This is a genomic window from Bradyrhizobium sp. C-145, from assembly GCF_023375135.1.
GTDB lineage: Bacteria > Pseudomonadota > Alphaproteobacteria > Rhizobiales > Xanthobacteraceae > Bradyrhizobium > Bradyrhizobium zhanjiangense.
In genome coordinates this window covers 5,527,991-5,583,358 of sequence record NZ_CP088150.1, presented here as the reverse complement: position 1 = coordinate 5,583,358, position 55,368 = coordinate 5,527,991, and the positions used below count along the sequence as shown (strand labels likewise).

The following is a 55,368-nucleotide window of genomic DNA, read 5'->3' as shown; positions in this document are numbered from 1 at the left end:
GACTTTTCGTAGCGACCAAACGCGACAGAAAGTGCTGCGCCATCAACGCACTGCACGACGATCCGACGATGGCATGCTCCTTGCGTAATCCCTTCTGCAATGACGCGCAGGAGGTCCGATGTCCACATTCGACAATCCGTTTGATCCCGATCGAAACCTTCGAGCCGGTTGTGTCTGTGGCCAGCACCGATCGGCGGCGGAGCACGAGCAGGCCAGCGCAGCCCTGCGCTGCGACCCGACGGACAGCGAGGAGACGCGTTACGCGGGCGTTGTCGCCTCCGCTGTGATGCGCGCGATGTTTCCGCAAGATATGGCACGGCGCGCGTTTCTGAAATCGGTTGGGGCCTCGACGGCGCTGGCGGCGCTATCGCAGTTCTTCCCGCTTCAGACCGCAACCGAGGTGTTTGCCGAGACTGGCGCGCCCGAGAAGAAGGACCTCAAGGTCGGCTTCATCCCGATCACCTGCGCGACGCCGATCATCATGGCGGCCCCGCTCGGTTTCTATGCCAAGCACGGCCTCAACGTCGAAGTGGTCAAGACCGCCGGCTGGGCCGTGATCCGCGACAAGACCATCAACAAGGAATACGACGCGGCGCACATGCTGGCGCCGATGCCGATCGCGATCTCGCTGGGGCTCGGTGCGAACGCCATTCCCTTTGCCGTGCCGGCGATCGAGAACATCAACGGGCAGGGCATCGTGCTGGCGGCCAAGCACAAGGACAAGCGCGATCCCAAGGACTGGAAGGGGCTGAAGTTCGCCATCCCCTTCGATTACTCCATGCACAACTATTTGCTGCGATATTATCTCGCGGAAGCCGGTCTCGACCCCGATACCGACGTGCAGCTGCGCTCGGTACCGCCGCCAGAGATGGTCGCGAATTTGCGCGCCGACAACATCGACGGCTTCCTCGCGCCCGACAACATCTGCCAGCGCGCGATCTATGACGGCGTCGGTTTCATGCATCTCTTGTCCAAGGAGATCTGGGACGGCCATCCCTGCTGCAGCTTTGCTGCGAGTCGAGAGTTCATCACGACGGCGCCGAACAGCTTTGCGGCACTGACGCGGGCCATCGTTGATGCGACGGCCTATGCGTCGAAGACGGAGAACCGCAAGCAGATCGCGGAGGCGATCGCGCCGGCGAACTACATCAACGCACCGGTCACGGTGCTGGAGCAGGTTTTGACCGGCACCTACGCCGACGGCCTCGGTGGCGTGAAGACCGACGCCAAGCGGGTCGATTTCGATCCGTTCCCCTGGCAGTCCTTTGCGGTGTGGATGCTGACGCAGATGAAGCGCTGGGGCCAGATCAAGGGCGACGTCGACTACAAGACGGTCGCCGAGCAGGTGTACCTGGCGACCGATACGAAGAAGCTGATGACCGAGATGGGGCTGTCGCCGCCCGTGAGCAGCTACAAGTCGTTCGCGGTGATGGGCAAGACATTCGATCCGACCAAGCCGGAGGACTATTTGGCCAGCTTCAAAATCAGGAAGGCGTCGTGAGTAAACTTCTCTCGCTACCGTCGTCCCGGCGAAGGCCGGGACTCATAACCCCAGGGAGATGTTTGGCGAAGACTCGTCGTTCGGTACTGCTGCCGATGGCGATCGATAGATTCCGCGGTATGGGTCCCGGCCTTCGTCGGGACGACATGTGGAGAGGTCTTGCGCAATGAACTCCTCCCTCCGCCTCCGCGCCGGCCTCGTCTCTATCGCGCTTCTCGCCGCATTCCTCGGCATCTGGCATCTCGCCACGCGCTCGACCGGCACAACGACAGCGATGAGCCCGGAATACGCCAAGCTGATGGGGCTGACCGCGACGCAAGGCAAATCCGCGATGCCCGGGCCGCTCGATGTCGGCGCAAAGCTCTGGGAGCACCTGAGGCGGCCGTTCTATGATAACGGGCCGAACGACAAGGGGCTCGGCATCCAGCTTGCCTATTCGATCGCGCGCGTCGGCACCGGCTATCTGCTGGCGGTGATGGTCGCCATCCCGCTCGGCTTCCTCATCGGCATGTCGCCGCTGCTCAGCAAGGCGCTCGATCCCTTCATCCAGGTGCTCAAGCCGATCTCACCGCTGGCCTGGATGCCGCTCGCGCTCTACACCATCAAGGATTCCTCGGTCTCGGCGATCTTCGTCATCTTCATCTGCTCGATCTGGCCGATGCTGCTCAATACCGTCTTCGGCGTTGCCGGCGTGCGCAAGGAGTGGATCAACGTCGCGGGCACGCTTGAGGTCGGCACCGTCAGGCGCGCCTTCACCGTGATCCTGCCGGCGGCGGCGCCGACGATCTTGACCGGGATGCGCATCTCGATCGGCATTGCCTGGCTCGTGATCGTCGCCGCCGAAATGCTCGTCGGCGGCACCGGCATCGGCTATTTCGTCTGGAACGAGTGGAACAACCTGTCGATCACCAATGTCATCATCGCGATCCTTCTGATCGGGATCGTCGGCATGCTGCTCGACCAGATCCTGGCGCGCTTCACGCGCATGGTCACGTTTCCGGAGTAGGGCAGTGATCGATAAATTCATCTCCATCGAAGGCATCGCGAAGCGCTATCCGGGCGCGGGCGGCGCCACCACGAGCGTGTTCGAGAATCTCTGGCTGTCGATGGCCCGCGGCGAGTTCTGTTGCGTGATCGGCCATTCCGGCTGCGGCAAGACCACAGTACTCAACATCCTTGCCGGCCTCGATGCGCCGAGCGAAGGCGCCGTCATCGTCGACGGGCAGGCGATTTCCGGCACCAGTCTCGACCGCGCCGTGATCTTCCAGAGCCACGCGCTTTTGCCCTGGCGCACCGTGCTCGCCAACGTCGCCTATGCCGTCAGCTCGAAATGGCGGAGCTGGGATCGCGCGAAGGTCAGGGCGCACGCGCAGAGTTTCATCGATCTTGTCGGCCTCACCGGCTCCGAGCACAAGCGTCCCTCCGAGCTGTCGGGCGGCATGAAGCAGCGCGTCGGCATCGCCCGCGCGCTCTCGATCACGCCGAAGATGATGCTGATGGACGAGCCGTTCTCCGCGCTCGACGCGCTGACACGCGGCACGCTCCAGGACGAGGTGCGGCGCATTTGCCTCGAGACCGGGCAGACCGCGTTCATGATCACCCATGACGTGGACGAGGCGATCTACCTCGCCGACAAGATCTTTCTGATGACCAACGGTCCGGGCGCGGTGCTCGCCGAAGTCGTCGAGAACCCGCTGCCGAGGGATCGCGGCCGCACCGATCTGCACCGCCATCCGCTGTACTACGCCTTGCGCAACCACATCATCGATTTCCTGGTGACGCGCAGCAAGACCTTTGCCGCCGAAACACCCGGTCACGATCCGCGCAACGTGCCGGTGGTTCAGATCGGCAAGCCCGGACTAACGATCGCGTCGAATGGCGAAGAGCAACGACAGCCATGGATATCCGGGCCCAGCCCCGGACTCACTGCGTGATTTTATAGACGCACGATCTACGGAAAACCGCTTCACACTTTTCCGGATCATGCTTTTGAAGAGGAGACCCTGACATGAAACGCGAAGACCTCACCGAGAAGCTGCTCGACATCAAGCGCGAGAAGGGCTGGAGCTGGAAGCACATCTGCGACAAGATCGGCGGCTATTCCGAGGTGCTGATCGTTGGCGCGATCCTCGGTCAGATGAAATTGACCAAGCCGCAGGCCGCGAATGCCGGCGAGCTGTTCGGCCTGTCGAAGGCGGAAGTTGCCATGCTGAATGAGGTGCCGATGCGCGGCACCGGCACGCCAATGCCGCCGACCGATCCGCTGATCTACCGCTTCTACGAGATGGTGATGGTGAACGGCCCGGCCTGGAAGGCGCTGATCGAGGAAGAGTTCGGCGACGGCATCATGTCGGCGATCGACTTCGACATGGGCATCGAGCGCGTCGCCAATCCGAAGGGCGACCGCGTCAAGATCACCATGAGCGGCAAGTTCCTGCCGTACAAATATTACGGCGCCAGCGGCAACGTGCCGGAGTACGGCTTTAGGGAGGAGTGACCGCGGCGAAGGCGGCGCGCAGCTCGCCGACCGCCGCCATGTCGCGAACATAGGTGAAGGATCCCTGATCCTTCATCTCACGTGCACAGTTCAGGAACGCGGCGAGCGCGTAGCGCGACATGGCCCCGCCGACGCTGATGCGCTTGACGCCGGCGGCGGACAATTGCCCGATTGTCAGCGTCGGGTCGGCAAAGCCCATCACGTGGTTGAACGGCTTGCTGAGCGAGGCGACGACGGTCCGGATCGTGGCGAGATCGTAGAGGCCCGGCGCATACAGGACATCGGCGCCCGCGGCCTCGAAGGCCTGCAGGCGGCGAATTGTGTCGTCGATGTCCTTGCGGCCGTGCAGGAAGTTCTCGGCCCGCGCGGTTAGCGTGAACGGAATCGGCAGCGCGCGCGCCACTTCGACCGCGGCCTGGACGCGCTCGACGGCGTGGGAAAAGTCGTAGATGGGGCGATCGCGGTCGCCGCTGAAATCCTCGATCGAACCTCCGACCGCGCCAGCCTCAGCGGCGCGCTGAATCGCTTGGGCGGCACGCTTCGGCTCATCTGCGCCGCAATTCTCGAGGTCGACGCTGACCGGCAAGTCGGTGGCTTCGACGATCGCGCGCGCGTTGGCGAGGATGACGTCGAGACTGACGCCGCCGCTGCCGAGCATGTTGGCCACCCCGAGGCTCGTGGTCGCCAGGGCCTCGAAGCCCATCGCCGCGAGCAGCTTGGCCGTCCCGGCGTCCCACGGATTGGGAACGATGAAGGCTTCGGGCCGCTCGTGCAGCGCGCGAAACGCCGTCGCCTTGTCCAGCTGGCTCGTCATGGCTCGTCTCCGTGTTGTTCGTGCACGCAGCCTTAGGAGCATTTCCGTCATCCGCCAAATTTGTTATTCCTTCGGATATCATCAGTTTTTTGCATGAGCTCGCGATGGACAGTGACGCCCTCAACACCTTCCTGGCGGTTCATCGCCGGGGTGGGATCTCGAACGCCGCGAAATTCCTGCACCGTTCGCAGCCGGCGATTTCGCGCCGTATCGCCCTCTTGGAGCAGGAGCTCGGCGTGCCCCTGTTCGAGCGGGTGGCAGGCCGCACCCGGCTCAGCGATGCCGGGCGCGTGCTGATCCCCTATGCCGAGCGCGCCGTTGCCGCGGCGCAGGACGCCGAACAGGCGATACGCGCGTTGACCAAGCAGAATTCGGGGCCGGTTTCGCTGGCCGTCACCGGCACGCTGGCCGACGGCCGCCTCTCGACCATCATGAAGCGGTTTGCGAAGGAAAATCCCGCCGTCACGCTGGCGCTGCAGACAGCGACCAGCGCGGAGGTCAGCGATCTCATCCGGCGCGGCGAGGCCACGATCGGCCTGCGCTACAACACCGACCGCTCCGGCGATCTCGCCTGCGAGCAGGTGCTGAGTGAGGCGTTGCAGGTCGTCTGTGCGCCCGACCATCCTCTGGCCGGAAAGCGCGTGAAGCGCCTCGCCGAGCTGCGCGGCGAGCGCTGGATCGCATTCCCGGAGACTCGCGGGCGTCGCGAGATCGCCGCCGCTCACGTGTTCGCGTTGTTTCTGACGCAAGGGCTTGGCGAAATCGAGTGGACGGCCGTGGACAGCCTCACCGCTCAGAAGCGGCTCGTGGAATCGGGCTTTGGCCTTGCACTCCTGGCGAGAAGCCACGTGGCGGAGGAGCTGCGTGCGGCCTCGATCGCGACGATCGCCGTGGGCGATCTTGCCGCGAACCAGGACATCGTCCTTGTCACGCGTCGTGGCGGCTTTCTGAGCGCGGCCGCCGAGCGCCTGCTCGAGACCATCCGCCGCCACTATGCCGGGCTGGATGTCTCGACCACGCGGGACGCCAGAAAGCGGTCGCCGGCGCGCAAGGGAATTGCGCGCCGGCGACTCGCCTGAACCAGTTACTTCCCGGCCTTCACCTCGGCGGCCGCCACCGCGATCAGCTCGCTCATCTTGGCGCGAATCGCCTGCTCGGTGACGGCGACCTTCTTGGCGGCGAAATCGGCCATGACCTTGCGCAGGACGTCGCCATCGCCGGCCTCCTCGAAATCGGCCGCGACCACCTCCTTGGCATAGGCGGTGGCGGCGTCACCGGTGATGCCGAGCTGTTCGGCCGCCCACAGGCCGAGCAGCCGGTTGCGGCGGGCCTCCGCCTTGAATTTCTGCTCCTCGTCGAGGGCGAACTTCTTCTCGAAACCTTCCTCGCGCTTGTCGAACTCGCTCATGCTTTGTTCCAAATCCCTCTGAATGGAGTGGGAGCCTTCCGTTGCGGCGACCCGGCTGCATGCCTACATAGAGAGCAGAAATAGGCAAAACAACGGGCCGTTAAGCCGCAGGCAAGACGGTATAAGTTGGTGCCGGACGGCCGGATCGATTGTGCTTGGACAGCCAATCGGATAGGTTGCCTAAGGCTTGGTTCCCGTTCTGTTTCCAAAGATTCGAGACGGGTTCCCAGCCGTTCACGGCAGCTCCGCTGTGGGTCCTAATCCTAGTCAACCGGAGCACACCAAATTCATGGATTTCAACAAAACACGGTACATCCCAATGAGCCGTCGGCGTCGCATTTATGAAGGCAAGGCAAAGGTTCTCTATGAAGGCCCGGAGCCCGGTACCCTGATCCAGCACTTCAAGGACGACGCCACCGCATTCAATGCGAAAAAGCATCAGGTGATCGAGGGCAAGGGCGTCCTCAACAACCGGATCTCGGAGTACCTGTTTCAGCACCTCAACGACATCGGGGTGCCGACCCATTTCATCCGCCGCCTCAACATGCGCGAGCAGTTGATTCGCGAGGTCGAGATCGTGCCGCTGGAGGTGGTGGTGCGGAACGTTGCCGCCGGCTCGCTGTCGCAGCGCCTCGGCATCGAGGAGGGCACCCAGCTGCCCCGTTCGATCATCGAATTCTACTACAAGAACGACCAGCTCAACGACCCCATGGTGTCGGAAGAGCACATCACTGCCTTCGGCTGGGCGACGCCGCAGGAGATCGATGACATCATGGCGCTCGCCATCCGCGTCAACGACTTCCTCACCGGCCTCTTCCTCGGCATCGGCATCCGTCTCGTCGACTTCAAGATGGAGTGCGGCCGCCTGTTCGAGAACGAGATGATGCGGATCATCGTCGCCGACGAGATCTCGCCGGACTCCTGCCGTCTGTGGGACATCAAGTCGAACGAGAAGCTGGACAAGGACCGCTTCCGCAGGGATCTCGGTGGCCTGCTCGAGGCCTATACCGAAGTCGCAAAGCGCCTCGGCATCCTCATGGAGAACGAGCGTCCGCAGGGCTCCGGCCCGGTGCTGGTGAAGAGCTGAGAGAGGATCTTTGACGTGAAGGCACGTGTCACAGTTACCCTGAAGACGGGCATCCTCGATCCGCAAGGCAAGGCAATCGAAGGCGCGCTGAAGTCGCTCGGCGTCGACGGCGTCGCCAGCGTCCGCCAGGGCAAGGTGTTCGACATCGAGCTCGCCGGCGCCGACAAGACCAAGGCGGAAGCCGTGCTGAAGGAAGCCGCCGACAAGCTGCTGGCGAACACTGTGATCGAGAATTATCGGGTCGAGATCGTCTAACGCGCGGGCGGCTTACAGCCATCCGGCACGACGGAATCGCCAGTACAGCGCGCCGCATGCCGTCAGCATCACGCCGAGCAGCATGTAATAGCCGTACTCCCATTCCAGCTCCGGCATGTGCTTGAAGTTCATGCCGTAGATGCCGGCGAGTGCGGTCGGGATCGCGATGATCGCGAGCCAGGAAGCGAGCTTCTTGGACACCGCCGTCTCCTGAGCCTGGCCGACCAGTAGGCTCGCCTCGAAGGCAAAGGCCAGCACCTCGCGCATGGAATCGATCCGCTCCTGGATGTTGCGGACGTGGTCGGTGACGTCGCGGAACAGTGGCTGCATGGCCTGCCGCACCATCGACAGCTCGTCATGCTCCAGCCGGCGGCAGACCTCCACCAGCGGTCCGATTGCGTTGCGGAGCCGCAGGAGGTCGCGGCGCAGCATATAGAGCCGCTCGATCTGCGCCTTGGTGATCGCGTGCGCGAGCACGTAGTCCTCGATCTCCTCGATCTCCTCGTGAATGCTCTCCAGCACGGGCGAGTAATTGTCGACGATGAAATCGAGAATGGCGTACAGGATGTAGTCCTCGCCGCGGGCGAGCGCCCGCGGGCAGCTTTCGCAGCGTTCGCGCACCGGTGTGTAGGAGGTCGAGGCGCCGTGGCGCACCGAGACCAGATAGCCATCGCCAACGAAAATGTGCGTCTCGCCGAAGGCGATCCGGCCTTCGACCAGTTGCGCGGTGCGCGCAACGATGAACAGAGCCTCGCCGTACTGCTCGATCTTGGGCCGCTGATGGGCGTGGTTGGCGTCCTCGATCGCGAGATCATGCAAATCGAACTGCTTCTGCACCGCGCCGAGCAGCGCCATGTCCGGCTCGTGCAGGCCGATCCAGACCACATGGCCGGGCTTGGCCCGCCAGCTCGAGGCCTCGCTGATGGCGATATTGGCGACGCGCCGGCCGTCGACATAGGCGCCGGCAGCGACGACGCCCTCGGTGGGCACCGGCTCGGAGGGGGATGCGGGCAGCGACGGGATATTCATGGCTTCAATCCCGGGCAAATCGAGCGGTCAGACTGCGTGCGACCAGAGCCTGTGTACAAGGCCCTTTGCCAAGGCTAGCACTGGTAAAATCCCCGTCAAATGGTTATGTCTCTTGGCGAATTGGCCCCTCCGTGCCACCCCGATTCCAGCCACCGTCGGAACTTAAGCCATGAAAGCCGCCATCCTCGTCTTTCCCGGAATCAATCGCGAGCGCGACATGGCGCGTGCCTTGAGGCTGATCTCCGGCAGCGAGCCCGCAATGGTATGGCACGCCGAGACCTCGCTGCCTGCCGGCACCGATCTCGTGGTGGTGCCGGGTGGCTTCTCCTATGGCGATTACTTGCGCTGTGGCGCGATTGCGGCGCGGGCACCGGTGATGGACGCTGTGCGCGACTATGCGGCCAAGGGCGGCCTCGTGCTCGGCGTCTGCAACGGCTTCCAGATCCTCTGCGAGTCCGGCCTGTTGCCGGGCGTCCTGATGCGCAATGCGCGGCTGAAATTCATCTGCCACGACGTGCATCTGCGGGTCGAGCGTTCCGACACGCCGTTCACCCGCGGCTACAATGCCGGGCAGGTGATCCGCGTGCCCGTCGCCCACGGCGAGGGCAATTACGAGGCGGATGAAGAGACCATCAAGCGGCTCGAAGGCGAGGGGCGGGTGCTCTATCGCTACTGTTCTGCCGAGGGCGTGATTGATGAGACCCATAACATCAACGGCGCGGCGCATTCGATCGCCGGCATCGTCAACGACAAGGGCAACGTGCTTGGCATGATGCCGCATCCCGAAAACCACGTCGAAGACATCATGGGCTGCACCGACGGCCGCGGCCTGTTCGCCGGCCTCGTCCAGCATCTGGAAAAAGCCGCGTGATCTCGTTCATGCTGAAGCGGTCGCTCGCCGCGCTCGCGGCGCTGTCGTTCGCGACCGCTGCGTTCGCGCAGGATTATCCCAAACGTCCTGTTACCATGATCGTGCCGTTCGCGGCCGGTGGCACCTCGGACGTGATCGCGCGAACCGTCGCCGAGCAGATGGGCATCGCGCTCGGCCAGACCATCGTGATCGAGAACGTCGCCGGCGCCGGCGGTTCGACCGCGCTGGCACGCGCCTCTCGCGCCGAGCCCGACGGCTACACCATCGCGATCGGCAATGCCGGCACCAATGCCGCGACCTACACGATCTATCCAAAACTGCCGTTCACGCCGGACTCGTTCGTGCCGATCGCCATGGTGGCGAAGACGTTCGGCATCATCGGCGTGCGCAAGGATTTTCCGGCGAAGGACCTGAAGGAGTTCATCGCCTACGCCAAGGCCAATCCGGGCAAGATCAATCTCGGCCATGCCGGCGTCGGCTCGTCGAACTATTTGATCTGCAAGAGCTTCGTCACCGCCGCCGGGATCGACGCGACGCTGGTCGGCTATCGCGGCGCCGCGCCCGCGCTGACCGATGCGGTCGGCAGTCAGATCGACGGCGTCTGCGATGCGGCCGCCTCCGTCTCTCAGGCGATCAACGAGAAGCTGGTGAAGGGCCTCGTGGTCGGCTCCACCGTGCGGCTCGCGACGCTGCCGGATCTGCCGACGTCGGCCGAAGCCGGGCTGCCCGAGTTCGAGGCGCAGGGCTGGAACGGCCTGTTTGCGCCCAAGGGCACCCCGCCGGCCGTCATCGCCAAGCTCAACGCCGCCGCGCGCACGGCGGTGGAAACCGACGCGGTGAAGAAGCGCTTTGCCGACCTCTCGACCGTTGCGCCCGACCCCGACGAGCACACGCCCGAGGTGCTGCAAAAGCTCGTGACGCGCGACGTCGAGAAGTACCGGAAGATGCTGGCGGACGACGCCAAGCAATAGCTTCATTCGGCTGCGATTTCACGAACTTGCATCGCGTTTGAGGCGACTGACCCTCGTCGCAACGCTGGACGATCTCCAGAAGCAATGGCCGGACTTCGATTCCGCCGACGCGCATCTGCTCTACGCCCGCGCCTGAAATGGGAGGACGTGGAGTACGACCCAAATAGTCTAGCCGTGCGGGTGCGCCGCGAGATGGAAGCGGGCTTCCGGCAGCCGAACGTGGCTGCTTGATTGACGCTCGCAAAAAGCGCTTCACGCTATCGTAGCTTCAGCCGCTCCGCCGGCACTGTCATGGCCGCAACGCCGGCCATGACCAGCAGCAGCCCCAGCGCCAGGTTCGACGGCACGTTCTCGCCGAGCAGCAGCACGGAGAGGCCGACGCCGATCGGGATGCGCAAATAGCCTTGCGCGTTGGTGGTCAGCGTGCCGAGCCGGGCGAGGCAGACGTAGAACAGCATCAAGCCCAATGCGCTCGACACGATGCCCATGACGATGGTGGCGATGATCGCGGTCGGCGTCGGGTGCAGCGTCCAGGGCTGATCGATGACAAGCGAGGGCGGCAGCAGGATGATGCCGCCGAACAGCAACGAGCCCGCCGCCACCACCATCGGGTCGTAGTCGGACAGCCTGAGGCCGAAGATCGTGGCGCAGGCAAAGGAGATGGTGGCGAGCAAGATCGCGATCTCCGCGACGATCTCGCTGCCAAAGCCGCGTAGCGCATCGAGGCCGACGATGAGAATCGTGCCGGCAAGGCCCAGGATCGCGCCCGCGAGCTTGAGCAGCGTTGCCGGTTCGTGCCGTGTGATCAGCGAGGTGATGAGGAAGGCGAAGATCGGCGTCGTCGACGCCAGCACCACCGTGTTCGATGCCGGCACGTATTGCTGCGACCAGGTGATGATCAGGAAGGGGAAGGTCGAGTTGATCAATTGCTGGGTCGCGAACAGCTTCCAGGCCTTGGCGTCGGTCGGGATCGTGACGCCGCGCATCCACAGGATCGCGAACAGGAACGCGGCCGCGATCAGCGAGCGCGCCGCGATGAAGGTGATGGGCGGAATCGTGTCCAGCGCCAGCTTGGCCAGCGGATAGGTCGAGCTCCAGCAGCAGGCGAGCGCGAACAGCAACGCATAGTCGCGCCAGTTGCGCGCGCCGGTGGCGGCCATGGACGGCGACGGCGTTGATGCGGACGCCATCGCGCGACCCGCCTCAGATGTGCTCTGCGGCACCTTGTTCCTGCTCCCCGGCGCACAAGCGCTTGGTGCAACTCTGGGCGAGGGGGCGTGAAAAGGGAAGGCGTCGAGCTATGCGTTTGGCTGGGGCTGCGGCTTCCGCTTCATCCGCTTGATCGTGCCGGAAAAGGTGAGCAGCAGCCGCTCGCCGGACATCATCTTGCCGCGCAGGAAGATCAGCGAGCCGCCGGCGCGGCTGACCTCGCCGGTGCATTCGATCAGCTCGCCCTCCCGCGCCGCGTCCAGGAATTCGCAGGCAAAGTTGGTCGTCACCGCCCGGCTGTCCAGGACGTGGGTGGCGATCGCGAACAGGGAGTAGTCGGCAAAGGCCATGTAGCAGCCGCCATGGACGTTGCCGGAGCCGTTGAGGTGCTTCTTTTCGACCCGGAAGGCGCTGCGGACGCCGCCGTCCGCCTCGATCCGGTGCCAGAAGGGGCCGACATGGGACTCAAAACTGTCCCGAATCCAGGTCCGCCAGCCCTTAAATTCTCCCTCGGTGGCGACATGGAGGTCGGGGCGGCGGGGAGCGGGCGCTTTGGTCAATTCGTGCAAGGAAATGGGCCTTCAATTGCGGGTCTTTAGCCCTTAAATCCGATCCGTCCGCGCCGTGCAATTCCTGTTCCCGCGGGGCCCCCGCCGCAAAACGTGGGACAGCGGGAAAATGCGCCATAAAGGGCTTTTCCAAGCCCTCCGATGTTCCTAAGAACGGCCAAAGCCCGCCGAAAGCCCCGAATCCATGAAGAATGAACCCAAGATCACCCCCGAACTGGTTGCCGCCCACGGGCTCAAGCCCGACGAGTATGAGCGCATCCTCAAGCTGATCGGGCGGGAGCCGACCTTCACTGAACTCGGCATCTTTTCGGCGATGTGGAACGAGCATTGCTCGTACAAGTCGTCGCGTATCCATCTGCGCGGCCTGCCGACCAAGGCGCCCTGGGTGATCCAGGGCCCGGGCGAGAATGCCGGCGTAATCGACATCGGCGATGGCCAGGCCGTGGTCTTCAAGATGGAGAGCCACAACCACCCAAGCTACATCGAGCCCTATCAGGGCGCGACCACCGGCGTCGGTGGCATTTTGCGCGACGTCTTCACCATGGGCGCGCGCCCGATCGCTTGCCTCAATGCGCTGAGCTTCGGTGCGCCGGAACATCCCAAGACGCGGCACCTCGTCTCCGGCGTCGTTGCCGGCGTTGGTGGCTATGGCAATTCCTTCGGCGTGCCGACGGTCGGTGGCCAGGTGCGCTTCCACACCCGCTATGACGGCAACATACTCGTCAACGCGATGGCGGTCGGCCTCGCCGATGCCGACAAGATCTTCTATGCGGCCGCCTCCGGCGTGAACATGCCGATCGTCTATTTGGGCTCCAAGACCGGACGCGACGGCATTCACGGCGCCTCGATGGCGTCGGCCGAGTTCGACGACAAGTCCGAGGAGAAGCGCCCGACCGTGCAGGTCGGCGATCCCTTCGCCGAGAAGCTGCTGCTGGAAGCCTGCCTCGAGATCATGGAGAAGGGCTGCGTCATCGCGATCCAGGACATGGGCGCGGCGGGCCTGACCTGCTCGGCGGTCGAGATGGGCGCCAAGGGCGATCTCGGTGTCGATCTCGATCTTGATGCGGTGCCGACCCGCGAGACCGGCATGAGCGCCTACGAGATGATGCTCTCGGAGAGCCAGGAGCGCATGCTCATGGTGCTCAAGCCCGAGAAGGAAAAGGAAGCCGAGGCCATCTTCACGAAGTGGGGCCTCGATTTCGCCGTGGTCGGCTACACTACGCCGAGCAAGCGTTTCGTGGTCAAGCATGGCGGCGACGTCATGGCCGACCTGCCGATCAAGGAGCTCGGTGACGAGGCGCCGGTCTATGACCGCCCGCATGTCCCCTCCGCCGCGTTGCCGATCGTGCACGCCCGCGACGTTGCGACGCCGATAGGCCTCGGCGCGGCGCTGGAGAAGCTGATCGGCACGCCCGACATGTGCAGCAAGCGCTGGGTCTGGGAGCAGTACGACCACGTCATCCTCGGCAACACCATGCAGCGCCCCGGCGGCGATGCCGCCGTGGTGCGCGTGCAGGACGGGCCGAAGGGCCTGGCGCTGACCGTCGACGTCACGCCGCGCTATTGCGAGGCCGATCCGTTCGAGGGCGGCAAGCAGGCGGTGGCGGAAGCCTGGCGCAACATCACCGCGGTCGGCGGCAAGCCGCTGGCGATCACCGACAACCTCAATTTCGGCAACCCTGAAAGGCCCGAGATCATGGGGCAGTTCGTCGGCTGCCTGAAGGGTATCTCGGAAGCCTGCCGCACGCTCGACTTCCCGGTCGTCTCCGGCAACGTCTCGCTCTACAACGAGACCAACGGCCGTGCGATCCTGCCGACGCCCTCGATCGGCGGCGTCGGTCTGCTCGACGATTTCACCAAATCCGCTTCGCTCGCCTTCAAGGCCGAGGGCGAGGCTATCCTGCTCGTCGGCGAGACCCATGGCTGGCTCGGCCAGTCGGTTTACTTGCGCGACATCTGCGGCCGCGAGGAGGGCGCTCCGCCGCCGGTCGATCTCGCCGCGGAAAAGCGCAATGGCGATTGCGTGCGCGGCATGATCCATGCGGGCACTGCGACGGCCGTGCACGATCTCTCCGACGGCGGTCTCTTGATCGCGCTCGCCGAGATGGCGATGGCGAGCGGCATCGGCGCAAAATTGCTCGCCGCGCCGACCGCGCTTGTGTCGCAGGCCTATTGGTTCGGCGAGGACCAGGCACGCTATCTCGTCACTGTGCCGGAAACGGAGGCCGGCCGCGTGCTCGCCAAGATGCGCGGATGCGAGGTGCCCTGCGTGCGGATCGGCACCACCGGGGGCGATGCGATCGCCATCGCGGGCGAGGCGCCGGTGGCGATCGACACGCTGCGCAAGTCGTTCGAGCGCTGGCTGCCGGAGTATATGGGCGGGAAGGCGGCGTAAGCCGTTCCCCCGCTCTCCGTCATTGCGAGGAGCAAAGCGACGAAGCAATCCAGACGGTTTCCGCGGAGGGACTCTGGATTGCTTCGTCGCAAGGGGCTCCTCGCAATGACGAGTTGAGAGACCTTGGCCTCACGATAAGTCCCGTAGCCCGGATGGAGCGTGCGCTCCATCCGGGCTACTGGGTCACAGCACCTTCGTTGCCCCGGGGATCTGGCGCAAGGCGCGCGTTAGCGCCCAACTGAACGCGACTGTCAGCACGAACCCGATCGTCGCCTTGACGATCGCTGGCAGCTCATAATCAAACAGCCAGTATTGCAGCCAAAGCGCGATCGGGTAGTGCACCAAAAACATGCCGTAGGCGTCCGACTGCATCGGATCGAGTAGCTTTGCTGAGCCTGATTGTCTGAACCTCTGGAAAAAGGCCAGGATTAAAAACATGATAGCCACGCTGAAGACAGCGAAGCAGATGGCATAGAGCCCCTCATACCAGTTCGGCAGCGGCGACGGATTTCCCAGTATTTCGCGCTTGATGAAGATCAGCCCCCAGAGCAGGCAATACGGAATGATCGTCAAGACCATCCAGTCCCAGCTGACCTTCGCCATCCGGCCGTCTGCCGCGAGCAGGCCGCGATCCATATTCGCGACGCCAATGCCGGCACCGAAAAAGAAGTAGCTCGCATAGAGCATCACACGCCCGTGCTGCACCGAGAACGGCCCGAACTCGAACCAGTTGCCTGGACCATAATACATCAGCCCGGGAACATAGAACGCTGCGGTGACGGCAAGCATGACCGCGAAGAACACGGCGGGCCGACGGCGACCGTGCAGCGAGAGGCGGTTGATCGGATCGAGCAGGGTGGGTGACAGCCGATGCAATATGCAGGCGACCACGTCGAATCCGAGCAGGACCCAAAGGAACCAGATCGGCCCGCTCGGCCACGGGCCCTTCGTGATCATATTCCACCAATATTCCGAAAAGCCGATCTCGGGATGGTGTCTGAGCGAGATGGCGTAATAGGCGAGCGGAATGATCGTGAATGCGCAGATCACGAACGGCAGGCCAAGCCGAAGCAGGCGATCGGCCAAATAGTTCAGCGGTCCCTTGCGGGCGATGCCCGACCACGCAAACAAGCCCGACAGGAAGAAGAACATCGCCATGAAGAAGCTGTCGGTGGCGAGCACGATCATGTCGAAGCCGAAGAAGAATTTCGGGTCGGTATGACCGAAGTAAGTATAGGGGATGACGGCATGGTGCAGCAGCACCACCAGCGTCAGGAAGGTACGGGCACGATCGAGCGACAAATTGCGCGTCTTGGCCTTGGGTGCGGCATGTGCCTCTGCGCCGATCGTCGCCGAATGTGACATCGTCATCATGATTGCCCCGCGCTCCCGCCCCGGCTGGACTGTGCCGCCGGGAACCTGATTCAGCAAGGGCCGTTTGGGTCGCTCTTCAGTCCCCGGACCCCTTAGGAACCAGTTCCGCGTAACGAAGTTAGGGTTCGCGAAAAGAGCGTGAGGCCGCGAGGGGCGGCACCAATTCGGAGCTGGCGATGACGATCCTGAAGTGGGCGCTGATCTTCTTACTCGTTTCGATCGTGGCCGGTGTGCTCGGCTTCACCGGCATTTCGGCCGCCTCCGCCGATATCGCCCGCTTCCTGTTCTACGTCTTCGTCGTGATCTTCCTGGTGCTGCTGATCCTGGGGCTCACGATCTTCAGGGCTTAGCTTAGGTTCGTGTCAGCACCAGACCCGGAATCTCGAGATTCTCAGGTGCGCAACTGCGCACCAGGGTTCGGTCCTGCGGACCGCCCCGGAATGACGGCATCCAAAACTACCCCACTTCCTCGATCTTCACCTTGTCCGGATAGAAGGCCAGATGGCCGGAAATCTCCGTCATCGCGGGGAAGGGCGTCTCGTAGGTCCAGATCGCGTTGTCCAGCGTCTTGCCGTCGGTTTTGACGCTGTAATAGTTCGCATCGCCCTTGTACGGACAATGGGTGACGCGGTCGGTGCGCTCGAGCAGGGCCATGTTGGTGTCCTCCCGTGGCACATATTGCACCGCCGGATATTTGGCCTCCTTCAAGGTCAGCGCTTTGCTGGTCTCGGCGATCACGATGTCGCCGGCCGTGACGCGGACGCGCCGGGGATTTTGGGTGATGGTGATGGGATGGTCGGGCCCTGGAAGCTTCATGATGTCACGCCTTTTCGATCAACCTGCCGCGCGCGGCACTTTGTCGTGCCTTCCTGTCGGGATCAGGGATATAGTGCCTGAGTGCGTGACGGTGAAGGCCGTTCACGCTAAGTTTGGCCGTGCCGGTGAGGGGACCCCGGCAAGCGATTCGAGACCAGAAGGAGCGAGACCAGAATGCCCATGGACGCCCACGATATCGAGGCGATGATCAAGGCAGCAATCCCCGATGCCGAAGTGACCATCCGAGACCTCGCCGGCGATGGCGACCACTATGCTGCGACCGTGATCTCGGAATCCTTCCGCGGCAAATCCCGCGTCCAGCAGCACCAGATCGTCTATCAGTCCCTGCGCGGCCAGATGGGCGGCGTGCTGCATGCGCTGGCGCTGCAAACCGGGGTACCCGGCGGGCCGGGCACTTGATCTGACGGGCACCTGATCCAAGCGCGACGGGGCACGAAGATGGCTGCGGAGAATCCGCGCGGCGCGATGTTTCGCGTCATCGGTCCGAACCAGCACAGCCGTGTCACCAATGCCGAGCTGTTCTTCGACCTCGTCTTCGTCTTTGCCGTCACACAAGTTTCGCACACGCTGCTGCACCATTTTACGCCGCTCGGCGCGGTGCATGTCGCGGTGCTGTTTCTCGCGGTATGGTGGGTGTGGGTCTACACCGCCTGGGTCACCAACTGGCTCAATCCCGAGCTGACGCCGGTCCGCATCCTGCTGTTTGCGATGATGCTCGGCGGCCTTGTGCTGTCGACCACGATTCCGACCGCCTTCGAGGGGAGGGGTCTGTGGTTTGCGATCGCCTATGCGACCATGCAGGTGGGGCGTACCGCGTTCTGGCTGTTCGCGACCCCGCATCACCGCACCGCGGTGCGGCACAACGCGATTCGCATCCTGACCTGGCTCTCGATCTCCGCGGTGCTGTGGATCGCAGGCGGCCTCTCCGAGGGTGATACGCGGCTATGGCTGTGGATCGCGGCGGTGACCTGGGAGTACATCTCCCCGGCGGCGCGCTTCTGGGTTCCGAAGCTGGGCTTCTCGTCGGTCGAGGCCTGGGCCGTCGAAGGCGCGCACATGGCCGAGCGCTGCTCTCTGTTCGTCATCATCGCGCTCGGCGAGGCCATCGTCGTCAACGGCGCCACTTTTGCCGAGCTGACGTGGAGCGCGGACAACATCCTCGCCTTCGTCTCGGCGCTGGTCGGCGCCATCGCGATGTGGTGGGTCTATTTCCACAAGGGCGCGGAGGCCGGCTCCGAGCGGATCTCGAAGTCCACCGAGTCCGGCCGGCTGGCGCGGCTCGCCTACACCTATCTGCACATGCCGATCGTCGCCGGCATCATCCTGACCGCGGTCTCGGACGAACTGGTGCTGAAGCATCCCACCGGCCATTCCGACCTGCGGACCATCGTGAGCACGATCGGTGGTCCCTTGGTGTTCCTGGTCGGCGCCATCCTGTTCAAGCACGCGATCCGCGGCTTCCTCCAGCTCTCGCACGGCATCGGCATCATCCTGCTGCTGGTGCTGAGCTGGTTCGCGTCGGAGCTATCGCCGCTCTGGCTTTCGGTCGCAACGACCGTGATCATGATCGTCGTGGCGGTGTGGGAGTCGGTGTCGCTGGGAGCGGCAACCGAGGAGTAGGCGCGGAGGCCTACTCGGCCACCTCCAGCGCGTGCACGGAGAACATCTTGGCCGCGTCTGTCCAGCTTTCGCGCACACGCCAGCCCGCGCCCTGTGCCAGTGATGCGAAACGCTCGATACTGTATTTGTAGCTGTTCTCGGTGTGGATGCTCTCGCCGGGGCGGAACGAGAAGGTCGTGCCGAGCAGACGCACGGTCTGGCTCTTCTTGCTGATCAGGTGCATCTCGATCCGGTGCCGCTCGCGGTTGTAGATCGCACGATGGGTGAAGGCGGAGAGGTCGAAATTGCCGCCGAGCTCGCGGTTGATGCGCACCAGCACATTGAGGTTGAAGCGCGCGGTGACGCCGGCGGCATCGTTGTAGGCGTCGTGCAGTACCCGCTCATCCTTCTCGAGATCGGCGCCGATGATCATCTGCGCGCCCTTACCGAGGATCTTGCGGGCGCTCTTCAAAAAGGCTTGCGCTTCCTGCGGCTCGAAATTGCCGATGGTCGAGCCCGGGAAGAAGCCGACCTTGGGCATGGATGCGACCGCCCTGGGCAGCTCGAACGGCGTGGTGAAGTCGGCGGCGACCGGATAGATGCCGAGCGCGGGAAAATCCCGCTTCAGGCCGTTTGCCTGCGCCTTCAGGAAGTCGCCGGAGATGTCGACGGGCACATAGGCCGCGAACTTGCAATGGCCCAGCAGCAGGCGGACCTTCGTCGTCGCGCCGGCGCCGAACTCGACCAGCGCCGCATGCTCCGGGATAATCTTCGCGATGTCGCTGCCGCGCTCCCTCAGGATCGCAAGCTCAGTGCGCGTCGGGTAATATTCCGGCAGGCGCGTGATCGCCTCGAACAGCTCTGACCCCGTCGCATCATAGAAATATTTCGGCGACAGCTTTTTCGGCTGCTGCGAGAGGTCCTCGATCGCCTCGCGGGCGAAGGCAGTCGTCTGCTCGTCGGGGAGATGGGCTTCGGCCAAAGCGCTGGCGTGCACATTCATGATACTCTCCTGAACGCGCTGTCCGGCGCGCATTTGTCGTCGGAATTTTTAGTCGTAGTCGGCGAGCCGCAGCCCCGTGAACTGCCAGCGGTGGTGCGGGTAGAAGAAGTTGCGATAGGTGATACGGCTGTGGCCTTCAGGGGTTGCAAGCGAGGAGCCGCGCAGCACCAGCTGGTTGACCATGAATTTGCCGTTGTATTCGCCGAGCGTGCCTTCAACGGCGCGGTAGCCGGGGTAGGGCGCGTACGAAGAGCGGGTCCATTGCCAGACGATGCCGAAGGCATCGTTGAGCTGGCCGGCGCGCGCGGCGACCTCCCATTCCATCTCGGTCGGCAGGTGTTTTCCAGTCCAGCGGGCGAACGCGTCCGCCTCGTAATAGCTGACGTGGCAGACCGGCGCGTTCGGATCGATCGGCTTGAGGCCGGCAAGCGTCATCACGTGCCACGCGCCATCGACCTCGCGCCAGTGGCCCGGAGCCTCCCAGCCCTCGTTGCTCACCGTGGCAAAGCCGTCCATCAGCCACAGCGTTGCGGTCCGGTAGCCGCCGTCGCGCATGAAGGCGAGCCATTCACCGTTGGTGACGAGATGGCGGGCGATCTTGACCGGGCCAACGAGGGCGCGATGCGCCGGCTTCTCGTTGTCGAAATGGAAGCTGTCGTCGACATGGCCAACGGTGTGGATGCCTTCGTTCAGAGACAGCCAATCCTCGCCGGCACGGGTCGCGGCCGGGAAGCGCCAGTCCGGATCATAGGTCGGGGAAACCGGATTCTGCGCGAAGGCGTGCAGGATGTCGGTGAACATCAATTCCTGATGCTGCTGCTCGTGATTGAGCCCGACCTCGACCAGCGGCGCGATCTCGCGCAGCTTGGCCGCGCTGGCTTCGCGGAAGAATTTGACGACGGCCGCATCGACATATCTGCGATAGGCGCCGACCTGGTCGGCGCTGGGACGGGTGATGTCGCCGCGGCGATGCCGAGCATGACGCGGGCCGGCGCTGACGTAATAGGAATTGAACAGGAATGCGAAATCGGGGTGGAAGGGCCGGTAATCAGGGCAATGTTCGCCGAGCAGGAATTGCTCCCAGAACCAGGTGGTATGCGCCCGGTGCCATTTGATCGGGCTCGCATCCGGCATGGACTGGATCTGCTGGTCCTCGGGTGAGAGTGGCGCCGCCCGGCGTTCGGTCTCGTTGCGGACGGTGAGAAACGCGTCTCCCAGCCGCTGGGCGAGCTTGCCCGGGTCGGAGGACGGTGACGAAAGCGGAGCGGGGGCCGTAGCGGAGGCTTGTTTCGTCACGTTTTTCTCCAGACAGGACAAGAGAACGTTGTTGGCGCTACCCGGTTCCAAAACCAAGGTTCGTCCTAGATAGGGGCTCCGTTACGGTATGAAAGTCCTCTCCGGCGATGATATTGATGTCATCAGCCTATGGACCGGCGGGGCTCTGACCGGCCGCCCAAGTCCAGGACGAGGGCCCTTCGCCGCCATTTTACTTTGGATGCACAACGGTTTGGGCTACATATATGGGCAGATGTCGGGTTAGATCGGCTGAGCCGGCCCGAGACAATTGGTGGGGGCTCCGCCCCGGAAGGACATGGAAATGAGCATCGAGGAATTCATCGCCAACGAAGTGAAGTCGAACGACGTCGTTCTGTTCATGAAGGGCACGCCGCAATTTCCGCAGTGCGGGTTCTCCGGCCAGGTCGTCCAGATCCTCGACCATATCGGCGTCGGCTATAAGGGCCTCAACGTCCTCGAATCCGCCGAGCTGCGCAACGGCATCAAGGAATATTCGAACTGGCCGACCATCCCGCAGCTCTATGTGAAGGGCGAGTTCGTCGGCGGCTGCGACATCGTCCGCGAGATGTTCCAGGCCGGCGAATTGCAGCAGCTCTTCTCCGAGAAGGGCGTCGTCGTCGCGGCTTGATGCATGACCCAGCTGACGCGCCGTGTCAGTGGCGCCGAGCTCGAGGTCATCGTTGCCGACATCACCACGCTCGGCGTTGACGCCATCGTCAACGCCGCAAATTCGTCTCTCCTTGGCGGAGGCGGCGTCGATGGGGCGATCCACGACGCTGCCGGTCCCGAGCTTCTCGCCGAGTGCCGGACGCTCGGAGGATGCCCGACCGGCGATGCCAAGATCACCAAGGGCTATCTTCTGTCTGCGCGCCATGTGATCCATGCTGTCGGCCCCGTCTGGCATGGCGGCAGCCACGGCGAGGCGAAGGCGCTGCGCTCGTGCTATCGTCGCGCGCTCGAGCTCTGTCAGGCCAATGGGCTGAACTCGCTGGCCTTCTCCGCGATCTCCACTGGCGTTTATCGTTTCCCGGCCGGGCAGGCCGCGAAGATTGCGGTTCATACGACCATCGACACGTTGCCGGCCGCGCCCTCGGTCAGCCGTGTCATATTCTGTTGTTTCTCGGAGCGAAGCGCCGCCCTTCACATGGACGTGTTGGCGCGGTACGGCAGCCCTTGTGCGTGACGACGCGGTCAGTACACTCCGCCGGACCATGTTCCGGGGAGGGGGTATGATTTCACAATCTGGACTGCGCGCGCTGGTCTGCGGCGCGCTGGTGTCGCTTGGCGCGATGTCGTCCGCGCATGCGGAGGGCACCTACGAGATTCCGGCCGGCGCGCATTTCAACCAGGACAAGCTCGCGAAGGTCAGCGAGTTCTTCAAGAACGAGGTCGCCACCGGCAAGATCGCCGGCGCCACCGTGCTGATCAAGCAGCACGGCAAGCCGGTCTACCACGAAGCCTTCGGCGTGCAGGACGTGGTCAGCAAGGCGCCCATCACCGACAAGACGATCTTCCGCCTGTTCTCGATGACCAAGGCGATCACCTCCGTGGTCGCGATGCGATTGATCGAGGATGGCAAGGTCAAGTTAGATGATCCCGTCTCGAAATACATCCCGTCCTTCGCCAATGTGAAGGTCGGCGTCGAGAAGAAGGCGGAGGACGGCACCAAGTCGCTCGAACTGGTGCCGCCCAACCGGCCGATGACCGTGCTCGACCTGATGCGTCACACCTCTGGTATCACCTATGGGTTCTATGGCGACAGCCTGGTGCGCAAAGCCTATCGCGAGGCCAATATCTATGCCGGCGATTTCGACCTTGCAGAGTTCGCCGAGCGGATCGCAAAACTGCCGCTGCACAATCAGCCGGGTGCGCTTTGGCAATATGGCCATTCCACCGACGTGCTGGCGCGTGTGATGGAGATTGCGGCCGGCAAGCCGCTGATCGACATCATGCGGGAAAAGCTGCTCGACCCGCTCGGCATGGTCGATACCGGCTTCTTCGTTACGGCACCCGAGAAGCAGAAGCTCCTGGCGCAGCCGGTGCCGAACGACAGCGATTTCCGGGTCGGCCGAATCAACGATCCGACCACCGTCAAGAAAATCCAATTCGCCAGCGGCGGCATGGTGACGACCATGGCCGACTATGAGCGCTTTGCGCAGATGCTCCTCAACGGCGGCAGCCTCAACGGCAAGACCATCCTCAAGCCCGAGACATTCAAGCTGATGGTGACCGATCAGGTCGGCCCGAAATCGGGCGTCGACCGCGACTATTTCTACTTCCCCGGTGACGGTTTTGGCTTCGGCCTCGGCCTCGCAGTCCGCACCGATCCCGGCAATGCCAAGCCGCCGCCACCCGGCGATCTCGGCGAATTGAAGTGGGACGGTGCCTCCGGCTGCTATTTCGTGATCGACCCCAAGCAGGACATGTTCTTCGTCCTCCTGGAGCAGACTCCTACCGAGCGCCAGCGGGTGCAACGGACATTGAAGCAGTTGGTCTATGAAGCCATGGAGAAGTGATGTGCGCGGGCGCCGCGCGCTGATCGCGGCGCTCGTTGTTCTGTTTGGCGTGGTCGGTGCGCGTGCGGGCTCCGAGCGCGCTGCGCACAAATTCTCGCCTGAAGGCCTCGCAAAGGTCTCCGACTACATCCGGAACGAGATCGCCACCGGTAAGATTCCCGGCGCCATCCTGCTGCTCCAGCAGCACGGCAAGCCAGTTTATTACGAGAATTTCGGCGTCCGTGACGTCGCGACCGAGATCTCGATGAGCGCGGACACGATCTTCCGCCTCTATTCGATGTCGAAGCCGATCACCTCGGTCATGGCGATGATGCTGGTCGAGGAGGGCAAGCTTTCGCTCGACGATCCCGTCTCGAAATACATTCCGGCCTTCGCCAAGATGAAGGTCGGCGTCGAGACGAAGGCCGAGGACGGCAAGGTCGCGCTGGTGCTGGAAGCGCAGAATCGTCCCGTCACGATCAAGGATCTGCTGCGCCACACCTCGGGTCTGCCTTATGGCTATCATGGTGGCGGCATGGTGCGCGAGCTCTATGCCGAGGCCAATCTGTTCCAAAGCAATCTCAGCAATGCCGACTTCGTCGCGAAGATCACCACGCTGCCGCTGGTCGAGCAGCCGGGCACCGCGTGGGATTACGGCTTTTCCACCGACGTGCTCGGCCGCGTCGTCGAGGTCGCTTCCGGCAAGACGCTGCTCCAGTTCGAGAAGGAGCGGCTGCTCGATCCGCTCGGCATGACCGAGACCGCGTTCTTCGTCGCCGATCCCGCCAAATTTCCGCGCGTTGCCGAGCCGATGCCGGAGGACCGCAACATCAACCCGACCACGCCGGTTCGCGACATCAGGCGGCCGTCGAAGTGGGAATCGGGCGGCGGCGGCATGGTCGGCACGATCGGCGACTACGCCCGTTTCGCGCAGATGCTGCTGAATGGCGGCATCTACGAGGGACGGCGTTATCTCAAGCCCGAGACCATCGCGCTGATGGCGTCCGATCATATCGGACCTGAGACGAAGATCGCGCGCGACCAGAACTATTATCCGGGCGACAGCTCCGGCTTCGGCCTCGGCTTTGCCGTACGCACCGCGGTGCCGCCGGGTACGGCGTGGCCGCTTGGCGAGTATCGCTGGGACGGCGTCGGCGGCACCTTCTTCTTCATCGATCCCGAAGACGATCTGTTCGGGATCTTCATGGTGCAGACCCCCTCACAGCGCGGCCGGATCCAGCTGGCGCTGAAGACGCTGATCTATCAGGCGATGGGGCGGTGAGCTCGACCATTACGCCCCTCGGGCTACCTGACTTACGCTCCGCGCACGATCTCGCGCACGTATCCGATCGTCTCCTCGATCTGGCTCGCATTGACGTCGAGATGGGTGCAGGCGCGGATGCGGCCGTCCATCATCGCAAGCGTCACGCCGCGCTGGCGTAGCGCTGCGACCATCTTGTCGCCGGGAATGCCGGCGCCGTCGGGCTTGAAGAATACCAGATTGGTCTCGGGCTCCTGCACCTCGATGCCAGAAATCTGCGACAGCCCGCGGGCGAGCGCGCGCGCATTGGCGTGGTCGTCGGCAAGGCGCTCGACGTGATGGTCGAGGGCGTAGATGCAGGCCGCGGCGCAGATTCCGGCCTGCCGCATCGAGCCGCCGAGGCGCTGCTTCCATTGCCACACCGCGTCGATGAAGGCGCGTGAGCCCGCAAGCACGCCGCCGATCGGCGCCCCGAGGCCCTTGGAGAAGTCGATCCAGGCCGAATCCCATCCAGCGGTCATGTCGCGCGGCGAGATTCCGCTCGCCACGGTGGCGTTGAGTAGGCGCGCGCCGTCCATGTGGGTGATGAGGCCATGCTGCTTCGCGATCGCGACGATCTCGTCCAGCGCCGCCTTCTTCCAGATCGTGCCGCCGCCGATATTGGCGGTCTGCTCGACGCTGACGACGGTTTGCGGCGGCTGGTAGCGCGTGCGCGGATGCAGCGCCCTGCGCAATGTGTCGGGCGTGAACTGGCCGTCGGCGCCCTTCAGCTGCGTGACCTGGAAGCCGCCGATCGCCGCATGCGCGCCGCCTTCGCGGGCGATGATGTGCGCGGTCTCGTGGGCGAGGATCTCGTCGCCGGGACGGCAATGCACCAGCGTCGCGGTGACGTTGCACATCGTGCCAGAGGGCATGTACACCGCGGCTTCCTTGCCGAGCAGATCGGCCACGCGCTCGCACAGCGCGTTCACCGTCGGATCGTCGCCGACCTGCTCGTCGCCGACCTCCGCCCGCGCCATCGCCTCGCGCATCGCAGCGGTTGGCTTCGTCTGCGTGTCCGAGAGCAGATTGATGCGCACCGGCGGCGCCTTGGGATCGACGGGGGGAGGGGTGTAGAGCATCAACTTGCTCCCTGAGGGATTGGCATTCGCTCGCGGTTAGCGAGTTCTAGATGGACGCCGGGCGGCGTGACGAAACCGCATAATAACGATTTCTGTCTCGGTCACACGATAATCGATCAGATAAGGATAAGGGTTGACCGGCACGCGACGGACGGATGCACGAGTGGTCTGGCGCCCTGCATAAGGATGGTCCTGAAGCAGCGCGATAAGCGCGACAATGCGGTCGCGGACGCGGCCTGCTCCCTGGGGCGAGCGCGCTTCGATATAGGTCAGGGCCACGTCGATCTGGGCAAGCGCTCGCTTCGTGTAACGGACCTTCACAGCCCGTGCTTGGCCCACATCACGCGAACTTCATCGGCGCTAGCCAGCTCACCGCGGGCGATTTCAGCTTCGGCCTCGGCGAGATCCGCCTCTTCCGCCGCCGTCAGCTGGATCGGAGGCTGATCGACTCCGGCGAGTTCAAGCAGCGCTCGCGCCAACTCATCCTGCTCTGAATCGGGCAGGCCGGAAACCTTGCTAAAGGCCTCTTCCAGAAGACGCGTCATGATCAACTCCGTTAGTGCAAGCATAGCACGGATAGGATGAGACAGGGGAGTGGCGGCCTGAAACGAAAAAGGCCCCGGAAACCGGGGCCTTTGAACGTCGATCTGCCGAAACGATCAGCGCGAATAGAATTCGACGACCAGATGCGGCTCCATCTGCACCGGGAACGGCACGTCGGAGAGGCCGGGGATGCGCGCATACTTCGCAATCATCTTGCCATGGTCGACTTCGAGATAGTCGGGAACATCGCGCTCGGGGAGCTGGCTGGCTTCGAGCACGTGAGCGAGTTGCTTGGAGGCTTCCTTGACCTCGATCACGTCGCCGACCTTGAGCTGGTAGCTCGAGATGTTGACCTTGCGGCCGTTGACCTTGACGTGGCCGTGGTTGATGAACTGACGCGCGGCGAAGATGGTGGAGACGAACTTGGCGCGGTACACGACCGCGTCGAGACGGCGCTCGAGCAGGCCGATCAGGTTCTCGCCGGTGTCACCCTTGAGGCGGCTCGCCTCGACATAGATGCCGTGGAACTGACGCTCGCTGATGTTGGCGTAATAGCCCTTCAGCTTCTGCTTGGCGCGCAGCTGCACGCCGAAATCGGAGAGCTTGCCCTTGCGGCGCTGGCCGTGCTGGCCGGGGCCGTATTCCCTGCGGTTCACGGGGCTCTTCGGGCGGCCCCAGATGTTCTGGCCCATACGGCGATCGATCTTGTACTTCGCCTCACTACGCTTAGTCATCGCGTCCTCTTCGGTTGCATGGTTTGAGGAAACGCGCCCTCCTGTGTGACGGGCTAGGCCCGGCACCGACAGGTCCGATCCCCAAAGCTTAAGGACAGGACCACGGGTCGCGAAACGCTTCGCGGGCCGAAATCGGCCCGCGAGCAGGCGGCTTTTAGGGGAGTTTGGGGTTCGCTGTCAATGCGAATGCCCCCGGAATCAGGTCCTTACTGCCCGGATGGGCTTGGCGCCGGCTGCCCGCAATTCGGCAGCGATTTCAGTGTTGAGGACCTGTTCCAGCCGGGTCAGGACCCGGGCGATCGGGGCGGCATCCGTCACCCGGTGGTCCCAGCGGATCACGACATGGATGGTCTGGTCCGCCTCGACCACCCCATAGCTGATGACGAAGGGGCCCGGCGTGATGGGGTGGAGCTCGCCGCCGCCATAGGCGGCCACCGAGCTTACCGCGAAGCTGCCGAACCAGTTGCCGCGCTGCCGGCCGAAATTCAGCCCCACCGCCCAGGACAGGCGCCGCAGCGGCAGGGGCAGGCGGGTCGCCCGCATGATCTTGCGGAACATCGGGACGTCCTCGACCGGCGCCGTCTTGGCGCGCCGGATCTCGGCGTCGATCTGGCCCAATGGCAGGGCTTCCGGGGCCGAAATCCGCTGCGGCATCACGCATTCCTCGCCCCGTTCTACCCGGGCGATGGCGACCAGCGCCACGCTCTTCGGCAGCTCATAGAGCGACGGCCAGGGCCATTTGGCATAGACGGTCCGCAGGATCGGCTCGTCTTTGGCGACCAGGGCAAAGGCCTTGACGAACATCGCCGCCCAGCCGGCAGGCGCCATCGCGCCGGCGCGGGATTCGAGCAGGGGGCGAATATCAAGCGAACGGGAGAGCGAGACGAAGGGCACGCCCATCGAGGCGCGCATGAGGTCGCAAATCAGGCGGCGTCGCAGCGAGATGGTCTTGGGCGTCCCGCGCATTGGTCTCCGGTTCCCGCAGATTAAAATATGTGCAGCGAGCGGGTCATCCGCTCGCCGCGTGATCTAGCACGAACCAACCCGCTTGGGCTCGGTCGGTTCGTCGCATGAGGGGCGCCGGCGAGGCCAGCGGATTGGCTTTGTTGAAAACGTAAATTACTAGTATTTTCAGAGGCTTGCTGCTATATGTTTTGGCGTCGTGCACGGGCATCTGCCGGGACCCGGTAGGAATCGCCGGCCTTCAGATGCTTGTGGGCCGCCGACTCCCCTAGCAGCGCCCCGGTTCCCGGCAAGGCCGAGATCGGCTTGTTCAGCGCCTGGTCCCTTCGAACGCCGCCATGATGCCACGCTGGAACAGCGACCAGTCGAAGCCGAGCGCGATCGCCCGGTAGCCACGGTCGATCAGGGCGTTGGCCTGGTCGGCGGTGCGCGCCACGCCCCCGATCGGCACGCCGCTTCTGAGGATGCCGGCTTCCGCGCGGGCGACCAGCTCAAGCAGCTCCGGATCGTCCATCTGACCACGCTTGTTGATGGAGGTGGCGAGATCGCCGGGGCCGATCACTGCGACGTCGATGCCCGGTGTCGCCATGATCTCGTCGATGCGATTGACGGCGTCGACATGCTCGATGGTGATCATGCAGATCATCTCGTCGTCGGCGCTGGCCATGTAGTCCGGCATCGACTGGCCCCAGCGGAACGGCGCGTGGAAGGGACCCCAGAGCCGATCGCCGCGCGGCGGATAGCGCACGCTGCGCACCGCTTTCTCGGCGTCGTCGCGGTTGGTGATCATCGGGAAATTGATGCCGAAGGCACCGATGTCCATCGGTGCTTTCGCAAGCCATGGCTCGTTCGCGGCGATCCGAACCAGTGGCGTGCATGGCGTGCCCGTGGTCGCGGCGATCATCGCATGTGCTTCGGTCAATCCAATCGGCCCATGTTCGAGATCGACGATGATCCAGTCGAGCGAGCGCGCCATGATCTGCACCATCTGCACGCTCGGGATCGTCGCGATCGCGCCGAAGGCGGGGCGCCCCTCGCGCCAGAGCCGGCGGAGACGGTTGAGTGGTGTGGAGGGGACCGACATGGGAAGGCCTGCGGCAAGGTGACGACGGCAAAGCCTAGCAGCGCGCCGTTGCCGCGCAAAGTCAGGCCAGGGCGCGGCCGCCGAAGAACGGTGTAAGCATCGCCGAAAGGCCATGCACGCGGTTCGAGGTGAAGATCATCTCGGCGCCTGACTGCGCAATGCCGCCGATCCGCGGGCCAAGCAGATCCGAGACGCGGCGGGCGATCGCGGGCGCGGGGTCGATCCACTCGACCGGCCAGGGCGCCAGCCGTTTCAGCCGTTCGAGCAGAAGCGGATAATGCGTGCAGGCGAGCACCACCGTGTCGGTGCGCGATGTCGCATCCCCGGCGTCGCCGACGAAACAGGGTGCGAGTTCGGCGAGGATGGCCTCGTCGCTGATCGCAGCGCCGCTGAGCTCGGCTTCAGCCAGCGAGGCAAGCTCGGGTGAGCCGACCAGAGTCACCTCGCATCCCTGCGCGAAGTCGCGGATCAGAGCTTTGGTATATTCCCGCTTTACTGTGCCCTTGGTGCCGAGCACCGAGACGCGGCGGGTCTTCGACTGCGCGCAGGCCGGCTTGATCGCCGGCACCGTGCCGACGAAGGGTACGGAATAGGCGGCGCGCAAGTGAGACAGGACCAGGGTGGATGCCGTGTTGCAGGCGATGACGATGAGGTCGGGATCATGCGTACCGATCAATTCACCCATCAACGGCACCACGCGGGCGATGATCTCGTCCTCGCCATGGTGGCCGTAGGGGAAGAAGGCGTCGTCGGCGACATAGACGTAATGCGCGTCCGGGCGTGCGGCGACGACCTCACGGAGCACCGTGAGTCCGCCAAGGCCGGAATCGAACACCAGGATGGTCGGGGAGTTGGTCACGTCATTACCTTAAGGCGCCATGGTTACCATTCGGTTTTTAGGGCGGTTTTGCGGCGGGACCGCCCCAGCGCCAATCTGGAAGGGTCGAATGCGCTGCGGACGGGACATATCCGCAAAATTGCGCGGAGCCATCGTGTCCTAGACTGGCCGCAACGCCTTTGGCGTTGCGGCGTGGAGGCGGGGCGGTCACGCGATCCTGTTCGTGGCGGCCGCCCGCTCCGTGGCGAGCTGCTTCTGCAGGCGATCGATGTTTTGCAAGAGGCGCTGGCTGGTCAGCACCAGGAAGTAATAACCGAACTGCGGATCCTGGAAATAAATCTCGAGCAGCCGGTCATAGGTGATCGTCAGCACCTGTCCGTCTTCGATGCACTCGATCGTTCCGGTGCGCCGGTTGTCCGGCGTGAGAAAGCCGAGCTCTCCCATGAGAGTTCCCGGCCCGATCTCGACATTGATCTCCTTGACCAGGAATTTTCCGGTGACCGTGAGGAGCATCTCATTGGCGGGGTCGCCCAGCCTGAACAGCGTGTCGCCATGGCGATATTTGCGCTCGGTCATGAACGGCTTGAGCCATTCGATCGACATGTCGCCTTCGGCCGCATGGCGCGCCTTCTTGACCAGCTTGAGCATCTGCCGCAGCCGCAGGGCGTTGATCGGCAGCAACAGAAGATACAGGAGGAACGTCGAGACGTTGGCGGAGAGCGCGCCGAAAACGGCGAACAACGCGCAGCCGATCATGTTGGCGACGCGCAGCGGCACCATCGTCCGCATCAAGAGGGTGGCGACGAAGAAGACGGCGCCGACCGCGGCGAACAGATTGGCCAACGTGATGTTGTGGACGAAGATCTCCAGCAGCCGGTTGAAGATCGCGTCGTAGGTGACGTTGTTTGGATCGAGGCCCATCTGGACCAGGATCTTCGCGATCCTGAGGTTGTCCGTTGCCGCATCGAGAATGCGGTCGAGGATCGAGGAAACGTCTGCGCTGCCGGACGGCATGGTACTAACCCCGCGTAAGGCCTTCAGTCCTGCTCGGTATTCGTATAGCCGAAATCGAATGACGGCCGCCTGAAATGAAGCCTTTGGCCATCATGCCGCAAGAGGCAAATTTTAGCTTGATCGGGCGTTTCGGCAATTGCCCCTTTGGTTGTGCGTCGGCCCGCAACGCGGCCGTGATTCGGGGCGACTTCAGCGTCGCGGATGGGCCCGACGCCGCGGGGGCCGCCCGATCTCCGCCTTAGGGCTTGGCGGCGGGTTGCACGACCTGCTGCTCGACGAGGCCAAGACGTCCGGGCAGCGAGCCTGCGCGCAGCAGCATGGCGACGCTGTTGGCCTCTTCCAGGGTGAAGTTGCCGGAGATCTGGCCTGAGCCGCCGGTGATGGGCTCGCGGATCACGGGAGCGGCGATCACCTTGTCGTCGAGCACAATGGCAAAGGGCTTTCCGATGTTCTCTGCGGTGATGCGGGCGAAGCGCCGCGTGCCGCGGCCGTTGAAGCGGAACGAGGCGATCGGCTCGTTCGTGTCGCTCGTAAATCCGGATCCCGCATAGCCGATGTCGTCGCCGTCGAGCGCGCTGTCCTTGGCAACGAGATAAGAAAGCCTGTCCTTGAAGCCGAGCAGGACTTCCGTGCCAGTGGGCGGCGTGACGGATCGCGCCTGCTCCGGCGGCATCGAGAGATCGATCAGGCGGAAGCTGACCCGCACCTTCTTGGCGAAGATTGTGGTGATGCGCTCGGGCTCCATCGCGCCCGGCAGGAAGATGCGGATGCGGTCCGTTCCCTCGGGCTGGACGCTGACGAGTGTGATGCCGGCGTCCTTAAGGCGCTGCTCGATCATAGCGATGGAATCTTCGACGAGATCGTGCAGCCGTGCGGCGGATGCGGCGTCGGTCGGCGCAAGCCTGATCAGTCCGTCGCCGGCGTCGGTCGCGGTGAGCGCGTGCGTGGGCAATCCCTCCGCCGCCGAGGCCAGCTTGCGTGTGAGCTGTTCGCGACCTTTGGCGTCCGCAATCTTCACTTCGACGCCGCCGTCGCTGATCGCAAGTCCGGAGAAGGCGATCCGCCCCTCGCGCAGAATCTTGTAGGCGTCGTCGCGCAGATCCGTGACGACCGCCTCCCGTAAGCCATCGGTGTCCACCTTGTAGATGATGCGGGATCCGCCCAGCTTCTCCATCTTGTCGGCGACGAAAGCCGCGACCTTGGTGCGCATCTTGTCGAATTGAGTGTCGGCCAACGCCACGCGAGGCAGCACGATCGCCATGGCGAGTCCGACGAGCAGGCTTGTGATGCGGTTCCGCAGATGCGTAGGCATGATCACCTCAAGTCTTGCGGCAGGACGCTGGCGGGGAGGCCGGCGCCAGTTTCTTGGTCCCCGGATCGGGTGTGGAGGTTCAATTTCGGTCTGGATTGAGGCGGAGCGCCGCGGCCGGTAGGCGATGGACGAACGCCAAATCATCCATCATTGTGTTCCCGCTCGACCGGCAAATCGGTCGAGGCCTCGCCGAACCAAAATGTCAAAAGACAGGGGGCGGGGACATGCATCTGAGGGAGGACGAAATTCCATGGCGGGCATCCATGCGCTCGATCGGCTCATCGGCAACGACTATCCGGATTTCTTGACGGACGCCGACGTCCGGGCCTTCGAGCAGATTCCTTATGCCGATCGCGTCGCGGCCGAGAGCACCTATGACGCGATCAGGCTGGGTGCAGCGCGCAACCCCGACGGCGCGGCGATCCAGTTTCTGCAAAACGCCGATCCCGCCGACACGCCGGTCGTGGTCACGTATCGCGATTTCATCGCGCGCGTCACGCAGGCCGCCAACATGTTTCACGCGTTGGGAGCGGAGAAGGGCGACGTCATCAGCTTCATGCTGCCGCTCGTGCCGGATGCCTTCGTGACGCTGTTCGGCGCCGAAGCCGCGGGCATCGCCAATCCCGTCAACCCGCTGCTCGAGCCGCACCAGATCGCGGAGATCTTGGAGGCCGCGAACACGAAAATCCTGGTGGCGCTCGGGCCGATGCCCGGCACCGACATCTGGCAGAAGGTCGAGCAGATCCGCCCGCAACTGAAGCATCTCAAGGCCATCGTGCAGGTGTTCGGCGGCGGCGATCCCGCCAACGGCATCTTCGCCTTCGGCGACCTGATCAAGCAGCAGCCGTCGGACCGGCTTGTCAGCGGGCGCAAGATTTCGGGTGCCGACATCGCCGCCTATTTCCACACCGGCGGCACCACCGGCACGCCGAAGCTGGTGCGGCACACCCATGCCAACCAGGTCTATCAGGCCTGGGCGCTCAATCTGCTGCTGAAGGCGAAGCCTGGCTCCAATCTGCTGTTCGGCATGCCGCTGTTTCACGTCGGCGGATCGTTGACGCAAGTGCTGCTGACGCTGTCGAGCGGCGGCTCGCTGGTCGTGCTGTCGCCGAGCGGCTGGCGCAATCCGAATGCGGTGAAGAACATCTGGCAGCTGGTCGAACGCTACAGGCCCGACGCGCTGTCGAGCGTGCCGACGGTGCTCGCCGCTACGCTGGCGGTACCGCCAGGCAACGCCGACATCTCCAGCTTGAAATATGCCGCCGGCGGCGGCTCGGCGATTCCCGTCGCCGTGGGCTCGGCGATCCAGGACAAGCTCAAGCTGCCGGTGATCGAGGTCTACGGCATGACCGAGACCTCGAGCGTGCACACCCTGGCCTATCCGTCGCGGCCGATCCGGCTCGGCTCGGTCGGCCTTCCCATGCCTTACGCGCGCGTGCGCATCGTGCAACTCGATGCCAATGGCCGCCTGATCCGCGACTGTGCGCCCGACGAGATCGGTGTCGTCATCATGGCCGGGCCGGGCGTGTTCGGCGGCTATCTCAACGACGAGCACAACAAGGGCGCCTTCGTCGACGAGGTCTGGGTCAATTCTGGCGATCTCGGCCGGCTCGATGCCGACGGCTATCTCTGGATCACCGGCCGCGCCAAGGACCTCGTGATCCGCGGCGGCCACAACATCGATCCGGCGCCGATCGAGGAGATCATGTTCAGACATCCCGCCGTCGGCTTCGCCGCGGTGGTCGGCCAGCCCGACGCCTATGCTGGCGAACTGCCGGTGGGCTATGTGCAGTTGAAGCCGGGCGCGAGCGTCGAGCCGGGCGAGCTCGAAACGTGGGTGCGCGAGCGCACGCCGGAGCGCGCCGCCGTGCCGGTGCAGGTGATTCCGATCAATCCGATGCCGGTGACGGGCGTCGGCAAGGTGTTCAAGCCGCAGTTGCGTTGGGACGCGGCGGAGCGCGTGTTCACTAAGGTGCTGGCGCCGATCGTCGCGCGCGGCATCGATTGCAAGGTGAAGGTCGGCGCGCATGGCAGCCACGGCTCGATCGCCACCGTGACGCTTGCGGGCCTGCCACCGGATCAGCGCGAGGTGGTCGCGAACGAGGTGCATGCGCTGCTTGCACCGTTCGTGATGCGCCACGAGGTGGTGCACATGTAGCGGACCCCGATAGACGGCTTCGGCGTCAGTCCGAAAGCAGGGCGACGCTGCGCCGCATTATCCATATCCCCCATCAGGGCGTCTTATGTGATGGGCATCACATAGGAAGAATTAGCAATCAGCGATGCTTCCGAATAGTCTCGTGGAATTGCATCCGGGGGGACGCAAGTGATTCCGTTTCGGCTATTTGCTTTGTTGATAGTTGCGATGGGCCTTACCTGCGGATCGGCGCATGCCGACCGGCGGGTGGCGCTCGTGATCGGCAATTCCGCCTACAAGAGCGCGCCGAAGCTCGGCAATCCCGTCAACGATGCCACCCTGGTCGGCGGCATGTTCAAGAAGGCCGGCTTCGATTCCGTGGACGTCAGGCTGGATCTCAGCGCCAGCGAGATGCGGCGCATGCTGCGCGAATTCGCCGGCAGGTCGCGCGACGCGGACATGGCGGTGATCTATTACGCCGGTCACGGCATCGAGCTCGACGGCAACAACTATCTCATTCCGACCGATGCCACGCTGGAGACGGACGGCGACGTTCTCGACGAGACCATTCCGGTCGAGCGTGCGCTGTTCGCGGTCGAGCCGGCCAAGCAGCTGCGCCTGATCATTCTCGACGCCTGTCGCGACAATCCATTCGCGAAGACGATGAAGCGCACGCTGGCCTCGCGCGCGATCGGACGCGGCCTGGCCAAGGTCGAGCCGACCAGCCCGAACACGATGATTGCCTTCGCGGCCAAGGCTGGGTCGACCGCATCGGACGGCGATGCCAGAAACAGCCCGTTCGCCACGGCACTGGTCGAGCACCTGCCGAAGCCGGGACTCGATCTGCGCAAGGCCTTCGGCTTCGTCCGCGACGACGTGCTGAAGGCGACCGGCTACAAGCAGGAGCCCTATGTCTACGGCTCGCTCGGCGGCGACGACGTGCCCCTCGTCGTGAGACCTGCGGCAACCGGTCCCCAAGCCAACCCGCAGGAGGCCATTCGCAGGGATTACGAGCTCGCGCTCCAGCTCGCGACACGCGACGGCTGGGAAGCGTTTCTGGCGCAATATCCCGATGGCTTCTATGCCAACCTCGCCAAGGGCCAGCTGAACAAGATCGGCGCCGAAGAGACGCGTGCTGCAGCCGAACAAAAGGCCCGGGCGGCCGAGCAGGAAAAGGCAAGGCTCGTTGCCGAGCGCGCCCAGAAGGCCGAGCAGGAGAAGGTCGCCGCGGCCGCCAAAGCCGCTGAAGATGCGCGCATCGCCGCGGAGAAGCAAAAGCAGATCGAGCAGGCGAAGGCTGAAGCGGCCGAACGCGAGAAGGCGGCGGAGGCGGCGGCCGCGAAGGCGCTGGCCGAGAAACAGGCCATGGAAATGGCGGCGGCCGAGGCCGCGGCGAAGCAGGCCGCAGACAAGCAGGCGGCCGACGCCGAGAGCAAGAAGGTCGCTGCGCTGTCGCCCCCGTCCGCCCCGCAACCTGGCGATCTTGCTAAATCAGTCCAGCTCGAGCTGCGACGCGTTGGTTGCATGAAGGCTGAGCCGACCGGCGAGTGGAGCGAAACCGCGCAACGGTCGCTGTCACTGTTCAACAGATACGCCGGCACGAAATTCGACGCGAAGCTTGCGAATACTGATGTGCTCGATGCCCTGAAGACCAAGTCGGGACGCATTTGCCCGCTGGTCTGCGACCATGGCTTCAGGGCCGACGGCGATGCCTGCACGAAGATTGTCTGTCGCCCTGGCTACCGCGTCAGCGACGACAATGAATGCGAGAAGATCCAGGAGAAGAAGCCGGTCGCGACGCGCGAGGATTCGCGGAAGCGGGACGCAGATCGGAAGGCAACCGAAGCTGCGCCGTCCAAGCCGGAGGCGAGTGGGCAGATGGTCTGCAACAATGCCGGCTGCCGCCCGGTAGGGCGCGGATGCCGGCTTGTTCAGCATTCGGGTGCGATAGGTGCGGGCACCGGCTATGGGACGTCCACGGTCGGAACCAAGGAAGTCTGCAATTAAGCGCCGTGCGGTTCACGATGTCGGGCATTGTAGCCCGGATGAGCGCAGCGACATCCGGGGCAGTGCCGCAATCTGACGAGACTTGTCCCGGGTGTCGCTTCCGCTCACCCGGGCCACAAGCTTTGGTCAGCTACGCCGGCATCCGCGTCTCGATCAGGCGCACCCAGAACGAGGCGCCGTGGCCGAGGATGTTGTCGTTGAAGACATAGGCCGGGTGGTGGCACTCGTTGCCGTCACCCATGCCGACCAGCACCATGGCGCCGGGACGCGCTTCGAGCATGAAGGAGAAATCCTCGGCGCCCATCATCGGAACGAACTTGTCGTTGACGCGATCAGTGCCGACGATGTCGCGGGCGACGTCGGCGGCAAGGCCGGCCTCGCGCGCATGGTTCATCGTCACGGGATACATCCGCGTGTACTTGGTCTCGGCCGAGCCGCCATAGGCGCGCGCGACGCTGTCGGCGACCTCGCCTATGCGGCGCTCGACGAGATCGCGGACTTCAGGATCGAGCGTGCGCACGGTGCCGGCGAGCTCGGCGACTTCAGGGATGATGTTGAAGGCGGTGCCGGCGTGGAACTGGGTGATCGAGATAACGGCCGATTTGAGCGGGTCGACATTGCGCGAGACGATCGACTGAAGCGCATTGACGATTTGCGATCCGATCAGGACGCTATCGACCGATTTGTGCGGGCCGGCGCCGGCATGGCCGCCCTTGCCATTAACGATGATCTGGATGTTGTCGGAGGAGGCGAGCATCGCGCCGGGAGTGGTTGCGAAATGGCCTTCGGGCAGGCCCGGCATGTTGTGCATGCCGTAGACCTCCTGGATGTTCCAGCGCGTCATCAGCCCGTCCTCGACCATGGCCTTGCCACCGCCGCCGCCTTCCTCGGCGGGCTGGAAGATCATGATCGCCGTACCGTCGAAATTGCGCGTCTCGGCGAGATATTTGGCCGCGCCGAGCAGCATCGCGGTGTGACCGTCATGGCCGCAGGCGTGCATCTTGCCGGGCACTTTTGAGGTGTAAGGTACGCCTGACGTCTCCATGATCGGCAGCGCGTCCATATCGGCGCGGAGGCCAATGGTCTTGCCGGAGGCGGACTTGCGGCCGCGGATCACGCCGACCACGCCGGTGCGGCCGATGCCCGTCACCACCTCGTCACAGCCGAACTCGCGCAGCTTGTCGGCGACGATGCCGGCGGTGCGGTGGACTTCGTAGAGCAGCTCGGGGTTCTCGTGGAAGTCATGGCGCCAGGCGGCCATTTCGTCGGACAGGGCGGCAACGCGATTGACGATGGGCATGGAGGATCCGTTCTTGTTGTCGTTCGTAGTTCGAGGGTGGGTTAGCTCCGCGGACGCGAAAGAGGTGGGTTACGCCCAGCGGACTGCGCTTCGCGCAGGCCGCAAAGCTAACCCACCCTACGATCCTACGCTTCGCCGAACACGCGCTTGAAGATCGTATCGACGTGCTTGAGGTGATAGCCGAGGTCGAACTGCTCCTCGATCTCGGCATCGCTGAGATATTTCTTCACCTCAGTGTCCTTCTTCAGGAGCTGAAGGAAATCGCCTTCGCCGCGCCAGACCGGCATCGCGTTGCGCTGCACGAGCTTGTAGGCGTCCTCGCGACTGGCGCCCTTCTGCGTCAAAGCCAGCAGCACGCGCTGGGAGTGCACGAGGCCGCCGAGGCGGTCGAGGTTCTTCTGCATGTTGGCGGGGTACACCAGCAGCTTGTCGATCAGGCCGGCGAGGCGCACCAGCGCGAAGTCGAGGGTCACCGTCGCGTCCGGGCCCATCATGCGCTCGGCGGAAGAGTGCGAGATGTCGCGTTCGTGCCAGAGCACGACGTTCTCCAGCGCCGGCGTCACATAGGCCCGCACCATGCGGGAGAGACCGGTGAGGTTTTCCGAGAGCACCGGATTGCGCTTGTGCGGCATCGCCGAAGAGCCCTTCTGTCCCTCCGAAAAGAATTCTTCGGCCTCCAGCACCTCGGTGCGCTGCATGTGGCGGATCTCCACCGCGATGCGTTCGATCGAGGAGGCGATCACGCCAAGTGTCGAGAAATACATCGCGTGGCGATCGCGCGGGATCACCTGCGTCGAGATCGGCTCCGGCACGAGGCCCATGGCCTTGGCGACGTGCGCTTCGACGCGCGGGTCGATCTGCGCGAATGTGCCGACGGCGCCGGAGATGGCGCAGGTCGCGACCTCCTTGCGCGCCGCAATCAGACGCTCCTTGGCGCGCGAGAATTCGGCATAGGCATAGGCGAGCTTGAGGCCGAAGGTGACGGGCTCGGCATGGATGCCGTGGCTGCGGCCGATGGTTGGCGTCATCTTGTGCTCGAAGGCGCGCTTCTTCAGGGCGGCCAGCACCTTGTCGAGGTCGGCGAGCAGCAGGTCGGCGGCGCGGGTGAGTTGGACGTTGAGGCAGGTGTCGAGCACGTCGGAGGAGGTCATGCCCTGGTGCACGAAACGTGCCTCGGGGCCGACGATCTCGGCGAGGTGGGTGAGGAAGGCGATGACGTCGTGCTTGGTCTCGCGCTCGATCTCGTCGATGCGGGCGACGTCGAACGTGGCGTCCTTGGCCTTGGCCCAGACGGTCTTGGCGGCCTCCTTGGGGATGGTGCCAAGCTCGGCGAGCGCGTCCGCCGCATGCGCCTCGATCTCGAACCAGATCTTGAACCGGGTCTGCGGCTCCCAGATCGAGGCCATTTCCGGGCGGGTATAGCGGGGGATCATCTGACGGCTCCAAGAGGTGGGCGGGACGCCCCTGGGGATGCTAGGGGCGTGGGCTCCGGCCAAAATGCTTTTTACGCCGCGATTTAGCAGAGCGGGAAGGGCGAAACAAACGATCGGGCTCAGGGAGCGGGGTACGAGGGCAACTATCCACCGGTCGGGCGGGGCGAGCCTGCGCCGGAGCAAAAATTGGCTGTCAATCACGGATCATTGACTGACAGATATTGAAATCTGTCAGCGAGACGTGTATATCCGTAACCGGACGCTCCGATTGGGCGTCCCGCGACAAGCCCCGGGGAGCCCGACATCCGAAACAAGCTCGGATCGGAGGCGGATTGAAGAACGGGGACCGCGGACGAATGGAGACTTAAGACAATGACGACCGAAATCCTCAATTTCACCGGCGTGATTGGGCATTGGCTCAATTTGCTGGTGGCGCGCCAGATCGCGGCGCAGGCTGCAAAACTGCCTCATTAAGGCATAGGCTTTCCGAACGACCGGCCAGGGCGCTTCGGAAGCGGTCCTACTGCCGGGTAACTGAACCCTGAACGGGAACATGGTGCTGGCATGAACGAAGCTGTTGTCTTGACGCCGGAGCGGATCCTCGAAGTCACCGAGGACGTGCTCAGGCGCTTCGGACTTGCCAAGGCCACGGTGGTCGACGTTGCCCGTGCGCTCGATGTGAGCCACGGCAGCGTCTATCGTCATTTCCCGAGCAAGGCCTCGCTGCGCGAGGCCGTTGCCAAACGCTGGCTCGACCGCATCGACTCACCGTTGCGCGCGATCGCCGGGGAGCAGGGCCCCGCGCCTGACAGGCTGGATCGCTGGTTGCGCACGCTGTTCGCCGCCAAGCGTTCGCGCGTGCTCGACGACCCCGAGATGTTCCAGACTTATCTGACGCTGGCGCGCGAGGCCTGTGCGGCCGTCAAGTGTCACAAGGACACCATGATCGACCAGATCGCGGCGATCCTGACCGACGGCGTCAAGCAGGGCGTATTCGAGGTGGAGGACGTCAAGACCACCGCGCGCGCCATCTTCGATGCCACCGTCCGCTTCCACCATCCGGCCCATGCCGACGAGTGGAAGGATGCCGATCTCTCCGCGCGCGTCGATGCGACGCTGGCGCTGCTGCTGCGTGGGCTGAAGGCGGCCTAAAGCCGCACGATCCCTTCAAAAGCGGTACGGCTAATCAACCTCTCGCCTTGTGGAGCAGGGGGTCGTCGCGAAGCGAGGGCGAGGAAGCCTGATGTCTTCGCGTGTGGAAAGCAGGGTCGGACGAGGGCACGACCGGCAGACTCTCCGGATATGCATTGACCGCGATTTCGACGACGTCCTTCGACCGCTTTCGAAGACGGTAGAATGTGAGTTCCTGATCGAGCATTGGGCAGCGGAAGTGGACGACGGCGGTGTCCGGTAGGCGGCAAAGCTCGTCAATGAGTTCGCCTACTGTGATGATCGGGGGATGGTCGACTGTTTTGTGATGACCCTTACTCATGACCGTTACTCCTTCACTCCGTTGCTAACCGAAACTGAACGGTCTCCGTTCCATTCCGCTTGGCACATTGAGAAGGTTCACAGGACTGAAGCGATGCGGCAGCCCTGCTGCTAGATCCTCGTCAACCCGCACGACGCCGCAAGCCGTACGAGTTGCGCGTCCGTGCGCGCGCCCGTCTTCGACTTGATCAGATAGTGATAGTTCTGCACCGTCTTCACACTGAGGTTGAGATGCGCTGCGATCTGCTCGGTGGTGGCGCCGCCGGCGAACTGCCGCAGGATCTCGATCTCACGCTCGCCCAGTTGATCCAGCGCCGAGCCGGTCGGCGACAGGCTGTCCTCGGCTAAAATATGCGCGATGTCGTCGCTCATCGCACGCTCGCCGCGCGCTACGCTGCGGATCGCATTCACGACAGCCGACGGCTCACTGCTCTTGGTGACGAAGCCAGAGGCGCCGGCGCTGAAGGCGGCTTTCACCAGCACGGCTTCGTTGTGCATGGTGAAGACGAGAATGCGCGCCCGCGGGCTGCGCGCACGGATGTTGCGGATCGCCTCCAGCCCGCTCGCGCCGGGCATCGAGATATCAAGCACGACGACATCGGGATCGTGCGCCTTGAAGGCACCATAGGCGTCCGCGGCGTTGTCGGCTTCCGCCACGACGCGAAGATCGCCCTGGCTTTCCAGCACGCGCCGGTAGCCTTGCCGCACGATCGGGTGGTCGTCGACCAGCAGCACGGAGATTCCTGTTGCCGCGACCTCGCTCATCTCGGCCTCACGCGGCGAGCGGGATGGTGGCGGCCACGCTGAGGCCGCGGGTCGCGGGCAGGATCGACAGCGATCCACCGGCGGCCGCAACACGTTCGCGGATGCCGGTGAGGCCGAAACCGGCCGATTGCGCGACGCGCTCCGCATCGCCGCCGCCGTCGTCCTCGACACGGATCAGGAGCGCGTCGTCCTCGCCGGCTTGGCGCTCGATGCGCAACGAGATCTCGCGCGCCGAGCCGTGACGCAGGGCATTGGTCAGGCATTCCTGCGCCACGCGATAGGCGGTGGTGGCCGCCGGGCCGCTGATGTCGGTGAGATCGCCCCTGAGGTCGAGCTGGATCGTCGGCCGCGCCGCGCTTTGCGAACGCCAGCTGTCGACGAGATTGACGAGACAGGCCTCGAGCCCAAGCTCCTCGGGCAGCGGATTGCGCAGCCGCTTCAAGGCGTCACGCAGCGAGGCCATCAGGTGATGGGTGGCCTGCGAGATCATGCGCGCATCCTGCGCGATGCCGTTGTCTTTGCTTTCCTTCGCGCTCGCCGTCTCGATGGTGTTGGCGAAGGCGAGGATGGCCGATAGATTTTGTCCGAATTCGTCGTGGAGCTCGCGGGCGAGCGCGCGGCGTTCGTCGTCTCGGATCTCGATCAGCCGCCGTGTCAGCGCCGCGCGCTGCTCGGTCGCTTCCTCCAGCCGGCCGCCGAGCGCATCGACGGCGCTACCGATCATCGCAAGCTCCATCGAACGGAAGCGCGGCAGCTTCGTACGATACTGGCCGCGCGCCATGCGCTGCAAGGCGGTGACGATGGTGCGTGCCGGCGCCAGCGCGTGCGCGATCGCGAGCGAAGCCAGCAGAGCGATTGCCGCCGCCATCAGCAGAGCAACGTCGATCACGTTGAGGATGTACTCCCAGGCGAGCGAGATTGCGGCGGCGGCGTCCGGCGTCGCAACCACCGTGCCGGCGGCTGCCGCGCGGGGACTGACAGGCCGCACCACCTCGGCGTGGCTGCCGAGGAAGGTCGGCACGATCGATGCGAACCAGCGCGGCGGTGTCTTGCCGATGCCTTGGCTCTGGCCGCAGAGCGGCTTCTCGAACGCCGCGGCTGGCTGGAACTCGACGCAGACGCCGGGCGAGATCAGCTTCATCGTCTCCAGCGTGCGCCAATCCGGAACCGGCAAGAGATGCTCGCGGGCTCTGCTGCTGCGCAGCAAGAGCTCACGCCAGTACAGCGCCTGAAGCGCCTGCGCGACCCGCTGCGCGGAGGCCGCCGTCGCCCGGTCGACGCTGCGGTAGGCGTCGAACGTGGCCCACACCGTCGCCGCTCCCAGGCACAGCGCCACAATGAGCAGCAGACGGGCGACGAGCTGAAGCACGAGGCGCATGCGATCACCCCCAACGTTTGGTAAGCTCAGCCTAACAACGCCGCCGCGCCTTGCCAATTGCGGGGAACGGCAGGATGGCAGCTCGGGCAAATTTCCCAAGCCGGATTGGGCATGAGTCTTTGGACCTGGCGCGGCGGCTTTGATCTAATCGGGCAAGAATCTTTCTCGGCCAATCGTCGCAGCCAATCGGCGCAAGTCAGGAGCAGTGCAGCATGAGTTCTATGACGATTGGACCGATCGCGGGCCAAGCTGCCGACCCATCCGAGCGCAGCGCACTGCTGTTCTGGATGATCTTCACCGGGCTCTCGGTCTTCGCCGTCGTGCTCTTGTGGCGCTTCGGCCTGATCCACCTGATGCTGACCTCCGACCGCACCTACATTTCGAGCGTGATCGCGGTGCTTTATGTCGTCACCTGCGGCCACTGCTTCCTGCGGACGCGGGCGATCGCCCGTGAGGGCGCAGCGGCACGGCGCTGCCGGGCGGTGCTGTCGGCCGTCGGCGGCAGCAAGGCGCTGGATGCAGGGGCGACGGCGCTGCCGCGGGGCCTCGTGCGCGATCACATCGAGAGCCTCGTGACCAAGGCCGCCGCGCAAGGCTACCGGCCGGTCGACCAGACGCTGCTGCTGCGGACGCTGGCCGACCGGCTGCGCGGCTCCAACGGCTTCGGCGCTTTCGTCTCGGACACGCTGATGAAGCTCGGCCTGCTCGGCACCATCATCGGCTTCATCATCATGCTGGCGCCGATCGCGGGCCTGGATGCCGCCGACAAGACCGCGATGCGCTCCTCGATGGGGCTGATGAGCGACGGCATGGCGGTGGCGATGTACACGACGTTGGCGGGCCTCGTCGGCTCGATCCTGGTCCGCATCCAGTACTACATGCTGGATGCGGCGACCCAGCGGGTGTTCTCGGATGCGGTGGTGCTGACCGAGACCTATGTGACCCCGGTCCTGGAGCGCAGGGGATCTGGGACGCCGTCATGATGGATGATTTCGGTCTCTATCCGCGCGAGGAGGCGTTCGATCCGCTCGGCGTGATGCTGTTCAAGGCGCTCCAGGTGATCGCGTTCCTGTTCTTTCTGGCATTGCTTGCGGTCTCGCCGGATGCCAAGGACGGCAAGATCGATTCCAAGGCCGAGTTTATGATCACGCTGGACTGGCCGGACAATCACCCCGACGATCTCGACCTGTTCGTGCAGGACCCTGCCGGCAACATCGCCTGGTACCGCCACCGCGAGGCCGGCTTCCTCACGCTGGACCGCGACGATCGCGGCGGCGCCAATGACTTCATCATCGTCGCCGGCAAGAAGATCGCCTCGCCCATCCGCGAGGAGATCGTCACCGTGCGCGGCATCCTCGCCGGCGAATACACCGTCAATGTCTCGCATTTCGTCGCGACGACCGGCGAGCCCGTGACGGCCAATGTGAAGGTGCAGAAGCTCAATCCGACCGCGCAGGTGATCTTCGACAACAAGTTTACGCTCGACCACACCGGCGACGAGAAGACCGCAGTCCGGTTCCGGCTCGATGCCGAGGGCAAGGTGGTCAATGTGGATCAGCGGCCGAAGTCGCTGCTGGAGACGTTTCGCAGCAGTTGGCGCAACGGCGGCGATGTCGATCCCAAGACCGGTGTGAGCAAGAACGCTGTGAGGGTGCGCCGTGATTAGCCTGCAGACGGTCATCCTCTCGCTGTCGGTCGCCTACGCCGTCGTAGGCGCGCTGCTGCTGGTCGTTCTGGTCTATGCGCGGCTGCACTGGTCCCTGAAGGCGGTCGCGGTGGTCGTGACCAGCGCCTTCTATGTCGTCAGCTTCACCGAGATGCGCGGGCTGCTCGGCTGGGCCAGCTCCGACCGGATGCCGGCCGCCTTCAAGCTGCTCCAGGCCCGCATCGTCGAGCCGCATTCGCTGGAGGGCGATCCCGGCTCGATCTATCTCTGGGTCGAGGCGCTGGACGAAGACAATCGCCCGAGCGGCATTCCGCGGGCGTTCCGGGTGCCTTATGACGACAGGCTGGCCGACAAGACCCATGCGGCGCAGAACGAGATCGCGGCCGGGCATCCGCAGGGCGGGCGCGCCGCCGATTTCGGCGGCGGTGACGGCAGCCTGATCGACATGGTGCGGGAATATGTGACGCCGAAGACGATCCTGGAGACCAGTGGCGGCGATTCCTCGACCGGCGAGTTCAATGCCCCGCCGGCCGGCGCGCAAAGCGCTGTGTTCACGCCGCTGCCGCCGCCCCGGATGCCGCCAAAGGACGAGCAATAGGCCCTTCACCATCGCGGCAGCGACCCGCTGGAAAACCGACCCGCGCCGGCGCATGTTCTTGACGTCCCTCAATTTGGCCTTATCGGCTTCCGATAAGATTTGAGGGTGGAGGGTACGTGCTCCTAGCTGTCTTCTCGGATATCCACGGCAACCGGCAGGCGTTCGAGGCGTGCCTGAAGATCGCCCGTGCGAAGGGCGCGGAGCGCTTCGTCCTGCTCGGTGATTTCGTCGGCTATGGCGCCGATCCGGAATGGGTCGTGGACACAGCGATGGAGCTCGTCGCCGGCGGCGCCATTGCCGTGCGCGGCAATCACGACCAGGCGGTCAATTCCTCGGCCGAGACCATGAATGTCGAGGCGCAGGTCGCGATCGAATGGACCCGCGGCCGGCTCGATAGCGCGCAGCGGCGGTTCCTGGCCGAATTGCCGATGCTGGTGGAGGACGACGGCCGTCTGTTCGTGCATTCGGAAGCCTCCAGCCCGCAGCGCTGGCACTATGTCCGATCAACGGCCGATGCCGCCAAGAGCCTGATATCGACGCCCGCCCACGTCACCTTCTGCGGCCACATCCACAGGCCGGCGCTCTATTCGATGTCGGTGACGGCGAAGATGACGAGCTTTGTGCCGAAGACCGACGTGTCCGTGCAGCTCTTGCGCGGGCGGCAATGGCTTGCCGTGCTCGGTTCGGTCGGCCAGCCCCGCGACGGCGATCCATCCGCGGCCTTCGTGCTGTTCGACACGGTTTCGTGCCAGATCACCTATTGCCGCGCGCCCTACGATATCGAGACGGCCGCAAACCGGATCCGCGAGAACGGCCTGCCGCATTGGCTGGCCGACCGCCTCTCGCAGGGGCGCTGACGGCGATGCCGAAACCGCTGGTCAAATCAGGCGCTGTGATCGACGGCTTCACCATCGGCGAGTGCGTGCATGCTGGCGGAATGGCGACGCTGTGGACCGTCACCCATCCCGGCATCGATGTGCCCATGCTGATGAAGATCCCGCGGGTGTCGGAGGGCGAGGATCCCGCCGCGATCGTCTCTTTCGAGATGGAGATGATGATCCTGCCGCGGCTCGCAGGGCCGCACGTGCCGGCCTGTTTCGGCACCGGGGATTTCGCGCACCAGGCCTATGTCGTGATCGAGCGCATCGTCGGCACGACGCTCTACAAGCGGCTGCCGGACCTGCCGCTGCCCTATGACGAGGCGCGGCAACTCGTGGCGAAGATTGCGACCGCGCTCGCCGACCTGCACCGGCAGAACGTGATCCATCACGACATCAAGCCAAGCAGCATCATGTTCCGCGAGAGCGGCGAGGCCGTGCTGATCGATTACGGCCTGTCGCACCACAACCATCTGCCTGATTTGTTGCAGGAAGAATTTCGCCTGCCTTACGGGACCGCGCCTTACATGGCCCCCGAGCGGCTGCTTGGTGTTCGTGACGATCCGCGCAGTGACCTGTTCTCGCTCGGCGTGCTGCTCTATTTCTTCACTACGGGCGAGCGTCCGTTCGGCGAGGGTGAGACGTTGCGCGCGATGCGGCGCCGGCTGTGGCGCGATCCCTATCCGCCGCGCGCATTGCGCGCTGACTATCCGCCCTGGCTCCAGGAGGTGGTGCTGCGCTGCCTCGAGATCGAGCCGGTGTGGCGCTATCCAACGGCATCACAGCTCGCCTTCGACCTCACCCATCCGGATCAGGTCAAGCTCACCGCGCGCGCGGAACGGCTGAAGCGTGATTCCCTGGGCATCGCGTGGCGGCGCCGCTTCAATCAGGGCGTCATGCAGCCACGGGCGAAGTCGGATGTCGCGGCGCAGATCGCGTCGAGCCCAATTCTTGCGGTGGCGCTCGACACGGTGGAGGGCGCACCGGAGCTGAACGAAGCGCTCCGCGTGACGACCGCGCGCATCCTCGCCACACTGCCCTCGGCGCGGCTTGCCTGCCTCAACGTGCTCAAGCTCAACCGCATCGCGATCGACCGGACGCTCGACGAGCAGGGCTCCAACAAGCATATCGACCGCCTGGTCGCGCTCCGGCATTGGGCGACGCCCCTCAAGCTGGATGAGAGCCGGCTGTCGGTTCATGTGCTGGAAGCCGTCGATCCCGCCGCTGCGATCCTGGAGTTCGCCGCGGTCAATCATCTCGACCACGTCATCATCGGGGCACGGCAGAGCTCGTTCCGCCGTACGCTGCTCGGCAGCGTCTCGGCCAAGGTGGCCTCGGAAGCAGCCTGCACCGTCACCGTGGTGCGGCCGCCGCGAATGGCGGGGGATGCAGCCGAAGCGGATGCCGGCGAGGCGGCCGGATAGGGCTGCGCCTCCGAACGGCGGATCAGGCCGCGTGGACGGTGTGAGCAGCGCGCTTACGGCGGATGGGCCAGGAGAATTGCGGGCCGGGCTCGCCGTGATCCGCACTGCCGCCAAAATACTGGATGATCTCGCGGCAGGGCTCGCAGTTGAACAGGTTGCGCGACGCGGACGCCTTCGTCATTTCCTTCAGGCAGTTCGGGCAGTGCGGCTTCATGGTGGGCGGTCCGGAAAAGGAAATCTCAGTGTCGGCGCTGCGAGGAGAACGAATGGTCGAGGTCCGAATTGTCAGGCCAGGCATCGTTGTCCAGCGTGCCGTCGGCGCGTTCGAGGCGGCCGAACAAGTCATCGAGGCTCAGATGCGGGCGACGCGGGATCCGGCACCTGCGCTTCGGCTGGCGCTTCACGAGTGCGATCTGCATCGCGCTCAGTCCCGGTGACGATGAAGCGGGATGATGCGGGCCGAAGTTGGGGCCTTCACCGGTCGCGCCACGTAGAGGCTGCGAGCTGCAATCGCCGCATTGAATCCGAACCACAACGCTACGCCAGTCCAAACCAGGGTCGTCGTCATGATGTGCTCCCGTCAAAAGCAGGCAGGAGTCACTTGCGGTGATTTGCGCGAATCAGTGAAGTCCGGATGAGTACGGATCAAGATTGCAGTTTCTAGGCATTGCGCGCTGCAACACCGCTAAGATCCGCAGGTTTGCGGGCTCCCGATCCAGCTCAAATCGCTTCGCCGCGCGCCCCTAGCGCCGCGTTGCGGATGGCCGCGATGTTGGTCTTGTAGGCCTCCTGCGTGCCGCCCCTGAACACGGAGGTGCCAGCGACGAAGGCGTTGGCGCCCGCCGCCGCGAGCGCGCCGGCAACGTCAGGGCCGATACCGCCGTCGACCTCGATGTCGATCGGGCGTCCCGCAGTCATCGCGCGGATGTCACGGATCTTGCCGATCGCGGAGGGGATGAAGGTCTGGCCGCCGAAGCCGGGATTGACCGACATCACCAGCACGAGGTCGACCAGGTCGAGCACGTATTCGAGCGCGCTGATCGGCGTGCCCGGGTTGAGCGAGACGCCGGCCTTCTTGCCGAGCGCGCGGATGGCCTGGAGCGAACGGTGCAGATGTGGACCTGCCTCCGCATGGACGGTGATGTGGTCGCACCCGGCTTTCGCAAAGGCCTCGAGATAGGGGTCGCAGGGCGAGATCATCAGATGCGCGTCGAAGATCTTCTTCGTGTGCGGGCGCATCGCCTTGATGACATCAGGACCGTAGGAGATGTTGGGAACGAAGTGTCCATCCATCACGTCGAGATGGATCCAGTCGGCGCCGGCGGCATCCACCGCGCGCACCTCCTCGCCGAGCTTGGAGAAATCCGAGGCCAGGATCGAGGGTGCTATGGCCAGGGGGCGGGGGGCGAAGGCTTGGGTCATGGCGCGGTTTCCGGTGGCGGCCGAAACAAGAATGGCCTCGCCTAACATGGGCCTCCGCAGCGGGCAATGCAGGGGGAAGCTGCTTCCTGTGGGCGGAAATTTCTGCCGCGACCGGCACGAATTGCCGGTGTTCCCGGACCGTGCAAGGCGCAGCGAAGGCGGATTTCATTGAGCTTTTCACGCTGGCACGACGCTTGCTGACGTCTCTTTCTGGCGTCATCTCTTGCTGACGTCGTCTTCGGAACATTGGCCGCGGCATGCCGCATCGGTTGGAGTTGTGCAATGTTGTTCGCCCTCGGTGCCGTAGGCAGTGCGCTCGACGTGATCCAGTCGCTGACGAGCTCGAAATCGTCATCGGCAACGCAGAAGACGGGATCTTCCCAAGGCGCAACCAATCCATTCGCGATCGACAGCGGCAGCAGCAGCACGACCAGCGGCGCGACCTCGTCGATCAATTCGGGCAGGTATCCGCAGATATCGCCCGAAACGATGAATGCGTTGTTCGCGGCGCAAAGCCAGTCGACCGACGGCGCGAGCGGGGCGACCAGCTCGACCTCGTCGAGTTCGGCGTCCTCGACCTCGAAGGACCGGGAGGCGGCGCTGAAGGATCTGTTCTCGCAGATCGATGCGGATGGCGACGGCAAGATCACCAAGTCCGAGTTCGAGGATGCGCTGGGCGCCGGCGGCACCAATCTGGCGCAGGCCGACGACGTGTTCTCGAAGATGGATGCGAACTCGGATGACAGCATCAGCCTGGATGAGATGTCGAAGGCGCTGACGAGCGGCCATGGCCGCCATCACGCGCAAGGCGCCGGCGGATCGGGCGATGCGTCGGGCGGCGGATCGGAGTCTTCGTCGAAGGCAAGCAGGGGGTCGACCTCGACGACGACGACCAATGCCGACGGCTCGACCACCACCACCGTCACCTATGCCGACGGTTTCAAGATGTCGACGACTGTGCCTGGCGCGTCCAGCTCTTCAAGCGCGAATGGTGGCGGCAATTCGCCCTATGATTGGTTCGGGCAGATGATGCAGCGTCAGGCGCAGGCTGTGTCCGCGACCGCGTCCTCTTCGATGTCGATGAGCGTGTGATCAGGATCCGGCGCGTCCGGAGTATTCACGCGTGATCTCGTGACAGGCATAGCGGTCACGGATGTGCTGGTTGAAGAACGTTCCCTTTGAGCGCGCATCCTTGAACGCGGCAACGACCTCGGCCGGAACGTCCTCGTAGACATACAGGCGACCGCTGACGAAAGTCACCTTCAGCTCGCGCATATCGGGCGCATAGCGAAAGAAGCGGATCACGGAAGACGGCATGACGGTGCACCTTAGCCCGTCAGGCAAACGCGGCATCCGCCAATTCGTTGCTAAAGCATGACGAGATGAAGCTCGATAGCTGCAACAGGGAGGTGGGCTCCCTCTCCCGCTTGCGGGAGAGGGTTGGGGAGAGGGTGCTTCCGCAATGGGACAATCGCCTAGTGGAGAGAGCCCTCACCCGGCGCTTCGCGCCGACCTCTCCGCAAGCGGGAGAGGTGAGCGGCCCGCGGCAATCGATTCAACCTAATTTCCGTTTCGCTTCTAGCCAAACCGATCCCTCCAAGCCGGCTGGGCGCCCGCGAACGGCAAGGCCGACGCGCTGTAGACGCCACGCGCGATCGCGCGTGCGACCACGTTGGCAGCGATCGTGCCAAGCTCGGTGAGGCCGACCAGCGGCTCGATCGGCTTCGCGCACGTCGCGGCGGCGAACAGCACGTCGCCGTCGGTCGGCGCGTGCACCGGATAGATCGCGCGGGCAAAACCGGTATGCGCGATCATCGCCAGCCGCTTGGCCTGGGGTTTGGTCAGCACCGCATCAGTGACGATGGCGCCGATAGTGGTGTTTTCGCGCGCGCTCGCCGCGGGACCGCCCTTGATGCGCATGCGGAGCATGTCGTCGGTGAATCTGTCCGGCAGCCCGCGTCCGCCGAATTCGCCGTCCACCTCGAACGGCGCCGCCCAGAACCACGGTCCGTCGCCGACGGTGACGCTGCCCACCGCGTTGACGGCGACGATCGCCGCGACCTTGACGCCATCGGGCGTCACCGCCGAGGCCGAGCCGAGCCCGCCTTTGAACGTCGCGGTGGTGGCACCGAGGCCGGCGCCGACGCTGCCGAGCGCGAAGTCCGTGCCGGCGGCGGCTGCTGCTGCCGCGGCGTAGCCGAGGTCACGATAGGGCGAGAAGCGTCCCCAGGCCTTGTCGCCACCATTGAGGAGGTCGAACAGGATCGCGCCCGGCACGATCGGGATCAGCGCTTCGCGAACCCGGAAGCCGCGACCCTGCTCGGCGAGCCAGGCCTGCACGCCGCCGCCGGTATCGAGGCCAAAGGCGGAGCCGCCCGACAGCGCGATGGCGTCGACGCGCTCGACGGTGTTGGCAAGATCGAGCAATGCGTCCTCGCGCGTGCCGGGTCCGCCGCCGCGAACGTCTATGGCGGCGACCGCCGGAGAATCGAAGACAACCGCGGTCGCGCCCGAGCCGACTTTTGCGTCTTCGGCATGGCCGACGCGGACGCCGGCGATGTCGGTGAGGAGATTTTTCAAACTGGCCTCGTGAGCTGAGAGGAGTTCGCACCTGCGATAGCGCAGAGACGTCGCAGGCTCAACTGGCGAGGGCCGTCCTGAGCATCTTGGCGAGCTCGGACTTGCGGTAGGGCTTGGCCAGCAGCAGCACGCCGGAATCCAGCCGGCCGTGATGGACGATGGCGTTCTCGGTGTAGCCCGAGGTGAACAGCGTCTTCAGGTCGGGGCGGCGCTTGTGCGCTTCGTCAGCAAGCTGGCGGCCGTTCATGTTGCCGGGCATGATGATGTCGGTGAAGAGCAGGTCAATGGTCTTGTCGCTGTCGATGATGGTGAGGGCCTCGGCGCCGTTGGCGGCCTCGAGCGCGGTATAGCCGAGGCTCTTGACCTGCGTCACAACATATTGCCGCACCAGCGCGTCATCCTCGACGATCAGGATCTTCTCGTTGCCGCCGGCGATGGGCGCATTCTGGAGCGCTTCGAACTCGGTCTCCTGCACCCCGGTCGAGCGCGGCAGGTAGATCTTCACGCTCGTGCCGTGGCCTTCCTCGCTGTAGATCTTGATGTGGCCGCCAGACTGCTTGACGAAGCCGAACACCATGCTCAAGCCCAGGCCGGTGCCCTTGCCGACCTCCTTGGTGGTGAAGAAAGGATCGAACACACGGTCGATCAGGTCCGCCGGAATTCCGCTGCCGGTGTCGCTGACTGCAATCATCACGTAGCTGCCGGCGACCATGTCAGGGTTCATGCTGGCATAGCCATCGTCGAGGAAGATGTTGCGCGTCTCCAGCACCAAGGTGCCGCCGTCGGGCATGGCGTCGCGCGCGTTCAATGCCAGATTGAGGATCGCGGTGGAGAGCTGGCCCGGGTCGACCAGTGTCGGCCAGGCATCCTCGGTGAGCTGCGGCACGATCGTGATCTGCTCGCCGAGCGTGGGATGCAACAGCTTGGCGGCTTCGAGCACCAATGCGTTGACGTCGATCTCGCGCGGCTGCAGCGGCTGCTTGCGCGCGAAGGCAAGCAGGTGCTTGGTCAGCTGCGCGCCCCGCTCGGCGGCATCGTCGATCAACTTGGTGATGGCGGCAAGTTCGGGCCGGTCGGCGACGGCGTCGCTGAGAATGCCGATCGTGCCCGTGATGACGGTCAGCACGTTGTTGAAGTCGTGGGCGACGCCGCCGGTCAACTGGCCGATGGAGTCCATTTTCTGGACCTGCCGGAGCTGGGCTTCGGCGGCCTGCTTGTCGGTGAGGTCGCGGCCGATGAAGAAGTGGCGCTTCACCGGCTCCGACCAGGTGCCCATCCAGTTCAGCGTGACTTCGTGACCGTCGTAATGATAGTAGCGCGCCTCGAAACTGCGCTTGACCGCGCCGCGCCGGGCCGCGCGCATCTCGCTCCGCGTGTTCTCGAGATCGTCGGGATGGATGAACTCGGTCGCGCTGTGCCCGACCATGTCCTCAGGGCTGTAGCCGAGGATGTTCTTCACGCTCGGGCTGATCTGGACGAAATTGCCATAGCCGTCAGTGACCAGGATCAGGTCCTGCGATGTCTCGAAAATGCGCTGGCGTTCTTCGGTCTCGCGGCGCAGCTTTTCTCTCGCCTGCTTCTCTTCGGTAATGTCATGCGCGATCTTGGAGGCGCCGATGATCTCGCCATGATCTGTGCGCAAAGGGGAGACATTCAGGACAACGTCGAGCGGGCGTCCGTCTTTCCGGATGCGGATCGTCTCGTGCTGCGCGATCGACTCGTTGCTGGCGATCCGGTTGAGGATGCTCCTGACTTCGCCCTTGAGATCCGGCGGCACGATGATGTCGATCGGCTTGCCGATCGCCTCCGCAGCGGAATAGCCGAACAGATGTTCGGCGGCCTTGTTCCAGCCGGTGATGATGCCGTCGAGCGTTTTCGTGATGATGGCGTCGTTGGAGGACTCGACCACCGCGCCATACAGGGCGAGACGCTTGCCGTAATAGTCGCGTTCCGAAGCCGATTGCTGGCGCAACCTGCCGACGAGGCCCACCGTATGCGCCTGAAGGCGGACATTCTCGATGAGGAGCACCGCGAGCACGAAGGTCGCCGCGCCGAGCCCATAGAGCCGGCCGGCATAGAAGCCCAGATCGAAGCGTGCGACGTTGACGATCGCCGACAGCGCGATGTCGAACAGCCAGGCGCACATGACGACCATGAGCCAGACGTCGATCACCGAATGCGGCCTGCGGAACCAGAGCGAGACGAGCGCGGCAAAGCTCAGCGACCACACGAAGGACACGACACCGATCATTGTCGGCGTGTAGCGGCCGTCGCGCAGCAGGACCGGCAACAGATCGTGCTGCACGGTGACGATCCAAGTGAAGACCGCCATCGCGGCGATGATGCCGAGCACGCTGGCGCAGATCGCCCTCCTCGTCGCAGTCCGAACCCGCGGGCCTCCGTCCTTTTCCTTCAGCCAGGCATAGCCCAGCACGCATAGCGGGAAGACGCCGTGCCAGATCATGTAGAGCCAGACCGTGGTCTGCCGGCCCGCGCCGAAGAGCCCGGTCGGTGTGAACAGGCCGGGGAAGGTGAGGGCATGGACCAACGCCGCTGCGGCGGTGAAGAGATAACCGGTCGCGAGCCACAGCAACGCACGGGTCCGCAAGACTGCAAATTGCGACAGCAGCAGCACTGCCGTGACGATGTCGCTCACCGCGAGCGCCGATTGATAACTCGCCACGAAGGCGGGGACGGGCAGGAGCGGGGTACCCGCGAAGGGCACGGCCGCCGCGAACAAGATCGAGGACACGCCGACAATCGTCAATGCCGCGTTGCGGTCGGTCGAGGTGGCCGGCAGGGTCGAAAGAAATGTGCTTCGGTCGATCGGTGTAGGCACGTCCACCTCTCGCGGGTCGGTCTTGAGCAGGTCAGCTTTGAGCAGGGTTTTGAGCATCTCCGCTTCGTCTCATTCGGCCGTCAGCCTCGTTCATGGTAGCGAGTTCTGGCGCGCATCGTGAACGGAACCGGTGACGACTCAACCGAAGGTTACAGATTACTTAATTTCGGCGGGAACGCGGTATAGGACGGGTAAGATGCGCTTTTACTGGGTGGTGTCATAATGCCCCTCCGTCCCGGCGGGTTCCAGGTTTGAATCAGCGATTTTGATCTCAATATCGGAAGTTGTCCCCATGCCTCGCGTTCTGATCATCGACGACCAGAAGGACGTCCGCGCGATGGTCGCGATCGTGCTTCGGGTCAATCGTTTCGAGGTCGTAGAGGCTGAAAGCGGTGCGGCGGGCTGAAAGCCTTCGCGGAAAGCTCGTTTGACGCGGCGATCGTCGACATCTTCCTCGGTGATACCAGCGGCGTCGACGTTATCGCGACCCTGCGTGAGCGCGCGCCTGCGCTGCCCGTCGTTGCGGTGTCCGGGATGACGACCCTCGATTTCATGGAATCGCCTCACCTCGCCGACGTGGTCTGCCTGCAAAAGCCGTTTCGGCCGAATGATCTCCTGCAAGCCCCGCGAAAGGCCCAGGCCGCGGCCGGCGGCGAGCTGCCGGCAGCCGTCTGACCTCACGCAAGAAGAAACGCCCCGGGGCAAGCCGGGGCGTGGTGGTGATTGGTCGGTCTGAGGCCACGCCAGCGGGCTAGGTGCCGCTGCCGGCGATCTCGGAGTAGCCGCCCTTGGCATCCCATTTGTAGACGACGTAGTCGATCTGCTTGATGTCGCCCTTGGCGTCATACTCGATCGGGCCGATCACGGTGTCCCACTTGCCGGCCTTCATCGCCGCCATGACCTTCTTGGGGTCGGTGGTGCCGGCCTTCTTGGCGGCCTGCGACCAGACCTGCATCGCCGCGTAGGTGTAGAGCGTGTAGCCCTCGGGATCGATGCCCTTGGCCTTGAAGGCCTCGACGATCTTCTTCGCCGTCGGCTTGTTGCGCGGATCGGGGCCGAAGGTGAACAGGGTGCCTTCGCCGGCCGGACCGGTGATGGAGGCGTACTCCTTGTCGGCGAGCGCGTCGCCGGCCATCAGCACGGTCTTGAGGCCCTGATCGCGCATCTGACGCAGGATCAGGCCGCTCTCCTGATGATAGCCGCCGACATAGACGAGGTCGATGTTGTCACGCTTCAGGCGCGAGACGATCGCGTTGAAGTCCTTGTCGCCCTTGTTGTAGGACTCGTACATCTTCTCGGTGATGCCGGCCTTGTTGAGCGCTTTCTTGGTCTCATCGGCAAGACCCTTGCCGTACGTGGTCTTGTCGTTG

56 protein-coding genes and 1 pseudogene (1 of these 57 running past the window's edge) are annotated in these 55,368 nt (G+C 64.3%); 27 read left to right on the top strand and 30 right to left on the bottom strand.

Going from position 1 to position 55,368, the window contains the following annotated elements:
• The first annotated feature begins 118 nt into the window (after positions 1 to 118).
• The 4 genes from LRP30_RS26440 (at position 119) to cynS (ending at position 3,998) form a co-directional block, all read left to right on the top strand.
• Positions 119 to 1,501 carry a CmpA/NrtA family ABC transporter substrate-binding protein gene (locus tag LRP30_RS26440; RefSeq protein WP_128956125.1) on the top strand — a complete coding sequence of 461 codons (1,383 nt, stop codon included), beginning with the start codon at positions 119 to 121 and terminating at the stop codon, positions 1,499 to 1,501.
• A 166-nt stretch (positions 1,502 to 1,667) separates the two neighbouring features.
• Positions 1,668 to 2,507 (top strand): nitrate ABC transporter permease, encoded by an 840-nt coding sequence (ntrB, locus tag LRP30_RS26435; RefSeq protein WP_249756678.1) that lies wholly within the window; start codon positions 1,668 to 1,670, stop codon positions 2,505 to 2,507.
• A 4-nt stretch (positions 2,508 to 2,511) separates the two neighbouring features.
• On the top strand, positions 2,512 to 3,435 hold the full coding sequence (locus LRP30_RS26430; RefSeq protein ID WP_249756677.1) for an ABC transporter ATP-binding protein: 924 nt from the start codon (positions 2,512 to 2,514) through the stop codon (positions 3,433 to 3,435).
• Positions 3,436 to 3,509: 74 nt separating this feature from the next.
• On the top strand, positions 3,510 to 3,998 hold the full coding sequence (cynS, locus tag LRP30_RS26425; RefSeq protein ID WP_091889062.1) for a cyanase: 489 nt from the start codon (positions 3,510 to 3,512) through the stop codon (positions 3,996 to 3,998).
• Here the strand turns inward: cynS and LRP30_RS26420 are convergent.
• A complete protein-coding gene (locus tag LRP30_RS26420; RefSeq protein ID WP_249756676.1) occupies positions 3,985 to 4,812 on the bottom strand; it encodes an isocitrate lyase/phosphoenolpyruvate mutase family protein in 828 nt (275 codons plus the stop codon). The two genes, cynS and LRP30_RS26420, sit on opposite strands and share 14 nt — an antisense overlap.
• Positions 4,813 to 4,916: 104 nt before the next feature.
• Between LRP30_RS26420 and LRP30_RS26415 the strand changes: the two genes are divergently transcribed.
• Entirely contained in the window at positions 4,917 to 5,891 is a 975-nt protein-coding gene (locus LRP30_RS26415; RefSeq protein ID WP_128932893.1) for a LysR family transcriptional regulator, read from the top strand.
• A 5-nt stretch (positions 5,892 to 5,896) separates the two neighbouring features.
• On the opposite strand, the gene LRP30_RS26410 is transcribed toward LRP30_RS26415, so the two are convergent.
• Entirely contained in the window at positions 5,897 to 6,220 is a 324-nt protein-coding gene (locus LRP30_RS26410) for a DUF1476 domain-containing protein (protein ID WP_128932894.1), read from the bottom strand.
• Between the two features lie 319 nt (positions 6,221 to 6,539).
• Here LRP30_RS26410 and purC point away from each other — a divergent pair, with 319 nt between their 5' ends.
• Together purC and purS are read left to right on the top strand one after the other, a co-directional pair.
• The gene (gene purC, locus LRP30_RS26405) at positions 6,540 to 7,307 is read left to right on the top strand and encodes a phosphoribosylaminoimidazolesuccinocarboxamide synthase (protein ID WP_173015815.1); all 768 of its coding nucleotides are present in this window, start codon (positions 6,540 to 6,542) and stop codon (positions 7,305 to 7,307) included.
• 15 nt (positions 7,308 to 7,322) lie between these two features.
• Entirely contained in the window at positions 7,323 to 7,562 is a 240-nt protein-coding gene (purS, locus tag LRP30_RS26400) for a phosphoribosylformylglycinamidine synthase subunit PurS (protein WP_091889056.1), read from the top strand.
• A gap of 12 nt (positions 7,563 to 7,574) precedes the next feature.
• Here purS and LRP30_RS26395 read toward each other — a convergent pair whose 3' ends face one another.
• Positions 7,575 to 8,591: a magnesium and cobalt transport protein CorA gene (locus tag LRP30_RS26395; protein WP_128946528.1), complete on the bottom strand. Its 1,017-nt coding sequence runs from the start codon at positions 8,589 to 8,591 to the stop codon at positions 7,575 to 7,577.
• Between the two features lie 169 nt (positions 8,592 to 8,760).
• Between LRP30_RS26395 and purQ the strand changes: the two genes are divergently transcribed.
• Both purQ and LRP30_RS26385 read left to right on the top strand, forming a co-directional pair.
• Positions 8,761 to 9,462, top strand: a complete 702-nt coding sequence (purQ, locus tag LRP30_RS26390; RefSeq protein ID WP_128956129.1) for a phosphoribosylformylglycinamidine synthase subunit PurQ — start codon at positions 8,761 to 8,763, stop codon at positions 9,460 to 9,462.
• Positions 9,459 to 10,433 (top strand): tripartite tricarboxylate transporter substrate binding protein BugD, encoded by a 975-nt coding sequence (locus LRP30_RS26385; protein WP_128938691.1) that lies wholly within the window; start codon positions 9,459 to 9,461, stop codon positions 10,431 to 10,433. The genes purQ and LRP30_RS26385 overlap by 4 nt, the downstream gene beginning before the upstream one ends.
• Before the next feature lie 257 nt (positions 10,434 to 10,690).
• Here the strand turns inward: LRP30_RS26385 and LRP30_RS26380 are convergent, their stop codons facing one another.
• A complete protein-coding gene (locus LRP30_RS26380) occupies positions 10,691 to 11,656 on the bottom strand; it encodes a DMT family transporter (protein WP_128932898.1) in 966 nt (321 codons plus the stop codon).
• Positions 11,657 to 11,731: 75 nt separating this feature from the next.
• Positions 11,732 to 12,211 (bottom strand): PaaI family thioesterase, encoded by a 480-nt coding sequence (locus LRP30_RS26375; protein WP_164934489.1) that lies wholly within the window; start codon positions 12,209 to 12,211, stop codon positions 11,732 to 11,734.
• A gap of 184 nt (positions 12,212 to 12,395) precedes the next feature.
• Here LRP30_RS26375 and purL point away from each other — a divergent pair, with 184 nt between their 5' ends.
• Positions 12,396 to 14,606 (top strand): phosphoribosylformylglycinamidine synthase subunit PurL, encoded by a 2,211-nt coding sequence (gene purL, locus LRP30_RS26370; RefSeq protein WP_128932899.1) that lies wholly within the window; start codon positions 12,396 to 12,398, stop codon positions 14,604 to 14,606.
• Positions 14,607 to 14,789: 183 nt separating this feature from the next.
• On the opposite strand, the gene LRP30_RS26365 is transcribed toward purL, so the two are convergent.
• The gene (locus LRP30_RS26365; protein WP_128932900.1) at positions 14,790 to 15,980 is read right to left on the bottom strand and encodes an acyltransferase; all 1,191 of its coding nucleotides are present in this window, start codon (positions 15,978 to 15,980) and stop codon (positions 14,790 to 14,792) included.
• Between the two features lie 176 nt (positions 15,981 to 16,156).
• Here LRP30_RS26365 and LRP30_RS26360 point away from each other — a divergent pair, with 176 nt between their 5' ends.
• On the top strand, positions 16,157 to 16,330 hold the full coding sequence (locus LRP30_RS26360) for a DUF1328 domain-containing protein (RefSeq protein ID WP_007612121.1): 174 nt from the start codon (positions 16,157 to 16,159) through the stop codon (positions 16,328 to 16,330).
• A gap of 106 nt (positions 16,331 to 16,436) precedes the next feature.
• On the opposite strand, the gene LRP30_RS26355 is transcribed toward LRP30_RS26360, so the two are convergent.
• Complete coding sequence (locus LRP30_RS26355) at positions 16,437 to 16,796, bottom strand: DUF427 domain-containing protein (protein WP_128932901.1); 360 nt, start codon at positions 16,794 to 16,796, stop codon at positions 16,437 to 16,439.
• 174 nt (positions 16,797 to 16,970) lie between these two features.
• Between LRP30_RS26355 and LRP30_RS26350 the strand changes: the two genes are divergently transcribed.
• Positions 16,971 to 17,216, top strand: a complete 246-nt coding sequence (locus tag LRP30_RS26350; RefSeq protein ID WP_128932902.1) for a BolA family transcriptional regulator — start codon at positions 16,971 to 16,973, stop codon at positions 17,214 to 17,216.
• A gap of 39 nt (positions 17,217 to 17,255) precedes the next feature.
• Positions 17,256 to 18,437, top strand: coding sequence for a low temperature requirement protein A (locus LRP30_RS26345; protein WP_128932903.1), 1,182 nt, complete (start codon positions 17,256 to 17,258; stop codon positions 18,435 to 18,437).
• 10 nt (positions 18,438 to 18,447) lie between these two features.
• Here the strand turns inward: LRP30_RS26345 and egtD are convergent, their stop codons facing one another.
• Entirely contained in the window at positions 18,448 to 19,419 is a 972-nt protein-coding gene (gene egtD, locus LRP30_RS26340) for an L-histidine N(alpha)-methyltransferase (RefSeq protein ID WP_164940184.1), read from the bottom strand.
• A 48-nt stretch (positions 19,420 to 19,467) separates the two neighbouring features.
• Complete coding sequence (gene egtB / locus LRP30_RS26335; protein WP_164940192.1) at positions 19,468 to 20,766, bottom strand: ergothioneine biosynthesis protein EgtB; 1,299 nt, start codon at positions 20,764 to 20,766, stop codon at positions 19,468 to 19,470.
• A gap of 250 nt (positions 20,767 to 21,016) precedes the next feature.
• Here egtB and grxD point away from each other — a divergent pair, with 250 nt between their 5' ends.
• Genes grxD through LRP30_RS26315 form a run of 4 tightly spaced genes read left to right on the top strand, consistent with a single transcriptional unit; the run spans position 21,017 to position 24,492 of the window.
• Positions 21,017 to 21,343, top strand: a complete 327-nt coding sequence (gene grxD, locus LRP30_RS26330; RefSeq protein WP_061883061.1) for a Grx4 family monothiol glutaredoxin — start codon at positions 21,017 to 21,019, stop codon at positions 21,341 to 21,343.
• A gap of 3 nt (positions 21,344 to 21,346) precedes the next feature.
• Entirely contained in the window at positions 21,347 to 21,898 is a 552-nt protein-coding gene (locus tag LRP30_RS26325) for an O-acetyl-ADP-ribose deacetylase (protein WP_128932906.1), read from the top strand.
• 46 nt (positions 21,899 to 21,944) lie between these two features.
• Positions 21,945 to 23,231, top strand: a complete 1,287-nt coding sequence (locus LRP30_RS26320; protein ID WP_164940185.1) for a serine hydrolase domain-containing protein — start codon at positions 21,945 to 21,947, stop codon at positions 23,229 to 23,231.
• A 1-nt stretch (position 23,232) separates the two neighbouring features.
• Positions 23,233 to 24,492, top strand: coding sequence for a serine hydrolase domain-containing protein (locus LRP30_RS26315; RefSeq protein ID WP_206734824.1), 1,260 nt, complete (start codon positions 23,233 to 23,235; stop codon positions 24,490 to 24,492).
• A 32-nt stretch (positions 24,493 to 24,524) separates the two neighbouring features.
• Here LRP30_RS26315 and LRP30_RS26310 read toward each other — a convergent pair whose 3' ends face one another.
• From LRP30_RS26310 to LRP30_RS26270, 9 genes are all read right to left on the bottom strand, one after another.
• Positions 24,525 to 25,592 carry a threonine aldolase family protein gene (locus LRP30_RS26310; protein WP_128932909.1) on the bottom strand — a complete coding sequence of 356 codons (1,068 nt, stop codon included), beginning with the start codon at positions 25,590 to 25,592 and terminating at the stop codon, positions 24,525 to 24,527.
• A 36-nt stretch (positions 25,593 to 25,628) separates the two neighbouring features.
• Positions 25,629 to 25,913 carry a type II toxin-antitoxin system RelE/ParE family toxin gene (locus tag LRP30_RS26305; RefSeq protein ID WP_245474148.1) on the bottom strand — a complete coding sequence of 95 codons (285 nt, stop codon included), beginning with the start codon at positions 25,911 to 25,913 and terminating at the stop codon, positions 25,629 to 25,631.
• A complete protein-coding gene (locus LRP30_RS26300) occupies positions 25,910 to 26,137 on the bottom strand; it encodes a hypothetical protein (RefSeq protein WP_128932911.1) in 228 nt (75 codons plus the stop codon). The genes LRP30_RS26305 and LRP30_RS26300 overlap by 4 nt, the downstream gene beginning before the upstream one ends.
• 114 nt (positions 26,138 to 26,251) lie before the next feature.
• A complete protein-coding gene (rpsD, locus tag LRP30_RS26295) occupies positions 26,252 to 26,869 on the bottom strand; it encodes a 30S ribosomal protein S4 (protein ID WP_128932912.1) in 618 nt (205 codons plus the stop codon).
• A gap of 198 nt (positions 26,870 to 27,067) precedes the next feature.
• A complete protein-coding gene (locus tag LRP30_RS26290) occupies positions 27,068 to 27,835 on the bottom strand; it encodes an acyltransferase (RefSeq protein ID WP_128932913.1) in 768 nt (255 codons plus the stop codon).
• A 307-nt stretch (positions 27,836 to 28,142) separates the two neighbouring features.
• On the bottom strand, positions 28,143 to 28,916 hold the full coding sequence (locus LRP30_RS26285) for an aldolase/citrate lyase family protein (RefSeq protein WP_128932914.1): 774 nt from the start codon (positions 28,914 to 28,916) through the stop codon (positions 28,143 to 28,145).
• A 61-nt stretch (positions 28,917 to 28,977) separates the two neighbouring features.
• Positions 28,978 to 29,775 (bottom strand): glutamate racemase, encoded by a 798-nt coding sequence (murI, locus tag LRP30_RS26280; RefSeq protein WP_128932915.1) that lies wholly within the window; start codon positions 29,773 to 29,775, stop codon positions 28,978 to 28,980.
• Positions 29,776 to 29,961: 186 nt separating this feature from the next.
• Positions 29,962 to 30,768 (bottom strand): cyclic nucleotide-binding domain-containing protein, encoded by an 807-nt coding sequence (locus LRP30_RS26275; RefSeq protein WP_164934486.1) that lies wholly within the window; start codon positions 30,766 to 30,768, stop codon positions 29,962 to 29,964.
• Positions 30,769 to 31,006: 238 nt separating this feature from the next.
• A complete protein-coding gene (locus LRP30_RS26270; protein ID WP_249756675.1) occupies positions 31,007 to 32,080 on the bottom strand; it encodes a preprotein translocase subunit SecD in 1,074 nt (357 codons plus the stop codon).
• A 250-nt stretch (positions 32,081 to 32,330) separates the two neighbouring features.
• On the opposite strand from LRP30_RS26270, the gene LRP30_RS26265 reads away from it, so the two are divergent.
• Both LRP30_RS26265 and LRP30_RS26260 read left to right on the top strand, forming a co-directional pair.
• Positions 32,331 to 34,238 (top strand): acyl-CoA synthetase, encoded by a 1,908-nt coding sequence (locus LRP30_RS26265; protein WP_128932917.1) that lies wholly within the window; start codon positions 32,331 to 32,333, stop codon positions 34,236 to 34,238.
• A 207-nt stretch (positions 34,239 to 34,445) separates the two neighbouring features.
• Positions 34,446 to 36,224 (top strand): caspase family protein, encoded by a 1,779-nt coding sequence (locus tag LRP30_RS26260; RefSeq protein ID WP_249756674.1) that lies wholly within the window; start codon positions 34,446 to 34,448, stop codon positions 36,222 to 36,224.
• 130 nt (positions 36,225 to 36,354) lie between these two features.
• Here LRP30_RS26260 and LRP30_RS26255 read toward each other — a convergent pair whose 3' ends face one another.
• Positions 36,355 to 37,524, bottom strand: coding sequence for a M20 aminoacylase family protein (locus LRP30_RS26255; protein WP_128932918.1), 1,170 nt, complete (start codon positions 37,522 to 37,524; stop codon positions 36,355 to 36,357).
• Between the two features lie 125 nt (positions 37,525 to 37,649).
• On the bottom strand, positions 37,650 to 38,957 hold the full coding sequence (gene purB, locus LRP30_RS26250; protein WP_128932919.1) for an adenylosuccinate lyase: 1,308 nt from the start codon (positions 38,955 to 38,957) through the stop codon (positions 37,650 to 37,652).
• A gap of 564 nt (positions 38,958 to 39,521) precedes the next feature.
• On the opposite strand from purB, the gene LRP30_RS26245 reads away from it, so the two are divergent.
• The gene (locus tag LRP30_RS26245) at positions 39,522 to 40,109 is read left to right on the top strand and encodes a TetR family transcriptional regulator (RefSeq protein WP_164940186.1); all 588 of its coding nucleotides are present in this window, start codon (positions 39,522 to 39,524) and stop codon (positions 40,107 to 40,109) included.
• Positions 40,110 to 40,559: 450 nt separating this feature from the next.
• On the opposite strand, the gene LRP30_RS26240 is transcribed toward LRP30_RS26245, so the two are convergent.
• Both LRP30_RS26240 and LRP30_RS26235 read right to left on the bottom strand, forming a co-directional pair.
• Positions 40,560 to 41,213, bottom strand: coding sequence for a response regulator transcription factor (locus tag LRP30_RS26240; protein WP_128932922.1), 654 nt, complete (start codon positions 41,211 to 41,213; stop codon positions 40,560 to 40,562).
• A gap of 7 nt (positions 41,214 to 41,220) precedes the next feature.
• Positions 41,221 to 42,591, bottom strand: a complete 1,371-nt coding sequence (locus LRP30_RS26235) for a histidine kinase (RefSeq protein ID WP_249756673.1) — start codon at positions 42,589 to 42,591, stop codon at positions 41,221 to 41,223.
• A gap of 212 nt (positions 42,592 to 42,803) precedes the next feature.
• Between LRP30_RS26235 and LRP30_RS26230 the strand changes: the two genes are divergently transcribed.
• The 5 genes from LRP30_RS26230 (at position 42,804) to LRP30_RS26210 (ending at position 47,157) form a co-directional block, all read left to right on the top strand.
• The gene (locus tag LRP30_RS26230) at positions 42,804 to 43,574 is read left to right on the top strand and encodes a MotA/TolQ/ExbB proton channel family protein (RefSeq protein WP_128932924.1); all 771 of its coding nucleotides are present in this window, start codon (positions 42,804 to 42,806) and stop codon (positions 43,572 to 43,574) included.
• Positions 43,571 to 44,257, top strand: coding sequence for a hypothetical protein (locus LRP30_RS26225; RefSeq protein WP_128932925.1), 687 nt, complete (start codon positions 43,571 to 43,573; stop codon positions 44,255 to 44,257). The genes LRP30_RS26230 and LRP30_RS26225 overlap by 4 nt, the downstream gene beginning before the upstream one ends.
• Complete coding sequence (locus LRP30_RS26220) at positions 44,250 to 44,855, top strand: hypothetical protein (protein ID WP_091888981.1); 606 nt, start codon at positions 44,250 to 44,252, stop codon at positions 44,853 to 44,855. Before LRP30_RS26225 ends, LRP30_RS26220 begins: the two co-directional genes overlap by 8 nt.
• A gap of 116 nt (positions 44,856 to 44,971) precedes the next feature.
• Positions 44,972 to 45,712, top strand: coding sequence for a metallophosphoesterase family protein (locus LRP30_RS26215; protein WP_128932926.1), 741 nt, complete (start codon positions 44,972 to 44,974; stop codon positions 45,710 to 45,712).
• A 5-nt stretch (positions 45,713 to 45,717) separates the two neighbouring features.
• Positions 45,718 to 47,157 (top strand): bifunctional serine/threonine-protein kinase/universal stress protein, encoded by a 1,440-nt coding sequence (locus tag LRP30_RS26210; RefSeq protein ID WP_128932927.1) that lies wholly within the window; start codon positions 45,718 to 45,720, stop codon positions 47,155 to 47,157.
• A 22-nt stretch (positions 47,158 to 47,179) separates the two neighbouring features.
• On the opposite strand, the gene LRP30_RS26205 is transcribed toward LRP30_RS26210, so the two are convergent.
• The 4 genes from LRP30_RS26205 to rpe form a co-directional block, all read right to left on the bottom strand.
• Positions 47,180 to 47,371, bottom strand: coding sequence for a hypothetical protein (locus LRP30_RS26205; protein ID WP_128932928.1), 192 nt, complete (start codon positions 47,369 to 47,371; stop codon positions 47,180 to 47,182).
• A gap of 25 nt (positions 47,372 to 47,396) precedes the next feature.
• A complete protein-coding gene (locus LRP30_RS26200; protein ID WP_128932929.1) occupies positions 47,397 to 47,576 on the bottom strand; it encodes a hypothetical protein in 180 nt (59 codons plus the stop codon).
• Positions 47,577 to 47,581: 5 nt separating this feature from the next.
• The gene (locus LRP30_RS26195) at positions 47,582 to 47,725 is read right to left on the bottom strand and encodes a hypothetical protein (protein WP_164940187.1); all 144 of its coding nucleotides are present in this window, start codon (positions 47,723 to 47,725) and stop codon (positions 47,582 to 47,584) included.
• 152 nt (positions 47,726 to 47,877) lie between these two features.
• Positions 47,878 to 48,579: a ribulose-phosphate 3-epimerase gene (gene rpe / locus LRP30_RS26190; RefSeq protein WP_128932930.1), complete on the bottom strand. Its 702-nt coding sequence runs from the start codon at positions 48,577 to 48,579 to the stop codon at positions 47,878 to 47,880.
• A 282-nt stretch (positions 48,580 to 48,861) separates the two neighbouring features.
• Between rpe and LRP30_RS26185 the strand changes: the two genes are divergently transcribed.
• The gene (locus LRP30_RS26185) at positions 48,862 to 49,671 is read left to right on the top strand and encodes an EF-hand domain-containing protein (RefSeq protein WP_128932931.1); all 810 of its coding nucleotides are present in this window, start codon (positions 48,862 to 48,864) and stop codon (positions 49,669 to 49,671) included.
• On the opposite strand, the gene LRP30_RS26180 is transcribed toward LRP30_RS26185, so the two are convergent.
• From LRP30_RS26180 to LRP30_RS26170, 3 genes are all read right to left on the bottom strand, one after another.
• On the bottom strand, positions 49,672 to 49,896 hold the full coding sequence (locus LRP30_RS26180) for a KTSC domain-containing protein (protein ID WP_128932932.1): 225 nt from the start codon (positions 49,894 to 49,896) through the stop codon (positions 49,672 to 49,674). It abuts the gene before it with no gap.
• A gap of 261 nt (positions 49,897 to 50,157) precedes the next feature.
• Complete coding sequence (locus LRP30_RS26175; RefSeq protein ID WP_128932933.1) at positions 50,158 to 51,159, bottom strand: P1 family peptidase; 1,002 nt, start codon at positions 51,157 to 51,159, stop codon at positions 50,158 to 50,160.
• A 58-nt stretch (positions 51,160 to 51,217) separates the two neighbouring features.
• The gene (locus tag LRP30_RS26170; protein WP_249756672.1) at positions 51,218 to 54,055 is read right to left on the bottom strand and encodes a PAS domain S-box protein; all 2,838 of its coding nucleotides are present in this window, start codon (positions 54,053 to 54,055) and stop codon (positions 51,218 to 51,220) included.
• 235 nt (positions 54,056 to 54,290) lie between these two features.
• On the opposite strand from LRP30_RS26170, the pseudogene LRP30_RS26165 reads away from it, so the two are divergent.
• A pseudogene (locus LRP30_RS26165) lies at positions 54,291 to 54,673 on the top strand (response regulator).
• Between the two features lie 76 nt (positions 54,674 to 54,749).
• Here LRP30_RS26165 and LRP30_RS26160 read toward each other — a convergent pair.
• Positions 54,750 to 55,368: the 3' portion of a branched-chain amino acid ABC transporter substrate-binding protein gene (locus tag LRP30_RS26160; RefSeq protein WP_128932936.1), read on the bottom strand. 500 nt of this gene lie beyond the right edge of the window; only the last 619 of its 1,119 coding nucleotides appear in the window; its start codon lies off the right edge, out of view; the stop codon is at positions 54,750 to 54,752.

What these genes read in the sequence shown, in the direction of transcription:
- LRP30_RS26310 (WP_128932909.1), bottom strand. Translation starts at nt 25,592, where the DNA reads ATGCTCTACACCCCTCCCCCCGTCGATCCCAAGGCGCCGCCGGTGCGC.
- LRP30_RS26245 (WP_164940186.1), top strand. Translation starts at nt 39,522, where the DNA reads ATGAACGAAGCTGTTGTCTTGACGCCGGAGCGGATCCTCGAAGTCACC.
- LRP30_RS26350 (WP_128932902.1), top strand. Translation starts at nt 16,971, where the DNA reads ATGCCCATGGACGCCCACGATATCGAGGCGATGATCAAGGCAGCAATC.
- LRP30_RS26325 (WP_128932906.1), top strand. Translation starts at nt 21,347, where the DNA reads ATGACCCAGCTGACGCGCCGTGTCAGTGGCGCCGAGCTCGAGGTCATC.
- egtD (WP_164940184.1), bottom strand. Translation starts at nt 19,419, where the DNA reads ATGAATGTGCACGCCAGCGCTTTGGCCGAAGCCCATCTCCCCGACGAG.
- LRP30_RS26360 (WP_007612121.1), top strand. Translation starts at nt 16,157, where the DNA reads ATGACGATCCTGAAGTGGGCGCTGATCTTCTTACTCGTTTCGATCGTG.
- grxD (WP_061883061.1), top strand. Translation starts at nt 21,017, where the DNA reads ATGAGCATCGAGGAATTCATCGCCAACGAAGTGAAGTCGAACGACGTC.
- purQ (WP_128956129.1), top strand. Translation starts at nt 8,761, where the DNA reads ATGAAAGCCGCCATCCTCGTCTTTCCCGGAATCAATCGCGAGCGCGAC.
- LRP30_RS26225 (WP_128932925.1), top strand. Translation starts at nt 43,571, where the DNA reads ATGATGGATGATTTCGGTCTCTATCCGCGCGAGGAGGCGTTCGATCCG.
- ntrB (WP_249756678.1), top strand. Translation starts at nt 1,668, where the DNA reads ATGAACTCCTCCCTCCGCCTCCGCGCCGGCCTCGTCTCTATCGCGCTT.
- LRP30_RS26170 (WP_249756672.1), bottom strand. Translation starts at nt 54,055, where the DNA reads ATGCTCAAAACCCTGCTCAAAGCTGACCTGCTCAAGACCGACCCGCGA.
- LRP30_RS26320 (WP_164940185.1), top strand. Translation starts at nt 21,945, where the DNA reads ATGATTTCACAATCTGGACTGCGCGCGCTGGTCTGCGGCGCGCTGGTG.
- LRP30_RS26260 (WP_249756674.1), top strand. Translation starts at nt 34,446, where the DNA reads ATGGGCCTTACCTGCGGATCGGCGCATGCCGACCGGCGGGTGGCGCTC.
- LRP30_RS26230 (WP_128932924.1), top strand. Translation starts at nt 42,804, where the DNA reads ATGAGTTCTATGACGATTGGACCGATCGCGGGCCAAGCTGCCGACCCA.
- LRP30_RS26440 (WP_128956125.1), top strand. Translation starts at nt 119, where the DNA reads ATGTCCACATTCGACAATCCGTTTGATCCCGATCGAAACCTTCGAGCC.
- LRP30_RS26410 (WP_128932894.1), bottom strand. Translation starts at nt 6,220, where the DNA reads ATGAGCGAGTTCGACAAGCGCGAGGAAGGTTTCGAGAAGAAGTTCGCC.
- LRP30_RS26265 (WP_128932917.1), top strand. Translation starts at nt 32,331, where the DNA reads ATGGCGGGCATCCATGCGCTCGATCGGCTCATCGGCAACGACTATCCG.
- LRP30_RS26275 (WP_164934486.1), bottom strand. Translation starts at nt 30,768, where the DNA reads ATGCCGTCCGGCAGCGCAGACGTTTCCTCGATCCTCGACCGCATTCTC.
- LRP30_RS26205 (WP_128932928.1), bottom strand. Translation starts at nt 47,371, where the DNA reads ATGAAGCCGCACTGCCCGAACTGCCTGAAGGAAATGACGAAGGCGTCC.
- LRP30_RS26240 (WP_128932922.1), bottom strand. Translation starts at nt 41,213, where the DNA reads ATGAGCGAGGTCGCGGCAACAGGAATCTCCGTGCTGCTGGTCGACGAC.
- rpsD (WP_128932912.1), bottom strand. Translation starts at nt 26,869, where the DNA reads ATGACTAAGCGTAGTGAGGCGAAGTACAAGATCGATCGCCGTATGGGC.
- LRP30_RS26415 (WP_128932893.1), top strand. Translation starts at nt 4,917, where the DNA reads ATGGACAGTGACGCCCTCAACACCTTCCTGGCGGTTCATCGCCGGGGT.
- LRP30_RS26285 (WP_128932914.1), bottom strand. Translation starts at nt 28,916, where the DNA reads ATGTCGGTCCCCTCCACACCACTCAACCGTCTCCGCCGGCTCTGGCGC.
- LRP30_RS26355 (WP_128932901.1), bottom strand. Translation starts at nt 16,796, where the DNA reads ATGAAGCTTCCAGGGCCCGACCATCCCATCACCATCACCCAAAATCCC.
- LRP30_RS26235 (WP_249756673.1), bottom strand. Translation starts at nt 42,591, where the DNA reads ATGCGCCTCGTGCTTCAGCTCGTCGCCCGTCTGCTGCTCATTGTGGCG.
- LRP30_RS26300 (WP_128932911.1), bottom strand. Translation starts at nt 26,137, where the DNA reads ATGACGCGTCTTCTGGAAGAGGCCTTTAGCAAGGTTTCCGGCCTGCCC.
- LRP30_RS26395 (WP_128946528.1), bottom strand. Translation starts at nt 8,591, where the DNA reads ATGAATATCCCGTCGCTGCCCGCATCCCCCTCCGAGCCGGTGCCCACC.
- LRP30_RS26185 (WP_128932931.1), top strand. Translation starts at nt 48,862, where the DNA reads ATGTTGTTCGCCCTCGGTGCCGTAGGCAGTGCGCTCGACGTGATCCAG.
- LRP30_RS26345 (WP_128932903.1), top strand. Translation starts at nt 17,256, where the DNA reads ATGGCTGCGGAGAATCCGCGCGGCGCGATGTTTCGCGTCATCGGTCCG.
- purB (WP_128932919.1), bottom strand. Translation starts at nt 38,957, where the DNA reads ATGATCCCCCGCTATACCCGCCCGGAAATGGCCTCGATCTGGGAGCCG.
- purL (WP_128932899.1), top strand. Translation starts at nt 12,396, where the DNA reads ATGAAGAATGAACCCAAGATCACCCCCGAACTGGTTGCCGCCCACGGG.
- LRP30_RS26420 (WP_249756676.1), bottom strand. Translation starts at nt 4,812, where the DNA reads ATGACGAGCCAGCTGGACAAGGCGACGGCGTTTCGCGCGCTGCACGAG.
- purC (WP_173015815.1), top strand. Translation starts at nt 6,540, where the DNA reads ATGAGCCGTCGGCGTCGCATTTATGAAGGCAAGGCAAAGGTTCTCTAT.
- LRP30_RS26290 (WP_128932913.1), bottom strand. Translation starts at nt 27,835, where the DNA reads ATGCGCGGGACGCCCAAGACCATCTCGCTGCGACGCCGCCTGATTTGC.
- LRP30_RS26180 (WP_128932932.1), bottom strand. Translation starts at nt 49,896, where the DNA reads ATGCCGTCTTCCGTGATCCGCTTCTTTCGCTATGCGCCCGATATGCGC.
- LRP30_RS26365 (WP_128932900.1), bottom strand. Translation starts at nt 15,980, where the DNA reads ATGATGACGATGTCACATTCGGCGACGATCGGCGCAGAGGCACATGCC.
- LRP30_RS26200 (WP_128932929.1), bottom strand. Translation starts at nt 47,576, where the DNA reads ATGCAGATCGCACTCGTGAAGCGCCAGCCGAAGCGCAGGTGCCGGATC.
- cynS (WP_091889062.1), top strand. Translation starts at nt 3,510, where the DNA reads ATGAAACGCGAAGACCTCACCGAGAAGCTGCTCGACATCAAGCGCGAG.
- LRP30_RS26195 (WP_164940187.1), bottom strand. Translation starts at nt 47,725, where the DNA reads ATGACGACGACCCTGGTTTGGACTGGCGTAGCGTTGTGGTTCGGATTC.
- LRP30_RS26255 (WP_128932918.1), bottom strand. Translation starts at nt 37,524, where the DNA reads ATGCCCATCGTCAATCGCGTTGCCGCCCTGTCCGACGAAATGGCCGCC.
- LRP30_RS26270 (WP_249756675.1), bottom strand. Translation starts at nt 32,080, where the DNA reads ATGCCTACGCATCTGCGGAACCGCATCACAAGCCTGCTCGTCGGACTC.
- rpe (WP_128932930.1), bottom strand. Translation starts at nt 48,579, where the DNA reads ATGACCCAAGCCTTCGCCCCCCGCCCCCTGGCCATAGCACCCTCGATC.
- LRP30_RS26210 (WP_128932927.1), top strand. Translation starts at nt 45,718, where the DNA reads ATGCCGAAACCGCTGGTCAAATCAGGCGCTGTGATCGACGGCTTCACC.